This window comes from Nitrospira sp. (genome assembly GCA_015709715.1).
Lineage (GTDB): Bacteria > Nitrospirota > Nitrospiria > Nitrospirales > Nitrospiraceae > Nitrospira_A.
Map to the genome: position 1 here is coordinate 2,968,683 of CP054184.1, position 56,847 is coordinate 3,025,529.

General features: G+C 61.9%; 56 protein-coding genes (2 of these 56 running past the window's edge). 25 read left to right on the plus strand and 31 right to left on the minus strand.

Features of this window, described 5'->3' with window-relative positions; all coding sequences use genetic code 11:
- The 5 genes from HRU82_14460 to HRU82_14480 all read right to left on the minus strand — a co-directional run.
- A protein-coding gene (locus HRU82_14460; GenBank protein QOJ36070.1) for a hypothetical protein crosses the window boundary here: on the minus strand, positions 1 to 230 show its 5' portion. It extends 85 nt beyond the left edge of the window; only the first 230 of its 315 coding nucleotides appear in the window; it begins with the start codon at positions 228 to 230; the stop codon falls past the left edge of the window.
- A gap of 390 nt (positions 231 to 620) precedes the next feature.
- Positions 621 to 1,835: a trypsin-like peptidase domain-containing protein gene (locus HRU82_14465; protein ID QOJ36071.1), complete on the minus strand. Its 1,215-nt coding sequence runs from the start codon at positions 1,833 to 1,835 to the stop codon at positions 621 to 623.
- A gap of 435 nt (positions 1,836 to 2,270) precedes the next feature.
- Positions 2,271 to 2,453 (minus strand): hypothetical protein, encoded by a 183-nt coding sequence (locus HRU82_14470; GenBank protein QOJ36072.1) that lies wholly within the window; start codon positions 2,451 to 2,453, stop codon positions 2,271 to 2,273.
- Between the two features lie 71 nt (positions 2,454 to 2,524).
- Positions 2,525 to 3,022, minus strand: a complete 498-nt coding sequence (locus HRU82_14475; GenBank protein ID QOJ36073.1) for a GNAT family N-acetyltransferase — start codon at positions 3,020 to 3,022, stop codon at positions 2,525 to 2,527.
- The gene (locus HRU82_14480) at positions 3,019 to 3,327 is read right to left on the minus strand and encodes a DUF1778 domain-containing protein (GenBank protein ID QOJ36074.1); all 309 of its coding nucleotides are present in this window, start codon (positions 3,325 to 3,327) and stop codon (positions 3,019 to 3,021) included. The genes HRU82_14475 and HRU82_14480 overlap by 4 nt, the downstream gene beginning before the upstream one ends.
- A 327-nt stretch (positions 3,328 to 3,654) precedes the next feature.
- Between HRU82_14480 and HRU82_14485 the strand changes: the two genes are divergently transcribed.
- From HRU82_14485 to HRU82_14520, 8 genes are all read left to right on the plus strand, one after another.
- Entirely contained in the window at positions 3,655 to 4,491 is an 837-nt protein-coding gene (locus HRU82_14485; GenBank protein ID QOJ36075.1) for an aldo/keto reductase, read from the plus strand.
- Positions 4,492 to 4,618: 127 nt separating this feature from the next.
- Entirely contained in the window at positions 4,619 to 5,056 is a 438-nt protein-coding gene (locus HRU82_14490) for a VOC family protein (protein QOJ36076.1), read from the plus strand.
- 45 nt (positions 5,057 to 5,101) lie between these two features.
- Positions 5,102 to 5,716, plus strand: coding sequence for an RNA polymerase sigma factor SigZ (sigZ, locus tag HRU82_14495; GenBank protein ID QOJ37224.1), 615 nt, complete (start codon positions 5,102 to 5,104; stop codon positions 5,714 to 5,716).
- 31 nt (positions 5,717 to 5,747) lie between these two features.
- Positions 5,748 to 6,218, plus strand: coding sequence for a GNAT family N-acetyltransferase (locus HRU82_14500; protein QOJ36077.1), 471 nt, complete (start codon positions 5,748 to 5,750; stop codon positions 6,216 to 6,218).
- A complete protein-coding gene (locus HRU82_14505) occupies positions 6,215 to 6,634 on the plus strand; it encodes a hypothetical protein (protein QOJ36078.1) in 420 nt (139 codons plus the stop codon). The genes HRU82_14500 and HRU82_14505 overlap by 4 nt, the downstream gene beginning before the upstream one ends.
- A 3-nt stretch (positions 6,635 to 6,637) precedes the next feature.
- A complete protein-coding gene (locus HRU82_14510; GenBank protein QOJ36079.1) occupies positions 6,638 to 7,873 on the plus strand; it encodes a TIGR03862 family flavoprotein in 1,236 nt (411 codons plus the stop codon).
- A 4-nt stretch (positions 7,874 to 7,877) separates the two neighbouring features.
- Positions 7,878 to 8,423: an alpha/beta hydrolase gene (locus HRU82_14515; protein QOJ37225.1), complete on the plus strand. Its 546-nt coding sequence runs from the start codon at positions 7,878 to 7,880 to the stop codon at positions 8,421 to 8,423.
- 110 nt (positions 8,424 to 8,533) lie between these two features.
- Positions 8,534 to 11,899, plus strand: a complete 3,366-nt coding sequence (locus HRU82_14520; GenBank protein QOJ36080.1) for an AsmA-like C-terminal domain-containing protein — start codon at positions 8,534 to 8,536, stop codon at positions 11,897 to 11,899.
- Between the two features lie 18 nt (positions 11,900 to 11,917).
- Here HRU82_14520 and HRU82_14525 read toward each other — a convergent pair whose 3' ends face one another.
- Entirely contained in the window at positions 11,918 to 12,232 is a 315-nt protein-coding gene (locus HRU82_14525) for a BON domain-containing protein (GenBank protein QOJ36081.1), read from the minus strand.
- A 148-nt stretch (positions 12,233 to 12,380) separates the two neighbouring features.
- Between HRU82_14525 and HRU82_14530 the strand changes: the two genes are divergently transcribed.
- Positions 12,381 to 13,691 (plus strand): NAD(P)/FAD-dependent oxidoreductase, encoded by a 1,311-nt coding sequence (locus tag HRU82_14530; GenBank protein QOJ36082.1) that lies wholly within the window; start codon positions 12,381 to 12,383, stop codon positions 13,689 to 13,691.
- On the opposite strand, the gene HRU82_14535 is transcribed toward HRU82_14530, so the two are convergent.
- The 3 genes from HRU82_14535 to HRU82_14545 form a co-directional block, all read right to left on the minus strand.
- The gene (locus HRU82_14535; protein ID QOJ36083.1) at positions 13,676 to 14,698 is read right to left on the minus strand and encodes a DUF481 domain-containing protein; all 1,023 of its coding nucleotides are present in this window, start codon (positions 14,696 to 14,698) and stop codon (positions 13,676 to 13,678) included. The two genes, HRU82_14530 and HRU82_14535, sit on opposite strands and share 16 nt — an antisense overlap.
- A gap of 71 nt (positions 14,699 to 14,769) precedes the next feature.
- The gene (locus HRU82_14540; GenBank protein ID QOJ37226.1) at positions 14,770 to 15,930 is read right to left on the minus strand and encodes a hypothetical protein; all 1,161 of its coding nucleotides are present in this window, start codon (positions 15,928 to 15,930) and stop codon (positions 14,770 to 14,772) included.
- A 95-nt stretch (positions 15,931 to 16,025) separates the two neighbouring features.
- Positions 16,026 to 17,144, minus strand: a complete 1,119-nt coding sequence (locus HRU82_14545; GenBank protein ID QOJ36084.1) for a hypothetical protein — start codon at positions 17,142 to 17,144, stop codon at positions 16,026 to 16,028.
- A 277-nt stretch (positions 17,145 to 17,421) separates the two neighbouring features.
- On the opposite strand from HRU82_14545, the gene HRU82_14550 reads away from it, so the two are divergent.
- On the plus strand, positions 17,422 to 17,688 hold the full coding sequence (locus HRU82_14550; protein QOJ36085.1) for a hypothetical protein: 267 nt from the start codon (positions 17,422 to 17,424) through the stop codon (positions 17,686 to 17,688).
- Positions 17,689 to 17,852: 164 nt separating this feature from the next.
- On the plus strand, positions 17,853 to 18,638 hold the full coding sequence (locus tag HRU82_14555) for a hypothetical protein (GenBank protein QOJ36086.1): 786 nt from the start codon (positions 17,853 to 17,855) through the stop codon (positions 18,636 to 18,638).
- 6 nt (positions 18,639 to 18,644) lie between these two features.
- On the opposite strand, the gene HRU82_14560 is transcribed toward HRU82_14555, so the two are convergent.
- Complete coding sequence (locus tag HRU82_14560) at positions 18,645 to 19,532, minus strand: SDR family oxidoreductase (protein ID QOJ36087.1); 888 nt, start codon at positions 19,530 to 19,532, stop codon at positions 18,645 to 18,647.
- Positions 19,533 to 19,610: 78 nt separating this feature from the next.
- On the opposite strand from HRU82_14560, the gene HRU82_14565 reads away from it, so the two are divergent.
- On the plus strand, positions 19,611 to 21,038 hold the full coding sequence (locus tag HRU82_14565) for a DUF4832 domain-containing protein (protein ID QOJ36088.1): 1,428 nt from the start codon (positions 19,611 to 19,613) through the stop codon (positions 21,036 to 21,038).
- On the opposite strand, the gene HRU82_14570 is transcribed toward HRU82_14565, so the two are convergent.
- From HRU82_14570 to HRU82_14585, 4 genes are all read right to left on the minus strand, one after another.
- Positions 21,035 to 22,003: a response regulator gene (locus HRU82_14570; GenBank protein ID QOJ36089.1), complete on the minus strand. Its 969-nt coding sequence runs from the start codon at positions 22,001 to 22,003 to the stop codon at positions 21,035 to 21,037. The genes HRU82_14565 and HRU82_14570 overlap by 4 nt on opposite strands.
- Before the next feature lie 139 nt (positions 22,004 to 22,142).
- On the minus strand, positions 22,143 to 22,814 hold the full coding sequence (locus HRU82_14575; GenBank protein ID QOJ36090.1) for an FKBP-type peptidyl-prolyl cis-trans isomerase: 672 nt from the start codon (positions 22,812 to 22,814) through the stop codon (positions 22,143 to 22,145).
- Positions 22,815 to 22,912: 98 nt separating this feature from the next.
- Positions 22,913 to 23,860, minus strand: a complete 948-nt coding sequence (locus tag HRU82_14580) for a glutathione S-transferase family protein (GenBank protein QOJ37227.1) — start codon at positions 23,858 to 23,860, stop codon at positions 22,913 to 22,915.
- A 33-nt stretch (positions 23,861 to 23,893) separates the two neighbouring features.
- On the minus strand, positions 23,894 to 24,358 hold the full coding sequence (locus HRU82_14585; protein ID QOJ36091.1) for a hypothetical protein: 465 nt from the start codon (positions 24,356 to 24,358) through the stop codon (positions 23,894 to 23,896).
- Positions 24,359 to 24,392: 34 nt separating this feature from the next.
- On the opposite strand from HRU82_14585, the gene HRU82_14590 reads away from it, so the two are divergent.
- Both HRU82_14590 and HRU82_14595 read left to right on the plus strand, forming a co-directional pair.
- A complete protein-coding gene (locus HRU82_14590; GenBank protein QOJ36092.1) occupies positions 24,393 to 24,791 on the plus strand; it encodes a hypothetical protein in 399 nt (132 codons plus the stop codon).
- Positions 24,792 to 25,096: 305 nt separating this feature from the next.
- A complete protein-coding gene (locus HRU82_14595; GenBank protein QOJ36093.1) occupies positions 25,097 to 26,560 on the plus strand; it encodes a sodium:solute symporter family protein in 1,464 nt (487 codons plus the stop codon).
- Here the strand turns inward: HRU82_14595 and HRU82_14600 are convergent.
- Entirely contained in the window at positions 26,523 to 28,922 is a 2,400-nt protein-coding gene (locus HRU82_14600) for a response regulator (protein ID QOJ36094.1), read from the minus strand. The two genes, HRU82_14595 and HRU82_14600, sit on opposite strands and share 38 nt — an antisense overlap.
- 126 nt (positions 28,923 to 29,048) lie before the next feature.
- Complete coding sequence (locus HRU82_14605) at positions 29,049 to 30,452, minus strand: outer membrane protein transport protein (GenBank protein ID QOJ37228.1); 1,404 nt, start codon at positions 30,450 to 30,452, stop codon at positions 29,049 to 29,051.
- A 212-nt stretch (positions 30,453 to 30,664) separates the two neighbouring features.
- Here HRU82_14605 and HRU82_14610 point away from each other — a divergent pair, with 212 nt between their 5' ends.
- A complete protein-coding gene (locus HRU82_14610; GenBank protein QOJ36095.1) occupies positions 30,665 to 32,968 on the plus strand; it encodes a PBP1A family penicillin-binding protein in 2,304 nt (767 codons plus the stop codon).
- Between the two features lie 86 nt (positions 32,969 to 33,054).
- The gene (locus HRU82_14615; GenBank protein ID QOJ36096.1) at positions 33,055 to 33,492 is read left to right on the plus strand and encodes a polymer-forming cytoskeletal protein; all 438 of its coding nucleotides are present in this window, start codon (positions 33,055 to 33,057) and stop codon (positions 33,490 to 33,492) included.
- Between the two features lie 48 nt (positions 33,493 to 33,540).
- Here HRU82_14615 and HRU82_14620 read toward each other — a convergent pair whose 3' ends face one another.
- From HRU82_14620 to HRU82_14640, 5 genes are all read right to left on the minus strand, one after another.
- Positions 33,541 to 34,134: a DUF3365 domain-containing protein gene (locus HRU82_14620; GenBank protein QOJ36097.1), complete on the minus strand. Its 594-nt coding sequence runs from the start codon at positions 34,132 to 34,134 to the stop codon at positions 33,541 to 33,543.
- Positions 34,119 to 36,584 carry a HAMP domain-containing protein gene (locus HRU82_14625; GenBank protein QOJ36098.1) on the minus strand — a complete coding sequence of 822 codons (2,466 nt, stop codon included), beginning with the start codon at positions 36,582 to 36,584 and terminating at the stop codon, positions 34,119 to 34,121. The genes HRU82_14620 and HRU82_14625 overlap by 16 nt, the downstream gene beginning before the upstream one ends.
- A complete protein-coding gene (locus HRU82_14630; GenBank protein ID QOJ36099.1) occupies positions 36,581 to 37,630 on the minus strand; it encodes a hypothetical protein in 1,050 nt (349 codons plus the stop codon). Before HRU82_14630 ends, HRU82_14625 begins: the two co-directional genes overlap by 4 nt.
- 141 nt (positions 37,631 to 37,771) lie before the next feature.
- Entirely contained in the window at positions 37,772 to 38,206 is a 435-nt protein-coding gene (locus HRU82_14635) for a response regulator (GenBank protein QOJ36100.1), read from the minus strand.
- 210 nt (positions 38,207 to 38,416) lie between these two features.
- Positions 38,417 to 38,749, minus strand: coding sequence for a hypothetical protein (locus tag HRU82_14640; GenBank protein ID QOJ36101.1), 333 nt, complete (start codon positions 38,747 to 38,749; stop codon positions 38,417 to 38,419).
- 146 nt (positions 38,750 to 38,895) lie between these two features.
- Between HRU82_14640 and HRU82_14645 the strand changes: the two genes are divergently transcribed.
- The 3 genes from HRU82_14645 to HRU82_14655 all read left to right on the plus strand — a co-directional run bounded on the left by HRU82_14645 (position 38,896) and on the right by HRU82_14655 (position 41,006).
- Positions 38,896 to 39,138 (plus strand): BolA/IbaG family iron-sulfur metabolism protein, encoded by a 243-nt coding sequence (locus HRU82_14645; GenBank protein QOJ36102.1) that lies wholly within the window; start codon positions 38,896 to 38,898, stop codon positions 39,136 to 39,138.
- Between the two features lie 9 nt (positions 39,139 to 39,147).
- Positions 39,148 to 39,471 carry a glutaredoxin gene (locus HRU82_14650; protein ID QOJ36103.1) on the plus strand — a complete coding sequence of 108 codons (324 nt, stop codon included), beginning with the start codon at positions 39,148 to 39,150 and terminating at the stop codon, positions 39,469 to 39,471.
- Between the two features lie 98 nt (positions 39,472 to 39,569).
- Positions 39,570 to 41,006 (plus strand): UbiA family prenyltransferase, encoded by a 1,437-nt coding sequence (locus tag HRU82_14655; protein QOJ36104.1) that lies wholly within the window; start codon positions 39,570 to 39,572, stop codon positions 41,004 to 41,006.
- 5 nt (positions 41,007 to 41,011) lie between these two features.
- Here the strand turns inward: HRU82_14655 and HRU82_14660 are convergent, their stop codons facing one another.
- The 8 genes from HRU82_14660 to HRU82_14695 all read right to left on the minus strand — a co-directional run bounded on the left by HRU82_14660 (position 41,012) and on the right by HRU82_14695 (position 47,877).
- On the minus strand, positions 41,012 to 41,746 hold the full coding sequence (locus HRU82_14660) for an SDR family oxidoreductase (protein ID QOJ36105.1): 735 nt from the start codon (positions 41,744 to 41,746) through the stop codon (positions 41,012 to 41,014).
- A gap of 8 nt (positions 41,747 to 41,754) precedes the next feature.
- Positions 41,755 to 42,507, minus strand: a complete 753-nt coding sequence (locus HRU82_14665) for a glycosyltransferase (protein ID QOJ36106.1) — start codon at positions 42,505 to 42,507, stop codon at positions 41,755 to 41,757.
- A complete protein-coding gene (locus tag HRU82_14670) occupies positions 42,504 to 43,223 on the minus strand; it encodes a glycosyltransferase family 2 protein (protein QOJ36107.1) in 720 nt (239 codons plus the stop codon). The genes HRU82_14665 and HRU82_14670 overlap by 4 nt, the downstream gene beginning before the upstream one ends.
- Positions 43,224 to 43,252: 29 nt before the next feature.
- Entirely contained in the window at positions 43,253 to 43,663 is a 411-nt protein-coding gene (locus HRU82_14675) for a hypothetical protein (protein ID QOJ36108.1), read from the minus strand.
- A gap of 1 nt (position 43,664) precedes the next feature.
- The gene (locus tag HRU82_14680; protein QOJ36109.1) at positions 43,665 to 44,816 is read right to left on the minus strand and encodes a 2'-deoxycytidine 5'-triphosphate deaminase; all 1,152 of its coding nucleotides are present in this window, start codon (positions 44,814 to 44,816) and stop codon (positions 43,665 to 43,667) included.
- Entirely contained in the window at positions 44,813 to 45,946 is a 1,134-nt protein-coding gene (locus HRU82_14685) for a KamA family radical SAM protein (GenBank protein ID QOJ36110.1), read from the minus strand. Before HRU82_14685 ends, HRU82_14680 begins: the two co-directional genes overlap by 4 nt.
- 120 nt (positions 45,947 to 46,066) lie before the next feature.
- Entirely contained in the window at positions 46,067 to 46,312 is a 246-nt protein-coding gene (locus HRU82_14690; GenBank protein ID QOJ36111.1) for a glutathione S-transferase N-terminal domain-containing protein, read from the minus strand.
- 5 nt (positions 46,313 to 46,317) lie between these two features.
- Positions 46,318 to 47,877: a hypothetical protein gene (locus HRU82_14695; GenBank protein QOJ36112.1), complete on the minus strand. Its 1,560-nt coding sequence runs from the start codon at positions 47,875 to 47,877 to the stop codon at positions 46,318 to 46,320.
- 152 nt (positions 47,878 to 48,029) lie between these two features.
- On the opposite strand from HRU82_14695, the gene HRU82_14700 reads away from it, so the two are divergent.
- From HRU82_14700 to HRU82_14720, 5 genes are all read left to right on the plus strand, one after another.
- On the plus strand, positions 48,030 to 49,532 hold the full coding sequence (locus HRU82_14700) for a DUF2156 domain-containing protein (GenBank protein ID QOJ36113.1): 1,503 nt from the start codon (positions 48,030 to 48,032) through the stop codon (positions 49,530 to 49,532).
- Position 49,533: 1 nt separating this feature from the next.
- On the plus strand, positions 49,534 to 52,656 hold the full coding sequence (locus HRU82_14705) for a PAS domain S-box protein (protein ID QOJ36114.1): 3,123 nt from the start codon (positions 49,534 to 49,536) through the stop codon (positions 52,654 to 52,656).
- A gap of 186 nt (positions 52,657 to 52,842) precedes the next feature.
- Positions 52,843 to 53,682 (plus strand): CbbQ/NirQ/NorQ/GpvN family protein, encoded by an 840-nt coding sequence (locus HRU82_14710; protein ID QOJ36115.1) that lies wholly within the window; start codon positions 52,843 to 52,845, stop codon positions 53,680 to 53,682.
- A gap of 50 nt (positions 53,683 to 53,732) precedes the next feature.
- Positions 53,733 to 54,014, plus strand: a complete 282-nt coding sequence (locus tag HRU82_14715) for a YggU family protein (protein ID QOJ36116.1) — start codon at positions 53,733 to 53,735, stop codon at positions 54,012 to 54,014.
- Positions 54,015 to 54,059: 45 nt separating this feature from the next.
- Positions 54,060 to 54,494, plus strand: coding sequence for a hypothetical protein (locus HRU82_14720; GenBank protein QOJ36117.1), 435 nt, complete (start codon positions 54,060 to 54,062; stop codon positions 54,492 to 54,494).
- Positions 54,495 to 54,507: 13 nt separating this feature from the next.
- Here the strand turns inward: HRU82_14720 and HRU82_14725 are convergent, their stop codons facing one another.
- Both HRU82_14725 and HRU82_14730 read right to left on the minus strand, forming a co-directional pair.
- A complete protein-coding gene (locus HRU82_14725) occupies positions 54,508 to 55,749 on the minus strand; it encodes a M28 family peptidase (protein ID QOJ36118.1) in 1,242 nt (413 codons plus the stop codon).
- Positions 55,746 to 56,189, minus strand: coding sequence for a ferredoxin:thioredoxin reductase (locus HRU82_14730; GenBank protein QOJ36119.1), 444 nt, complete (start codon positions 56,187 to 56,189; stop codon positions 55,746 to 55,748). Before HRU82_14730 ends, HRU82_14725 begins: the two co-directional genes overlap by 4 nt.
- A gap of 131 nt (positions 56,190 to 56,320) precedes the next feature.
- On the opposite strand from HRU82_14730, the gene HRU82_14735 reads away from it, so the two are divergent.
- Positions 56,321 to 56,847, plus strand: partial view of a VWA domain-containing protein gene (locus HRU82_14735; protein ID QOJ36120.1) — the beginning only. Its footprint extends 2,509 nt past the window's final position; 527 of the gene's 3,036 nt are visible here — the first part of the coding sequence; it begins with the start codon at positions 56,321 to 56,323; the stop codon falls past the right edge of the window.

Consider the following 56,847-nt stretch of genomic DNA (forward strand, 5'->3'; position numbering starts at 1 on the left):
TGCAATCGCCGTAAGAGCCGCGTGATGTTCATGTTAGGCGGAATCTCGCAGAGCCATACGTGCATGCCGGATTCGAGATCGTCGAAGTGCCGTTGCACGGAAAACCCGGGTTTCTCCATGAAGTAGGCCGAGAGAAAGCCGTTGATGGCTTGGACGGTCCAGGGATGCTCCTTGATGTAGCGGTAGGTGAGTCGAAGCTCTACGACCAGATTACTCTGCGCTGCATCCATGCGAGTGGCGCTCCTTCCTGGTGATGGAGGGGCACTGTAGCAGGTTGTGGAGAACGGTGGCCAGCGGCCTACACACATGAGTCCATGTCAGCGCGCGCCAGGTTTGGCTGGGTGGAACATTGAGACTGTCGTGAGGATCTGTGTAAGGTATGGCATGGAGGACTTCACGTCTATCAGGAAGCCCAAGAAGAGGGGGGCGAGAGTCTTTGTATGGTGAGCCCGCACACGCCTACGTAATGCAGCACGATTCAGCGCTTTGAGTAAGTAATCGCTGTGCTCTGCTAGCTAGAATGCATCGCACATGTCGGCAGGTCTCATGCGATACAGCCGGAATGAGAGCATGCCAGCACTTATTCGAGACAAATACTCCCGACCCCCTTCCTTTGACACCTACCTCGACACCCTAATGAGCACAACGTTACTCGCATAGGCATCTTGCATATCTCTCGCCGTAACAGGTTGTTTCACTTTGCTGGACTCTCCGCAAGGGCTAGAGGATGTCATGGAGATCATACTTTTCAAATAAGAACTTTTGATCGCGAAGTTCACGTTTTGTGTGAGAACTCCCGTCGTTGTTAGCATTTTCTTGTTGTTCAAGGTGGAGGTCACGACGCCGATGACGTGTCCCGATTGGTTCAATAGCGGGCTCCCACTATTTCCCGCCTGAATCGGAATGCTGGTTTGAAAGACTCGGGGATCGTTATCGACGCCCAACACATTGCTGACGAGCCCTTGGCCAATGCTGGGAGAAGTAGCTAACAGCCCAGAGAGTGGATAGCCGATGGCGAATACTGCATCGCCGGATTTGACTTCGTCTGAATTGCCGATCAAAAAACAGGGCGCATTCGCAATAGTAGAGGTGGCGCCCTGAAGTTTTGAACGATCAACCCGAAGCAGAGCCAGATCATTCTGCGCGTCTTTCAAAAGGAGATCCGCTTTCAGTTCGGTTGATCCAACTAGCACCGAAATTCTTCTCGCCTCCTTAACAACGTGCCAATTGGTTGCGATCGAGTCTGACGCTACAAAGAATCCTGTTCCCGTACTGTTTTCGGACCGTGTCAGAGGACCCGTGTTAGGGGTTTTGGGATAATTTCTAACGAACGTCGTTCGTTGTTGCCTGCCAAATTGATCAGAAAGAGTAAACTCCAAGAGGTTAGGGGATGGCAAAAGAAACATGGTCCCGATCTCATTATGTTCGAAATCGAAATAGGACCCGCTATAAGCGTCTGGGGAAGCAGTTTCTTTTAGAATGAGCTTAATATCCCCTTTATTCCATGTGTCAACCCGCGAATCTGCGATGACGCCTAAATAGTCGTACTCTTTATATCGCTCCGTCGTGTTACGGATGATCGCCACTTCATAATTGTTCGAACTTCCGATCCACACGCCTTCAATAGGGGTTAATTCGCGATTAGCCAAATATTTCTCGATGAGTTCGGAGCGGCTTCTTATACTTACCCCCGGAGTCGATTTGTTATACAAGCCAGCGGCCGCGAAGCCCGGAGTTCCGACCACTCGGTTACCTTGCGCATCAATGCTGCAACCGGTTACTCCGTACGCGTAAAAAACGACCAATCCTAGGGGCCACAGCAGCTTAGACTTCATAGCGATTCCATTCCCATCGGCATAATGCCATGTGCTTTAGTGCACTACTATACTCACGCGGCTGAAGTATAATCCTCGCCTTTTGGCATCTCAATCAGCGCCTAATCTAGGGTTGCTTAGGACAAATAATGACTTTCAAGTCGAGGATAGGGGGTGAAGAATATAAGGGAGTTTTTGTTTTAGGATGCTTTCGGCCTTCCTCGTGGTCGGAGGGTCGATTCCATTCCGAATCGTGTCGCCATTCTCCGAATCCAGGGTTCGTCGCCGAACGGGCGACCTCGTTACACACTCACTCGGAGCGACTCCAATTCCGTCACAGCCTGTGGCCGATTCACGCGCGCCAGCCAATCGCGTGGACGCTCCCGCAGGCCAGTCGCTGAGCCAGGACGTCAGCTTCTTATCCTTCTGAGCCCTGCGGGGCCAGAGCAGGAGGTGCTAGTGATTGGGCATCAGGCAGCGGGCGGCGATGCGTATGCGGGTTTGAGCCTGGGCTTCGGCCAGAATCATTTCGAACGCGGCGTAGTCCGAGTGGGTGTCGAATAAAGACAATCCTCCCACGCGGCGATTCAGGACGTGAGATGCGAGGTCTCCGGCTGCGAGTCGTGGGCGATGGGGCATGGACGACCTTGTACCGATACGGCGCGATCCTACCAAGAAAGACTCCCGATCCCTTGTGTCTTTCTTTTTGGCTATCGGTCGACGACCTTTCGTACATCTTTGAGAAGCATGAGAAGATGCAATGGGTCAGTCGGTGATCGGAGGAAATCGAAGCGTTCGTAGAATGTGCTCGCGGCCTGATCTTTGGCATGGACCACGAAGGCCCGAATTCCTGCGATATCGGCAGCCTGTAGCGTTCTCAGCATCGCATCCTTCAACAAGGCCGCACCGACCCCTTGTTTTTGCCAGCGGAGGTCCACCGCTAATCTGGCAAGTAGCATGATCGGAATGGCGTGCTTGGCCAGTCCCTTCCGCACTCGCTCCGGGGCCTGTTCCGACTCTACCGATCCCACAGCGAGGGCGTAGTAGCCGATCACGGTTTGCTCAGATAGTCCCACATAGGTCTGCGCTCCCCCGCTGTGTTGATTGTGCAGCGCGTACTTCTGAAGGAAGCGATTGAGAGTGTCCTGACCGCAGTCGAATGCGTCAACGGCGTGGTGCGGGTGAAGCTTGTCGATGCGTCGAGTCACCGCGTTTTGTGAGAGCTTGGTGTCGGCGTGGCGTCAAAGAAGCCCGGCTCTGTGAGGAGGCGCTGCACCCGCGGGAGGGGGCGGGTCGGAGCATCCAGTGCGGCCAAGAACTCGGTCCACTTGGCCTTGCTCAGAGGGAACATTCGGCGATCTAGCAGGGCTTCCTCTGCCCGCGCCAGTGCGCTTTCAAGCACGAACGCGCTCAGGGTACGGTGGGTGGCCAAGGCGGCTGCTTCCAAGGTTCGCTTGGTTGCGGCGCTTACCCGAAGGTCTAATTTTTCGCTCCGAAGTGCGCGGGTTGGCATAACTCACCTCTCTTGTTCATAAAGATAACGCGAGCAATTCATTGCGTCAAGACAATGTGATGACGACTATATAGAGCATTTACAATGAGGTGCGTAAAGAGTCGCTGAGTAATTCAGCCGAGATAATCTGAAGCACCGGGTTGTGGAGGGGGGTGTTCTTGCAGAATGAGAGCACCCTGACCGGGTCATCGGGCTGCATTCCACAAAACCGATGGGCTGTCGCTGATATCGGGAAGCCAGGAGCCTCGGTGGACACAGGGTCGATCATCGGAACATTGAGACCGTCGTGAGGATCTGTGTAAGGTACGGCATGGAGGACTTCACGTCATGCTGACTGCCTACAACCAGGTGCCTCTTCCCTCGTTCATGTACGGAACCGCCTGGAAAAAAGAAGCGACGACACAATTGGTGCAACAGGCCGTGGCGGCGGGGTTCACGGCGATCGATACGGCCAATCAGTTGATTCATTATCAGGAAGCTCTGGTCGGGGAAGCATTGCTGGAGCTGGCGAAGCAGGGCACGCCGCGTGAGCGGTTGTTCGTGCAGACGAAATTCACGCCGGTGACCGGCCAGGATCACCGCACGCCCTACGATATCCGGACCGATCTTACCACCCAGGTCAGGCAATCGTTCGACAGCTCGTTGGCCCATCTTCACACGGACTATCTGGACTCGTACGTCCTGCACGGTCCGTATTATCGGCGCGGGTTGGGGGCGGAGGATTGGGAGGTCTGGGCCGCCATCGAAGCGCTGTATGAGTCGGGCAAGACGAAGATGATCGGCATCAGCAACGTGTCCGCCGAACAACTGACACTCCTCTGCGCCAAGGCGAGACATAAGCCGATGGTGGTCCAGAACCGCTGTTACGCCGCGCTCGGCTGGGATCGAGAAGTGCGGGAGATTTGCCGGAACCACCAGATCATCTACCAAGGGTTCTCGCTGCTCACCGCCAATCGCGAGATCTTCGCCGACCCGGAGGTGCGGGCCATGGCGTCCAAATACGGGGCAGGGCTGGCGCAACTGGTGTTTCGCTTCGCCATGCAGATCGGCATGCTGCCGTTGACCGGCACGACCGATCCGCAACACATGAAAGAGGATCTCGAATCCGACCGCTTCACGATCGAGCCCCCCGATCTTCGTCGTTTGGAGGCCGTGGGACTGTAGTCGTTGCGCGAGGTCTCGCCATTCGCCCACGGCCGAACGTCGGCGCCGGTTGCGTCCTTTGGGGAGGCGCTCCGTCTATAAAGGTGAGCGGCGGAATTCCCCGCCTCGGCAAGAAAGGAGCCCTCCCATGAGACCCCATCTTTCCCTCGATGTGCGCGATGTGTCTCGGTCGGTTGCGTGGTATCAACAAGTGTTCGGCGTAGCGCCTCAAAAACAGACAGTGGACTATGCCAAATTCGATTTGACGGAGCCGGCGGTGAATTTGTCCCTGGTTTCTTCCACCGGCATGATCAGTTCCGTGAACCATCTCGGCATCGAGGTGGAATCGCTCGAGGAGATCGCGATGTGGAAACAGCGGTTGCAGGCGGCCGGCATTCTGGAGAAGGTCGAGGAGGATATCGCCTGTTGTTTTGCGCGGCAGGACAAGCTGTGGTTCACCGATCCGGACGGCAACGCCTGGGAGATCTTTACCGTGCACGAGCAGCTGGACGTGGCGGGGCCGCTTGCCCGCACCGGGTGCTGCGTGCCGAAAGGGCAGGGTACGGCAACCTGTGCGGCAGCATGAAGGGATGCGCATATGGATATGAACGGTGACCGACCTGTCGAGGCGATGCCGGCGCCGGAGGTGTGGCAGCTGGTGCATGACGGACTTCGCACCTTCATCCAAAAGCGTGTCGCGAATCCGGTGGAGGTCGAGGACCTGCTCCAAGAGGTGTTTCTGCGGATCCATCAGCGGCTTGACCGCCTCAAGGATCCGCGCCGTGTCGTATCGTGGGTCTACCAGATCACGCGGCATGTGATCATCGACCACTACCGGGCTCCGAAGCATCGGCGGGAGATCTCGGTCGGGTTGGCCTCTGATATGGAAATGACCGGCCTGGCCCTCCCCACGCCTCCGGTTGAACGCGGAGAGGATTCCGGCCCACTCCGCAGGGAGTTGGCCGACTGTCTTCGTCCGATGCTGACTCAACTGTCTCAAGACTATCAGGATGCCATCATACTGGTGGAATTGGAGGGGCTCACCCAGCAGGCCGCGGCCGAACGTCTCGGCCTGTCTTTGTCCGGAATGAAGTCCCGCGTGCAGCGCGGACGGAAACAACTCAAGCAGCTCTTGGACGACTGTTGTCTGATTCAATTGGATCGACGCGGTGGAGTCCGAGACTATTCCCTGCGGAATCCGGACGTCGGTTCCTGTGCCGACCCGCTGAACCCCCTCGGTTCTTGACGCGCGGGCCTGCTGCGGGTAGGGTCGCCCCATGTCGATTCGTATCGCTCATGCACAACCGTCCGATGCGCCGCTCGTTGCCGATTTGGTAGGCGAACTATTGCGGGAGATCATGACGGCCATCGGCACGCAGGCCTTCGGATGGTCTCACGTCGAGACGGAATCGAGGGCGCGGGCGTGGCTGGAAGACGGCAGCTATACGGTGCTCCTGGCCCATGACGGCGATGCAACGGTTGGATTTCTGGCCCTGGTCGAAAGTCGTGCGCTCTATGCGGAGGGGACCTTCGGTACCATTCCGGAATTGTATGTGCGCCCTGCATTCCGTTCCTGCCAGGTGGGGGCAGCACTCCTGGCGGAGGCGAAAGGCCTGGCCCACACAAAAAGATGGACGAGACTGGAAGTGACTACGCCGCCCCTCCCGCAGTTCGACCGAACCTTGGCGTTTTATGAACGGCAGGGATTCGGCATTTCAGGCGGACGGAAAATGAAACTGTCCCTGTGATCCGGCCTGTCGTCCAAGAGGAACGGACCGGCTGCGGTATTGCAGCGGTGGCCGCGCTCGCGGGCGTGCCTTATTCGCGCGCGCGAGCCGTGGCGTCCTCATTGGGTATCTTCGCTCAAGATCCGAAGCTCTGGTCGGAGACGTCCTCTGTGCGGCGTCTGCTGCCGGCGTTCGGTCTGCGTGCCGCAGGGACGCGCAGGCCGTTCCGTTCCTGGGCCGGCCTGCCGGATTGCGCGCTGTTGGCGATTAAATGGCATCTGGAGTGCGGACGACCCTTCTGGCACTGGGTAGTGTTCGTGCGAGAGAACGACCGGTCGTACGTGGTAGATTCCACCCCGACGTTGAAGGCTCCCCTTCGGACCGACTTCGGGCGGATGAGGCCGGTGTGGTTTTTGTCTGTGACGAGGGAGAGGTAACGAGTGAACATCGCCATTGTCGGGGGTGGACCGGCCGGGCTCATGGCCGCCGAGACGGCGTTGGCCGGTGGCGCGCAGGTGTCGCTCTATGATGCCATGCCCTCCGTGGGCCGGAAATTTCTCCTGGCCGGGAAGGGTGGGTTGAACCTGACCCATTCGGAGCCGGTGGAGCCCTTTCTCTCGCGCTACGGACGTCGAAGGAAGCAGCTGGAGCCCCTGCTTGCGGCCTTCGGCGCGGGTGCGTTGCGTGCCTGGGCCCGCGACTTGGGCATCGAGACCTTCATCGGATCGTCGGGGCGGGTGTTTCCGACGGATATGAAGGCCGCGCCGCTTCTGCGGGCTTGGCTGCGACGGCTTCGCCATGCGGGATTGGTCATCCATGTGCGGCATCGGTGGTGCGGGTGGGAAGGTCCTCGCGCGTTGCGCTTCGAGATGCCTGAGGGTTCGAGGACGGTGACGGCCGATGCGGTCATCCTGGCTTTGGGCGGCGCGAGTTGGCCGAAGCTCGGGTCGGATGGTGCCTGGGTGCCGTGGTTGGAAGCACGCGGGGTGACGGTGGAGTCTCTGCAACCGGCCAATTGTGGATTCGACGTGGACTGGACGGACCACTTTCGCCAGAAATTCGCCGGCGTGCCGGTGAAGACCGTGGGTGTGGTGGCAAAGTCGCTGAGCGGCGAGGTAATACGCCGCATGGGGGAATTCGTCATCACCGACACGGGGGTCGAAGGCGGCGTGATCTATGCCGTGGCTGCCTCTGTGCGGGACGAACTGCGAGCGACAGGTCTCGGCACCCTTCGACTGGACCTCGCGCCGGATCGACCCTTGCCCCACTTGATCAAAGATCTTGCCCAGCCGCGCGGGAAGCGGACCATGGCGACCCACTTGCAGCGACGCGCGCACATCGACGGCGTGAAGGCCGGGCTGCTTCGTGAGATCATCTCCAAGGAAGATTTTGCGGATCCGACTCGCCTGGCGGCAGGGATCAAATCGCTGCCGCTGACGTTGAAGGCCGCGCGACCGCTTGAGGAGGCGATCAGCACCGCGGGAGGGGTCTCGTTCAAGGCCCTCGACCGCAGACTGATGGTCAAGTCGCTGCCGGGCCTGTTTTGCGCAGGGGAAATGTTGGATTGGGAAGCGCCGACCGGCGGCTACCTCCTCACGGCCTGCTTCGCCAGCGGTCGGGCAGCGGGGACCGGAGCGGTGGCGTGGCTCAAGGAGCGCCGGCACAACGGTGGCTGACGCGGTGACGGTTGAGGGCATTCCGGCGCTGGTCGTGCCGGGGATCGGCGATTCAGGGCCCGGCCATTGGCAAACGTGCTGGGAGCGACAGCATCTCCACTGGCGACGTGTGCGGCAGCGTGATTGGGCACATCCGGTCTGCGACGAATGGGTTGCCGCTCTCCATGCGGCGGTGGTGCAGGCCTCCGTGCCGCCGCTGTTGATCGCCCATAGCATGGGGTGCTTGACGGTCGTGCATTGGGCGTCCCGATCCGCCTTGCCGGTCCGCGCAGCGCTTTTGGTCGCTGTGCCGGATCCCGAGGCGGCGATGTTTCCGGCGACGGCGAAAGGATTTCGACCGGTTCCGTCTGCGCGCCTGCCTTGGCCCAGCCTGCTCGTGGCCAGCACCGATGACCCGTTCGGCTCCGCCGCATTCGCGCGCCGTTGCGCGGCCGCCTGGGGAAGTGAGTATGTGGAAATCGGAGCAGTGGGCCATATCAACGCGGAGAGTGGGGTGGGAGCGTGGCCTGCCGGTCTCGCTCTGCTGCAACGGCTCCTGCGCGCCACGTAAGGTCCTACCCCGGGCCCGTTCAGGCGTCCCGATCCAGGGACCCCGGCCGGGCCGCTGTGACTTGAGTTCGCCCGGTTCCCCCCGTACAGTGGAACGAGAACTGAGGTTGCATGGACCTTTCACCTCCCACTCCAGCCCCGCGCTCACGGCGGCTGCTGTTCCGCCTCGCGCTTCTATCGGCGATTCTCGTCCTAGCCGGCCTCGTTGCCCTGCCCTGGATGCTGAATCAACCGGCGGTGACGGCGGCCTTGCTGCGACAGCTTGAGGCACGAACCGGTTATCGCGTGGCCATCGAGGATTCGCACCTGCGGATCGTGCCCTCTCTCGAGGTGGAACTCCGGCAGGTCCGCCTCCACCACTCCACGATGGATCGGCCGCTCCTTACGGCCGATGCCGTCACCGTCGCGCTGCAGTGGTGGCCCCTCCTCGAAGGGCGCCCCGTGGCGACGGAGCTGGTGGTGGATCGTCCGCAGCTGACGATCCGCCGAACGGCGGATGAGAGGTGGCGCCTTGACGGTCAGGCTCCATCACCACTGTCCGGCGAATCGACCCAGCCCGTCGAATTGTTGGAGACCTTGCGGAACGTCCTGGTCGTTCAAGGGAGCCTCACCCTCGTCGATGAATTGCGCGCCGTGGTTCACACTCCCTTGCGCCTCACCGTGGCCCAAGGCACCCTGTCGACCGAAGTGGCGGGACGGCACGCGCGACTGCAGGTGTCGGGCGAGATTCCGCAGGGGGGCGGGGCTGCGGCATTTTCCTGGGACGGTTCGCTGACGCAGCGCGGTGAACGCGGCCACCTGCAAGCGGAGGGGGTTCTGCGGCTGCAGCATGTCAATGTGCGCCATCTGCTGTCGTTCTGGAACGGGCCCGGTCGCATCACCGACGGGGTGGATGGGGCTGCGCAGATGACCGCCCATGTGCGCTGGTCGTCCGCCTCCGAAGGACACGATGTCCTCGTCGACGAACTGAAGGCCGAGTTGCAGGAGCTGGCGATTCAAGGCTCCGGCTCGATCACCGGCCTGGGGGGCCCGCGCCCGAAATTTGCCGCGCTGCTCTCCGCTCCGCCGGTTCCTCTCCCCCGTGCTTTGCGGCAGGTCCCTTCAGCTTGGCTGGATGAGCCGTTACGGGTGCAGTTGGATGGGTATGGCGTCGATGGATTACTCGCGCTCCGATCGATGGCCGTGAGCGGGACCTTGGGGGCCGAGGGACGACCCAACGTCAGCGCCGTGGTCGAGATTCGAAACGGCCGATTCGCGCCGGCTCCGCCGCTACCGGCGGTGGAGCACATCTACGGCACGGTGATCGCTGATGCGGAACAGCTGCGTATGAGGGAGATGCGCGCCGAATGGGGTGCCGTGCGATTGACCGGGCAGGATCTGTTGGTGACCCGGTGGACCACGGACCCACGGGTCGATGTCAAAGTACAGGGAACGGCACCGCTGGCGGGAGTGGTGGAGACCGCGCGGCGTCTGGATCAATTCCCGCTGCTTCGAGATCTGGCGGCACAGGTGGAGGGCCCCACCGGACAGCTCGACATGGTGGTCCATCTCACGGGACAGCCGGCTAGCGGAAAACCGCTTGAATTAACCGACCTCGACCTCAAGGTCCGTCAGGGAGGGGTGCGGAGTGCCTGGTTGCCGGTTCCGGTCCGCCAAGTGGAGGCCCATGTCACGGTCACGCCGACGCTGGTGGCGATCGATCATCTGGAGGGATGGGCGGGGCCCGCCGCGTTTCGCACCCATGGCGAGGTGGCGCTGGTGGGCGGCAAGGCCTTCTCTGATGTCACGCTGAACATGCACGCGGAGGCCGCGGCGCTGGACTCGTTGTGGCCCGAAGGGGGTGAGGGGGCGTTCCGCCCCGAGGTGGAGGGCGCCCTGCGTCTGCACGCCGCCGTTACCGGCCCCTTCGACCGTTTGCGGATCAAGGGCCTGTTCGATCTGCGGCAGGCCGCGCTGCACATCCCGAATCGATTGACCAAACCGTTGCAGGCCCCCGCCAGCGTGGGATTCGACATGTTGTTGTCCGGAGGGACCGGCTTGGCGGTTCGGCAATTCGACCTGCGGTTTCCTCCGATCAAACTGGTCGGTGAGGGAGCGTTGGAGTTTTCCGAGGAGAAACCCTTTTCGCTGAAGCTGTCCACGGGAAAGCTGGCCGTCGATCGGCTTCCCAAGGGTGTTGCGCTGGGACCGATCCGGGCCGGCACGTTGGATGCCGTTCTGAAGATGACCGGTCAATTGAGCGATCGCCGTTCCTGGCAGACCGTCGGCCACGTGCGGTTCGATGAAGGCCGACTCGCAGTCGAGCGCCTCGCCGCGCCGATCCGGGACCTGTTCGTCACCCTGCGGTTCGATCAGGATCGCATCCAGATTCCACGGCTGGCCTTTCATGTCGGGGCCAGCGACGTTCGGGTGACCGGCAGCGTCGCGCAATGGGCGGAGGCGCCGAAGGTGCGACTCACGGTCGAATCGTCCCAGTTCGACGTTACATCGCTCGCCTTGGCTCCCTCTTCCCCCTCCCGGGCCGGTCGCCGGTCGACCATAGGACAGCGGCCGACCATGGAACAGGAGTGGTGGTCGGCCGCCAGGGTCGATGCGTTTCTCTTCGTCGACCATCTCTACTACAAGACGTTCCTGCTGACCGATTTGTCGACCCGAGTGGTGTGGGACCACGGGCTGCTCACCGTCGAGCGAATCAGCGGCGATACTAACGACGGCCATGTGGCGGGGCAGGCGAAGGTGCGGATGGATGGTCGGCAGCAGCCCGAGCGAGTCGGTAGCACCTTTCGCGCGAACGGCATTCCGATCGATCGTGTCTTGTCGGAGATCCAGCAGCATCCGTCGCTCTCCGGTTGGCTGACCACCTCGGGCAAACTGCAGGCGGAATTCGAGCGTGGTGTGTTGCTGCCCGGTGCCATAGCGAGTCGCCAGCCGATTCACGTGCTGGTGGAGGATGGAAGACTGTCGAATCTGCCGGTACTTTCGACCCTGCTGTCGGTCTTGAACCTGCCGGCCTTGCTGCAGGGGCAAGTCGACCTTGAGAAGGACGGCTTGCCGTTCGATCACCTGAAGCTGGTCGGGTCGCTCAACCAGGGCGTCGTGGTGGTGAAGGAGTTGTTGCTCGACAGTCCGATCCTCAAGATCAGCGGGACCGGCCGGTATGACATGTTGGCGGACGAGTTCGACATGATATTGGTGACCAGTCCGCTCGGGTCCTACTCCAACCTCTTGAAACGGGTGCCGCTGTTCCAGCAGCTGCTGGCCGGGGATCGGCAGGGGTTCGATACGGCGGTGTTTGAGCTGAAAGGGTCGGCGAACAAGCCGGAGTTGCGGTACTTGGCGGCGGAATCCTTGATGGCTGGGGTGAAGGGCACGGCGCAACTGGCCTTCGATGTCCTGGTCAATGCCATCAAGCTGCCGCAGCAGGCCTATGCCATGGTGGAGGAGAGTTTCGGAGCGGCTGAAGAAGAAGACTTCTGATGAAGTGAGAGGTGCCGCTTACGGGGCGGACGTGGCGCGAATCTCCAGATCGTTCTTGACCCGCCGCACGCCCGGCACCTGTCTGGCCAATTCTGCTGCCTTGGCCTTGCGCTCCGCCCGCTGCACCGTTCCCGTCAAGGTGACCGTTCCATGCTCCGTCGTCACCAGAATATCGGACAACCCGCCTTGCTCATCCGCTGCCAAGCGCCCTTCGACCCGGGAGGAAATCTCGCCGTCCTGAGGACTGTCCGGCAACGTGGTCGGCGCAGGCAGGAGGCATCCGACCGACGTACTCAGCAGGAACAGGAGGAGCCATCTGTGCGGTCGAAGCATGGGTGCTTGCTCCCATTGCCATGGTGCGAGGGCCCGGCGATCTTGGCATAGCGGGGCGCCTGATTTCCACGCCCGAGGTTTCTGATTGCGTGGCTCGCCGGAACCGGGGCATCATGCGGCGGCCGGTCGGGACGAGCATCGGAGAGAGATGGCGGAAACAGCGGTCGATGTCTGTGTGGTCGGAGCCGGCGCAGCAGGCTTGGCTGCAGCCATTTTCTGTGCGGAGCAGGGGCGGCACCTGACGGTCGATCTGCTGGACGGCGCGAAGACGATCGGCGCGAAGATTCTGGTCTCCGGCGGCGGACGATGCAACGTGACTCACGATGTCGTGACCCCCGAGGACTACGTTGGAACGCGCCATCTCATCCGCAACGTGCTGGCCGCCTTTCCGGTGCAACGGACGGTCGAGTGGTTTGCGTCCCTCGGCGTGGACCTCAAGCGGGAAGACACAGGGAAACTGTTTCCGGTAACCGACCGGGCGCGGACCGTGTTGGAGGCGCTTACCGGACGCTGTCGGGAGTTAGGGGTGCGCGTGCGCCTCAGCCATTGCGTCGGCGAGATCGTCCGACTGGACAACCAGGGCGCCTCGGGAGGCCGATCGCCGGCCCGTTTCCTCATTCGGCACCAGCAGGGGGTGACGCTGGCCCGGTCCGTGATCCTGGCGACAGGCGGACGGTCCTTGCCGCGCTCGGGCAGTGACGGATCAGGGTACGGCCTGGCCCGCCGATTGGGCCATCGAGTGACACCGACCGTGCCTGCGCTGGTGGCCCTGGTGTTGGATGCTACCTGCTTTCACGCCTCGCTCTCCGGGCTGTCGCAACAGGTGGAGTTGCAAGCGCTCGTGCAGGGGAAGTCCGTTGATCAGCGGACCGGCAGTCTGCTTTGGACGCATTTTGGAATCAGCGGTCCCGTGGTGATGGACGCCAGCCGGTTTTGGACGCTGGCGCGCGAACGGGGAGAGCAAGCCGAGCTGTACGGCAACTTCTTGCCGGGATGGACTTTGGAGCAGGCACGCGGCTGGTTTCTTGATCAGACCGCCGCGCATCCGCGCCGATCCTTGGGTCCGCTGTTGGCGGGCCTGGTGCCCGAACGATTCGCCGACACGCTGTGCCGCGTCGTGGGTTGTGATCCGCAGCTGGCCGGTGCACAGACGGCGCGCCGGTTCAGGGAGCCCTTGTTGACGGCCCTCACCCGGTTCCGTTTCCCGGTGCTGCGTGACCGTGGTTGGAACTTCGCCGAGGTGACGGCCGGGGGCGTGCCGCTGGAAGAGGTCGACTTCCGCACCATGGAATCCAAGTTGGTTCCGGGCCTGTACCTGGTCGGCGAGCTACTGGATTGTGACGGCCGCATCGGCGGGTTCAACTTCCAGTGGGCCTGGGCGACCGGCCTGGTGGCCGGCCGTGCCGTGGCGGCGAGTCCTCTCGCCGGAGCTGCGTCCGGCCGTCAGTTGAATTCGTAGCCCACCCCGAAAATCACCGCTTCATCGATGCTCTTCCGCCCCGGCGCCGGTTGGGTGTTCAATCGGAGATCGTATTCGACGTTGAAGAAGAGGTTCTTATACACCGTGATGCGCAAGCCTTGGTCGGCGTTGAAACGGAACGCGTTGCCTGCGTTCACATCATAGAACCCTTCGTGGCGATGGAAGACCTTCACGCGAGCGGGCCACAGCGCATGTTCGAATCGCAATCCCCAGCGGCCGGAAGGCGTCCGGGTATTGGGGCTGTTCGTATAGTGTTCGCTCACATGGGCCAAGCCTACCGAGAGGGAGAGGGTCGTGCGGGCGCTTTCATAGAATTGATAGCCCAAGCCGCTTCCGATGGTGGAGCGCAATTGCAAGTTCTGCAGCGTGTCCTTTTCCAGCATGCCGAAGGTTTCGACGAAGATCTGTTTACTCACGAAGTAATTGTGTTTGAGGCTGGCCAGGGAGTTTCGGGCCGTCACCTGCTCGCCTGCCTGACCGTAGTTATATTTGCCCTCGATCAGCAGCCGCTGGCGGTAGGCATGCAACGTCAATCGAGCCGCGCTGTTGATGGCCTTGGTGCTGCTGTTCCCGGAGGTGCTGTTCCCGCCTACCGAGACCGTGCCGGTCAGTCGAATCGGCTCCAGATTGATCGCCGTCACCTCCTCGAGAGGGATGGCGCTTTCGGCGTGCAGCTCCGTCACTTCGCGCAGTCCCTGCGCGCCGAAGAAGAAGTCTGTGAGGGCGTCTCGGGACTGTTCGGGGACGAAGATCTTCATGGGACTGTTCGAGCTCACTCGTTGGACTTTGCGCCAATCGATCTTGATCTCGCCGCCATAATCCGTCTGCAAGGTCAGGATGCGCTCCTCCATCTTCACGATGGTGCCGGTCAGGCGGTCGCCGTTCAGCAACAGGACTTCGTCGGCCCATGCGAGGCCGGCCCACAAACTGAAGCACAACAGCGCGCCCTGCCGGAGCAGGAGGCGATGACAAGCGTGACGGAGCATGGAAATCAACCAACCTACTGGAGGGCCTGCGGGAGTTGCAAGCGGACGAGCCGAAAAAATCCGTCGCTCGGCTATTTCGCGATCGTGATGCCGGGGACGCCGCTGCGCGGGACGTCGGTTACCGTCATCTGAAACAGCTGGGTCAGCAGCTTGAAGGCTTCACGATTCCAGCGGCCCAGCGGCCCTTCGCCGTTGACGGCATAGTACCGGCCATGGGAACGGATGGAGAGGTCCGACGCGTCGGGTGCACGATCCGCGACCAGCAGCTCCATCGTGTGGACAGGATTCTCCGCCACGGGCGGCGTGCGAGCGTCCTGTTCGACCGCATATTCGCGCTCTTCATCCACGGAACGCCCCAGAAAATTCAGCATGGCGTTGAAGCTGCGCAAGCGGAAGTCGCCGCTCATCGGCCATTCTCCGCCGACATAGCCGGGGCGGATATCGAAGGAGACGTCGTTCGCGGACCGCTGGTCGGCGGCTTCGTGCAATCGAATTCGGTCCTTTGGCGGAAGGGCGGCGGGATCATAGTTGGTGATGAGAATGCGACCGGACACCGGTTTGCGGAGCGTATAGGCACGCTGTTCGGGATGGTAGGTGATCAAGTATTGTTGCTCCAAGGCGGCGAAGCCTTCCGCCGTGACGGATTCGGCGGGAATCGTCCAGGTGCGCTCGAACGTCATGGCTTCCGCATAGAGGCGGTTGGCGTCCTGAATGGCCGACAGATGCAGCACCACCTTGCGGAACATGTCGTACCCGGTTTTGTCGGACGGGCTGTTCCGATAGGCGATCTCCTGGCCATGGTCCTTCAGGCGTAGTTCCTTCGCCATGAGCCGCAACAACAGATCAATGTCGACGCCCTGCCGCAGCAACAACGTAAGCTTGCTCTCCTGAAAGGGGGTCAGGAGCCGCTTGGTGAACTCTTCTCCTTCGATGGGGGCGATGCTGATCGTGGGGTTTTCGGCGACCGAGCCGCCGAAGAGCGGCACCAGCGTCCGGCCATGTTCGCCGGTGAGCGTGGGAGTTGCGCCGGCGCTCACCCGGAAATCGAACGTCGCGGCCACGTTGGCCACGCCGGTGAAGTGGACCGGTTCGTGGTGATGGGCTCGCGCGATGTTGATCAGGAGCTGTTTGGAGATCGCGTCGGTGATCGCCTCGTCGTAGGCGAGGACGGCCCGATTCAAGGTCGGCGGCGACAGGCAGCCGGCCGGGCTTAGGACCATGAGCAGGGCCATGAGTCGACCCGCAGCCGTCTTGGCGAGGTGGTGCATCATCGGCGTCCAGGCTTCTAGCACAGTCGCCCGTTTCTGCCTAGAGCCGAAAGATCCACTCAATGACCGGCCATGGGCAGGAATGAGACGACGATGGATATCGCGATCAGCACGATGATGATCCATTCGAGTACTTCCATCCGTCGGGTCGTGCCGCGATCGGCCATTTTCCCGTAGATGCTGTCCAGCGTTTGCAGCTTCCTGAGGATGCCGGCATCCCAGGCCTCCAGGTGAAACCGCTGTGATGTCAAACGATAGACACGGGCGAGGTATTGGTCCCCGAGCAGCTTAAGGGTGTTGGCCACGCGCTCGAAGAGCACGGCGCTGTCGACCTGCAGCTGTGCGATGTGCGTCACGGCGGCTTCGTGCGAGCCCGGCAGCCACAGCCTTCGATTCGGCCGGTGTGTGAGCGCGTCATACCCCTGGTCGAGGGCGCGGTCCAGCTGCTCGTCCAGCATGCGCATTTCCAGCAGTTCCACGTTGACGAACTCGAGCACGGCGCGGACGTCGTCCATCTCCGCTCCGAACACGATCGCGGCGTTCCAGTCGATGAGGGCCAGATCGTCGCGGCTGAAGGCGATATGGCAGGCCGTCGCCTCGTGGACCTCCTGGTCGGAGAGCGGCTGGCGTTCGCTCCGCAGGACATGGGCGAACCGGACATCCAAGGGGGTTCCCATCGCAGGAGTGTCGGCAGGCGTCCACCGTTCGATCGAAAAGATCAGGTAGTCTTCGACCTCGTCGGAGATGGCAGGCCGCTCGATGGCCGGCTGGATATCGCGGACCAACTGATCCAGGCGGTGCCGCGATTCCGCCAGGAGCCGCTCATTTTCATACAGCGACTCGCTGAGCCCGAGCAAGTCGGAGAACGGGCCTACGAGGGGAATCCGGTAGATGACGGTGGCCGCGCCGAAGTCGTAGAGCACGACTTCCACGGCCGCACTGGATTGATAGGTGCCGAACACCAGCGGGGCGGTCTCTTGTGTCAGTCGCAGCGGGGCGGGCCGATAGTCGAAATAATGCGGCGCCCGCGCCTTGTGCCGAATGCGTCCGCGTTCCTTGATGGCCGTGACCCGCTGTTCCGCGTCGTTCAAATCGATGGTGAGGCCGATGTCATAGGCGAACAGGGCGTAACAGGTGCCCTGTTCGATGGAGAGCGGAGTCTGGTCGAGAACAGGCATCGCTATCTCGTCTGTGGAGGATGGGGTATGAATATGCGTTTCCCGCCGGGACTGCAAGGGGCCGATCAGCGGTCGGCCTCGGCCTGGAGCACGACGACCGTCGGGGGCAGGTCGTGCGGACAGGGTAGTTTCCGCCTGTTACGGTTCAGTTCAGCCTTGTTCAAAGAATGTCGAGCAGCGCATCGGGGGATTGTGCGAACCGAGCCACTCGCGTAAGACCACTGCCGGCCTTGCCTGTCTCCCGAACGGTGTTGCCTTGTCGGCGTACCAAGACGGCGTGCCTTCCGATTACCCGCGCTCTCTCGAGCGTGACCTTGCGACGCTCCTCTTCCGGTTGGCGGTTCAGGGGGAACAGGCAGAGGCTCTCCGGCGAGCCGCCGAGATCTACGTGGACCTCGCCGATGACCTCTTCGAGGGTGAGACGAAGAAGCGCCTGGCCTATGAGGCGGTGCTCCACGTCGAACAGCCGCATTATTCGTATGCCTGGAAGCGCATCTTTCTGCCTGAAGCGGAGCGGTTGCTCAAAACGCTTTGCCCTTCCTGAGCGTTCTGTCGCACCCCCCACTGCCATGAGCTGATTGGTAAGGCCGACTCCGATAACGGAGCCGATGAGCGTGTGTGAACTGGAGGAGGGCAATGGCGGGTGTTCCTGTCTCGCCTCACGCAGGGCGTTTGTTTTATCATCGCAGGCACAAGGAGGCGGGTGGCATGCAAACGATGCGAGGCCTGGGCCGAGTCTTGGCCGGCCTGATGGTGGTGAGTGTCCTATCCGGGTGCGGCAGTTCGGTCAAGCTCATGTCGGGTCTCAGCATCGAGGAACTGAAGCCCGTTCCAGGGGTGTTGCCGAGCGCCAGGTTGATCAGGGGGACCATTTCGCGCATCACCGGAGATCGCGTGGAGGTGGACACCGGGGAGCGGTCTCCCCGAGAGCTTTCGCTTGAGGCCGGCGGCGATGAAGCCCGAGGTCTGCAAGCGGGTGGATTGGTGGAGATCATGGTCAACGATCGCGATGAGGTTGTGGCCTATCAACGCCCCGCCGATACGCCGCCGACGAAGATCTTTCTCGGCTCGCTGGGAAATCCGTTCAATCCGCTCAAGGAACGGGTCACGATTCGTCTGGATTCGGGTCGGGACGTGGCCTTCTATGCCCGACAGGTTGCGATGGAGAAACTCGCGGCGCTGGAGGTCGGTGAGACGGCCGATTTTGCCATCGATCGGGCGATCTTGCTCGTGGATGTCTTGTCTCTGGGCAAACCGCGGGAGCGGGCGGTCGGTTCGTCGCCGGACGCGCCGCAACGCCACGTCGAGGGAGCCTTTGTGACCATCGGCGACGGTCGGGTGCGGTTGCGCATGAAGACCGACCATATTCAATCCTTTCCCGTACGGCCATTGCTTCAACCGGCTCTCGAACAGCTGAATCCCAATGAGGTGGTGTCGGTGTACCTGGATGCCCAGGGGCAGGTCATCGACATGGCGAAGGTGCCTGTCCGGTGATCTGGTTCAGCGGCGGCGCGGGAGCCTGACGATGGTCGTGATCAGCCAGTCGTTCATCCGATCGGGAAGCAGCCGGGTGAGCAGGGCGCGCAGGGCGGCATCGGAGCCGATGAGGTAACGGGTTTTGGGCCGACGTGCGCGCAATGCATGCGCGACCGCCTGGGTCACGACGTCGGCCGGCTGAGCCTGTTCGCCGGCGGCGGTTGCGGCTTCCTTTACGCGGGTAAACCCTTCTTGGTAGAGCGACTTGAGCTCGGGGCTCCAGGAGGCGTCCCACCGATCGACCTGTCGTCTGGTCTTAGCCCAAATGGGAGTGGCGATGGCGCCGGGTGCAACGAGCGAGACGTGAATGCCCCAGGGCTGTACCTCGATCCGCAACGCATCCGTGATGGCTTCCAGCGCATGTTTCGAGGCGGCGTACGGTGCCATGAACGGCATGGAGGTTCGGCCGGCGATGGACCCCATGTTGATGATGCGCCCGCGTCCCTGACGGAGGAGCGGCAAAAAGGTTTGGGTGACCGCCACGAGACCGAAGACGTTGACCTCGAACTGCCGGCGCCAATCGGCCAACGGTAAGGCCTCGATCGGACCGGCCACGCCGATCCCCGCGTTGTTGATCAGGCCCGACAAGCCGCGGTCGCCCACCATGGCGGTGACGGTGTGGTGGGCTGCGGCGAGAGAGGCGGGATCGGTGACATCGAGCCGGATCGGCATGAGCCGTGGACCGGCCTTGCGTTGCAGGCTGTCGCCGTCGGCAAGATTCCGGACCCCGGCAAAGACGCGATACCCCAAGTTGTCCAGGCGAAGGGCACAGGCGGCGCCGATGCCGGTGGACGCGCCCGTGATGACGACGGCGTCCGATCGAGAGCGGCGAGAAAAGAGGTTCCACTTCACAACAGTGAATGTCCTGGATGGCCAGCGGCGTACCCTACCATACTTTACGGTGCGACCCTACAGGCGAAAGGAGACAGAATGTCTAGAACGGGTAATTCATGGAGGGCCCTCGCCTTCCTGGGTCTTGTGCTGAGCGGATGCGTGGAGGGCCGGGGGGCATTGTTGGAGACCGCCGCGCAGCCTGCCCAGGAGTTGGTGACGGTCTACCCGCGGGAGATCGACGACGTGCTCTACAATCCAGGCATGGGCGTCGCCGACTTTCATTTCGGATTCGGCCATCCACCGACGGTGGAGGAGTACCCGCGAGCCACCGTGGCCTATTTCCGCTGGCCCTGGGCGGAACTGGAACCGGCGGAGGGCCAATACAACTTTGCGTTGGTCGACCGCGTGATCGCTCAGGCTAAGGCGAAGGGCGAGACCCTCGCCATCCGCATCGTCTCCGAATACAAGACCGGCAGTCCCAAATGGTTGCTCGACAAGGGCGTGGCCAGCGTGAAGGAGTCGGACGGAATCTTCCCGGACCACAACAACCCGCTCTTTCTCGAATACCACGAGCGGCTCATCCGGGCGTTCGGCGAACGGTACGGCGGGTCGGTGGATATCGATCACGTGGACATCGGGTCAGTCGGGTGTTGGGGCGAGTGGAACACGGCCTGTTGCGAAGGCGTCGAGGCGCAGTGCAAGCAGTATTTTCCGACCGAGACCAACCAGATTGCCATTACGGATTGGTATCTCAAATATTTTTCCGGTACGCCACTCGTGATGCTCCATGGCGGCCAGTTGGAATATGCGACAGCTCGTGGCGCCGGCTGGCGTGGTGATTGTTATGGAGACTTCAATTATTTTAGTCCGACGTGGAACCATATGGAACATGGCTATGAGCCCGTCGTTCGCAATCCCATTATAGGTGAGGCCTGGAAGCGCGGACCGGTTCAGCTGGAAGTCTGCGGCTACGTGCAGGAATGGTACGAGCGGGGGTTTGACTTGGAGCGTATTCTGCAGAAGGGGCTTGATTGGCACCTGTCGGTGTTGAATGCGAAATCGAAGCCGATTCCCCCGGCGTGGCGCGCGCGATTCGACGAGTTCCTGAAGAAGATCGGCTATCGGTTCGTGTTGCGCGAGTTGACCCATCAGTCGGAAGGACACCCTGGAATGCCGCTCTTGTTGCGGTCGCGCTGGGAGAATCTCGGTGTGGCACCGATCTATCATCCCTGGCCGCTGGCCTATCGGCTGCGGTCGAGTTCGGATCTGGTCGTCGCGCAATGGCGCAGTCACGCTGATCTGAAGCAATGGCTGCCCGGCTCTCATGTCGTCACCGACACGATGCAGGTTCCGGGGACGGTGTCACCAGGCTTGTATAGCCTGGATGTGGCGATTCTGTCCGAGGATGGACGCTTGGCCTATGTAGACTTGGCGATTGAGGGGAAACGGGACGATCGATGGTATCCGGTGTCTCAGGTGACCATCGGCTCCGAGGTGCGGGGAGCGTACGGTCGCCCGCGCTAGGTGCCGAATTTGGGCTGAGGCAACGAATCAAGAATGTCGGTCTGTATGGAGGCGGCGGGTGTAGCGCCCTGCAGGTAGGAGACGGCATGCACGCGGTTGCCCTTCCCCCGGTACTCGATGTGGTCGAAACTCAGCTTGTTGGCCATGGCGATGCCGCGGCCATGGGTGTCATAGGCGCGGTCCGGATCAAAGTCCAAATATTTCCGCCAATCGAATCCCGCTCCTTCGTCGGTCACTTGCAGGCACAATCGGCCCGCTTGACGGGCGAAGTGGGCGATGCCATGCCGGGAACCATAGACGGGATCGGCCAAACGCCGGTCGATTTCCTCCTCCAGCAGCCCTTCCTCGATCAGGCGCGTCTTCTCCTTGTAGCCGATGCTGAGATTGCCGTGCTCGACGGCATTGAGGGTGAGCTCGAGAATGCCGGTCACGATCTTCTGTGGGTCGGGGTAGGCGTGAGCCAGCAGCATGGCGAGGGACTTGGCTTCCTCCGGAGATCTGAAGCGGTAGGTGGCGGAATCCAGCAGGGTCATGCTGGAGGTTGCGCGGTGCAGCTCTCGGCGAACCTCCCGGTAGTTGTCATGATCGCGTACGGCGGCATTGACGATGGCCAGCAGCGTGGCTTCCTCGAACGGCTTGGTCAGGTAGTAATAGGCGCCGGCTTGCAGTCCCTCCAACATCTGCTGCGACGAGATGGCTGCCGTCTGCATGATGACCGGAATCTGGCTCAGGGGCGCATGTTGCTTCATGCGGCGGAGCACCTCCATGCCGTCGATGTCCGGCATCACGCGATCGAGCAGGACCGCATCGAAACGGTCCGGATCGTCCTTGAGGATATCCCACGCCTGGGCCCCGCTCGTGGCGGTTACGGCCGAGTAGTCGGTATGGCGTAAAAATTCCTTCAGGATCGTGAGATTCAACGGAGAATCGTCGACGAGAAGCACATGGTGTTTGTAGATCGTCATGATTCAGGCCCTGAGGTTGACGAGTGGATGGCAGGGTATCCGTCCTATCGGAATGCCGGGGAAAACACTTTAGGGGAGAAGGACAAGCGAAGGCATCGGCCCCATGGGCTTGAAGTGTCCGATGGGGCCGAGCAGGGGGCTATTGTTTCACGATGTCCAGGAGTTCCACTTCGAAGATCAACGTGGCGCCGGGCTTGATCACGGGAGGTGACCCTCGGTCGCCGTAGGCGATGGCCGAGGGGCAGACCAGCCGGCTCTTGCCGCCGACCTTGATCAACTGCACGGCTTCCGTCCAACACTTGATGACTTGGTTGAGCGGGAAGGTGGCCGGCTCTCCGCGTTTGACCGAGCTATCGAAGACCGTGCCGTCGATGAGCGTCCCATGGTAGTGGACCTTGACGGTATCGGTCGCCTTCGGCGCGGCGCCCTTGCCTTCCTTGATGGTGGTGATGATCGCCCCTGACTCCGTTTTCTTCGCGCCCGGTTCCGCCGAGGCTTTGGCCAGGAACGAAGCGCCGGCTTTCTTTTCCACCTCCGCCAAGGCCGAGGCGCGCCGCTGCTGTAATTCTTGGATCTTGGGACCGAACGTTTGCAGATCGACCTTCTGCGTGTGTTTCAGGACACCGTCCGCCAGCCCGGCCTTCACAAATTCGAGTTCGTTCTCGTTCAACGTGAAGGGCCCGAGGGATTGGCTGATGGCCAGGCCCAAGGCATAGAGGGTCTTCTGTTCATCATTGGCGGGATCGGCGGCCGACGCGAGGGAGGAGGCGAGAAGTACCGCTGCAGACACGACAACGCTCACAACACGCATGGATCATCCTTTCTGCTGAAAAGCACGGCTGCGCCCACCATATGCCAGGGACCCCCCGAGGCTCAAGCAAATTCGTGGTGAGGGCGGATGTCGAGGCGTTAGGAGAGTGCGGCCCGCCCATGCGGGCGGTGGAGGTCCAACGCAGGGCCGATCGGGACGATGCGCGTCGGGTTGATGTCGTCGTGTGTGATGTAGTAGTGCCGCTTGATATGGTCGAAATCGACCGTGTCGGCGATACCGTCGGTTTGATAGAGGTCCCTGAGGTACCCGGACAAGTGCGGGTAGTCGACGATGCGGCGCAGGTTGCACTTGAAATGTCCATGGTAGACGGCATCGAAGCGAAGCAGCGTGACGAAGAGGCGCCAATCGGTTTCAACGAACTGAGATCCGAAGAGATAGCGCCGGTCGCGCAGGCGATCGTCCAATCGGTCAAGTGTCTCAAACAGCCGATGGGCCGCCCGTTCGTAGGCGGCTTGCGTCGTGGCGAACCCGGCGCGATAGACACCGTTGTTGACATGTTCATAGATAAAGGCGTTCAACTCGTCGATCTGTGGGCGTAGCGACAGGGGATAGAGGTCGAGGGGGCTCGTCGTGAAGGCGTTGAACTCGCTGTTGAACATGCGCATGAGGTCGTCGTCGGAGTTCGTGACGATCCGTCGGGTGACTCGATCCCACAACACCGGAACCGTGATTCGGCCCCAATAGGTCGAATCGGTCGCCGCATAGGCTTCGCTGAGATAGTGAAACCCGTTGATGGGATCGAGCGTATGCCCTGGACCTTGGCGGAACGCCCAGCCTCGCTCGTCCCGAATCGGATCGACCACGGTCATGCCGATGGTCGGCGCTAATCGCTTGAGGGCCCTGACGATGATGGTGCGGTGGGCCCAGGGACAGGCGAGAGAGACGTACAGATGGTATCGTCCTGCAGCCGCCGGAAACCCGGACCTTCCGTCGGCCGTCACCCAACCGGTGAAGGCATCCGGCTGGCGTTGAAATTCGCCCGCGGCGGTCTGTTCTTGGGGAAATTGTGCCTCTGCCACCGTCAGCCGATTCCTTCCATCACAGGATGGCGCAGGCACCTACCAGCGCCGATGCCATCGTCCATAATAGGGCCGGTAATAACGCGGCCCCCAGGCATAGGGTCTGCCGAAGGACAGCGAGCCATAGAGCCACGGGCGCCCCAGGTAGAGCCCAAAGCCGACGGGCGGGTAGCTGTACAGAGGAGGATAGGCGTAATAAGGAGTTACAGGTGCGGCCACGGCCGGCCGTTCGTTCATTTGACGCTGGAGATCCGCCGTCATCGCGTTTTGGCGCTCGACCTGGTCCTTGAGTTGCCCCACGGCTCCCTGCTGCGCGTGGACCTCTGCTTCCAGTTTGGAGATTTTGTCGCGCTGGATTTCGATGAAGGCCTGCAGGCAACGCGTATGAGCGTCGCCCGAATAGCCGGAACATTCCCACGGTCCTGAAGATTCCGCGGCCCGGACCAAGGGGATGCACAAGAGGCTGCCGATGCCGACGATCAGGAATGCCATTAGTCGGGCCATACATCCCTCCCTGCAGGGTTCTTTTTAATTTATCATGTGGATTGCGGCCAAGACCAGTTGGCCGGGCCACGGCTGTTGGCGAAACGCCGGCATTCATTTCGGCATGGGACCGAGGCAGGGACCGGATGGTACCGTGTTTGTCGGCAAGACCCTGGGAATTGCGGGAGAGCACCTCTCCGGCGCACAGATGGCCGCGGCCCTCACCCAGGTGCTCGGTCAGCCGGTTCGGTATCAGGCGGTTTCACCGGAGGTGTACCGGACATTCGGGTTTCCCGGCGGCGACGATATCGGCAACATGTTTCAATTCAAACACGACTTCAATGCGGCGTTCTGCGGCGCTCGCGACCCGGCGGTGGCGCGTGCCCTGCATCCTGGGTTGTTGACATTCGAACAGTGGCCGGCGGCGAACAAGGATCGCATTCCGTTGTCCTGAACCGCTCACCCTTCACGAGGTCCGGAAAGGAAGCCAGCGTCGTAAAGATGCCGAGCGAGATGATCACCACGACCCAGGCGAAGTAGAGTGAAAATCGCATGCCCCACTCGTATCACAGTCTGAGGCGATGTCAACGAATTGCCTGTTCTCGATCGGTCTTCCCTGCGCGTCGGCACCGTTGGGTGGTCTAGGTTGCTGCCGGAGCAGGCAGGAAGAAGCGCGCGCCATTGCGCGTCTGCGGTACTCCCGGTACAATTCCACCGCAGCTCACCGGTCCTGATCCTGACCCTTCTGCCGATGGTCGCATGCTCCTCTGGTTTGTGATTCTCTATCTCGCCCTCTCCGTCGGGATCGGGCTCTATGCGGCGACCCGCGTCCACAGTGCGGGTGATTTCGCCGTGGCCGGTCGTCGCTTGCCCCTGCCGGTCGTCACGGCCACCGTCTTTGCAACGTGGTTCGGCGCCGAAACCGTTCTGGGAATCTCGGCGACCTTCGTGAAGGACGGGCTGGGGGCGGTCGTGGCGGACCCCTTCGGGTCCAGCCTCTGTTTGATCCTGGCCGGGCTCTTGTTCGCCCGTCGTCTGTATCGGTTGAACCTGCTCACCATCGGGGATTATTACCGGCTGCGCTACAATCGCGGTGTGGAGGTGCTTTGCACCCTCTGCATCGTCGGGTCCTACCTGGGATGGGTCTCCGCTCAAATCAAGGCGCTGGGGCTGGTGTTTCACGTGGTGACGGACGGGGCGATGAGCCAACCGGCCGGTATGGTCTTGGGTGCCGCCATCGTGCTGACCTACACGACGTTCGGCGGCATGTTTTCGGTGGCGATTCTGGATTTTGTCCAGATCACCATCATCATGGGCGGCATGCTCTACATCGGCTCGGTGGTGAGCGGGCTCGTGGGGGGCGTGGAGGCGGTGGTGGCCCATGCGTCGGCCACCGGCAAGTTGGATTTTTTCCCTCCGGCTCGCTTCGAAGCCTGGGTTCCCTTTCTCGGCGCCTGGATGACGATGATGTTCGGCTCGATTCCTCAGCAGGACGTGTTCCAGCGGATTACTTCGGCGCGAGACGAACGGACCGCCGTGCGAGGGTCGGTCTTGGGCGGGACGTTGTATTTCTTCTTTGCGTTCGTGCCGATGTTTCTGGCCTATTCCGCCACGTTGATCGATCCGGCTCAGGCGGCCGCGCTCTTGGAGCAAGATTCTCAATTGGTCCTCCCGTCCCTCATCCTGCAGCATACGCCGCTGGCGGCGCAGATCATCTTTTTCGGCGCCCTTCTCTCCGCCATCATGAGCTGTTCCTCCGCCACCTTGCTGGCCCCGTCGGTGGCCTTCAGCGAGAACATCGTCAAAGGCTTCCTCCCGACGCTCAGCGACCGTGGCCTGCTGCTGGTCATGCGTAGCGTGTTGGTCGGATTCACATCGGCGGTGTTGCTCTTCGCGCTCCAGTCTGAGAGCAGCATTTTCAAAATGGTCGAGAGCGCCTACAAGGTGACGTTGGTGGCGGCGTTCGTGCCGTTGGTGGCAGGGTTGTATTGGGAGAAGGCCACGACGCAGGGCGCATTGTTGGGCATGGCCGCCGGGCTGGGCACGTGGGTGGCCTTGGAGAGCGGCGCGGCGCCGAATCCGATGTGGCCGCCGCAATTGGTCGGGTTCCTGGCGGCCATGGGCGGCATGGTGGTCGGGTCATTGCTCCCGCAGTGGATCTTCTCGTCGAGTGAGGTGGCGCGGGCTAGCGCCCGGCCCTCTCTGGGGACGCCGGTGGAGTGACCTCGGCCTCGGCGGCGGTTTGGAGGATGTGGCGTACCTTCCGAATCAAGTCTTCCGGCGAAAACGGCTTCTGCAGAAACCGCGTCTGCCCCGATGCCTTGTCCGCCGTCACGGCCGGCTGATCGCTATAGCCGGAGATGTAGAGGACGCGCAACCCGGCAAAGTGGCGCCGTAGCCGCATGGCCAAGTCTTTTCCGTTCATTCCCGGCATCACCAGGTCGGTCAGCAGGAGGTCGACATGGAGCGCGCCGCGCCGAATCAGATCCAGGGCTTCGAAGCCGTTCTGGGCTTCGTACACCGTATAGCCGTGCGTGCGGAGGATGTGTTGCGTGAGCAGGCGCACCGACGGTTCGTCCTCCACCAGAAGGATGACCTCTGTGCCCGGTCGATCGTCCGTCGGAGGGGCGCTGTCGGAGAGGGCATTCTGCGTAGGGGCGGTTTCCGGCAGGAAGACCGTCATGGTGGTCCCTTCTCCGACCGTGCTGTCGACGGTGATCGTCCCTCCGCTCTGATGCACGATACCGTAGACAGTCGAGAGGCCCAAGCCGGTGCCGCGGCCTTGGGGTTTCGTGGTGAAAAAGGGTTCGAAGATTTTTCCCTTGGTGGCGGGATCGATCCCGGTGCCGGTATCGTGCAGGCGGAGCCGCACATAGGTGGACGCGCTGCGTGGCGGGAGTTCGGGACCCCAGACCTGGTGAGGAAGCGCCTGGTCGGTTTCGATCGTCAAGGTGCCGCCGTGCGGCATCGCGTCTCGGGCATTGACGGCCAGATTCAGGAGCACCTGTTCCAACTGGACGGCATCGACCGTGACCCAGCGCGGCGCAGGGTCCAGTTGCAGGACGATCGTGATGTGCTCGCCGATCAGGCTTTTCAGCAGCGCCATCAGGTCCCGGATGACCTGATGCAGATCCAGTGAGACGGGGTGGAGCATTTGTTTGCGGCTGAAGGCCAGCAGCTGTCCCGTGAGGGCTGCGCACCGCTCGCCGGCGTTGCGAATCTCTTCGACGAAGCGCCGGGCCGACGAATGTTGGCTCAGTTCCTGGAGCAGGACGGCGCTGTAGCCCAGGATCACGGTCATGACGTTGTTGAAATCGTGGGCGACGCCGCCGGCCAGCCGTCCGACGGCTTCCATCTTCTGCGCCTGGCGGAGTTGGTCTTCGAGTTCGCGGGCTTCGGTGATGTCTTCCGTGATGCCGCTCAGCCGATCGGCCTCGCCGCCCGGTCGGCGGTGGATGACCATTCGATCGTGGATCCAGCGCACTTGCCCGCCCGGCCGCACGATACGATATTGGCGCTGGATATCGTGGCCGGCGGGATCGGCGATCTGGGCATCGTAGGCCTGGGTGATCGCCTGTCGGTCATCCGGATGAATGCAGTCGCGCCACAGTTTGGGGTTCTGGTAGAACCGGTCGGCGGGCAGCCCCCACATCCGTTCAAAGGCCGGGTTGACGTACAGCACTTGCGGGGGTTGCACCTGCGCGAACCACACGCCCTGGTTGAGATTGTCGGTCAGGTAGTTGAACCGTTGTTCGCTGGAGAGTCGAGCCCGTTCCGTTCGGCGATGCTCCTCCACTTCCTCCTGCAAGCGGATATTGGTTCGGGCGAGCGCCTCCGTGCGTTCTTCAATCCGTCGCTCAAGGTCTCGCTGAATCGTTCTGAGTTGTTCCTCGATGAGCCGCCGTTCCTCCACCTCCTTGGTGATCTCCCGGTTAAGTTGTTCGACGGCCTGGGTTCGCATCGTCAGGGACTCGACCAAGGCGGCCTTGTCCAACCGAAGCCGAATCGACGAGAGAATCGTTCGATTGTAGTTCCAGGCCGAACGTGTCGTGGCCAGCACAAACAGCGTGCCCATGAGGCCCATCAACGTATGGAATTCCTCGCCGCTTAGAAAAAAATGCCCCAAGATTGGAAAGGTGGTTGCGATGGCGTAACAAAGGAACAGCCGAAAGGAGACGGAGAGGACCGATGCGGCGCCGGCGGTCATCCCGCCCAGCACGAGGACCTGGATCAATTCGTAGGAGAGCGGAACGGCAGGAGAAAGAAAGAACGCGCTGCTGCCCCAGCCCACGCCGGCTGCCGTGGTTCCGATGAGCATCCAGCGATGCCAGTCGGCGCTGGTCCAGGCGGCGGGGCGGCCTCGGCGGTAGCCGACGATCAAGAGGGCGCGCGCGCCGGCGATGATCCAGAGAGTCAGACACCACAGGAACAGGAGAGGGTGCGGAACGAGCGGCCACAACAGGGCTGCGAGCAGGCTTGCATTGACCGCACTCGCCAAGATGCCGGCCGGCATGTTCCGGTACAGGACGTCGACCTGCGCGTCATGAAACTCCGCGTTGGGGGCGAAGGGGGTCGCGTCTTCCATCGAGAACGCCTCGGTCGAGATCGGGTATGCCGCGAGGGCCGACTGTTTCGGCTCGTCGTCAGTCCCGCGGTTACGAAACGTCCCTGCCTCGGATACCAGGCACTCTAGCAGGATTCCACGGGAGCATCAAAAAATCACCCGTAGATTTACGGCCCCGACATGCAAGGTGCTGCGGTAGGTGCCGTTGACCGTCGGGTTTACGTTGCCGACGATGGTTCGGTCTTCATAGAGGATCGCCTGGTAAGCCAGATCGATGCCGAGGCCCTTGGGGCGAAGCGCCTTGTCGGACCCTCCGCAGGGAATCACCCCGAAGAATCGCCCGTTTCCCCGGCACATGAACCCGATGCCGGTGGAAATGGCATGGTTGTCCCCGTCGGGGATGGCCGGGTTGAAGGTCTGATCGGGAATCGCCTTCTGAGAATGCCAATAGCCGCCGCGCAGGGCGATGTCCCAATCCGGCAGGGCTGCGGGCTTCAGCCACTTATGCTCGGTTCCGATCATGACCGTGTAGCCGCTCGACCAATTGGCCGGGGTCGCGATCGTGAGGCCATTGGACAGCGAAGCATTGCTGTTACGCACGGATTTCCAGCCGGTGTAATCGACGTCCAATTCCAGCTTCCACTCGCGCTCCTTGTTGCGGACTGGCCAGATGGCGATTCCACCGGTGAAGACCTGCGGCACCACGAAGGTCGATCGGGCATCTGCTACGCGGCTGCCTCCGGCCATCAGTTGACCGTCGAGGTGGAGAGTCGCTTGGCTCCGGTAGATCAGGCCGATGTTGACGAGCGGCAGCCCATCCTCGTTCCGGAGCGGTGTGTAGAGCAGGCTGGCATTGAAGCCGGCGGCCGTGTCCCGGCCGTTCAATTCCATCGGTGTGCCGGCTGGGATGCCGAGCCCCCCCGCCCAACGGAATTGGCGCTCCACCTGCCCCTCGCCGAAGACTCCTGAGAACGTATAGATGTCCGCCCCCAGGCCGATCGCCAGATCCGGATGGGGCCGGAAGGCGAGGGAGGGCCGGATGTCGAGCAGTTCGAAGGCGGCTTTGGTTGTGGCGGTGGCGAAGGGCCCGCCGTCCGACCAGCGGGTGAGGGTGCCGAACGGATTGAAGACGGCCAATCCCACTGCCAGGCTGTCGTAGGAGCCGATGCCGAGGTCTTTCAGATTGGCGGTCAGGTAGAGATTCGAAGGTGGCGGCAGGGCGACGCTGCCTCGGAGGTCCCCCTGTATCTGGGTGCCGGCCGCATTCTGAAAGGAGAATTGGCCGCTCATCAAGGTGGCGCCCGCGGACAACTGGACGCCTCGGAGCTGCGTCATCCCGGCCGGATTGTAATAACCGGCCGAGGGATCGTCGGCCTGTGCGGTGAAGGCAGCGGCTTGGCCGGCTGCCGAGGCACCATGGTCGTAAATGCGGAAACTTCCGGCCAGGGCGGGAAGCGGGGCCGCAATCGACAGCAGTGCAAGCAGGAGGATCCACGTGCCCGCTCGCCCGGCGCCATGTCGATCCGACCGCTCGCCCCGTGGCCGATCCATTTTCCGTTCGCGGCCCGCTGCTCTGTTGATCACCGAAGAACTCCTTGTCAGTGTTTCGACTAGGTAGAATGCTGTATTATGAATCGACTGTGGCGCCCATCTAAGAGAACAGAGCGGAGTTTGTCAAGCGCGGCCTCCTCGGGGGCCTGTCGGGTCGGCCGATCGGATGTGATTTCAGGCGACGGATCGCGTATGCTCCGTTCCATGGAGACATGGCGGTGAGGTTCGGCACGCGCTGGCTGTTGCGGGGGATCCTGGCCTTGGCGGCCGCCCTATTCGCCGTGACTGTTCTGGCCGTGGCCTACGGTCTCTACCTCTCCGCCAACCTGGCGCTGCCCACGGGTGAAGACCATCCACCCCGCCTGATCTATGGCGCGCCGTTTCTGCTCAAGCCCGATGTCGATTTGGCCGCTTCTCAGCTCATCGAGCGGTTGCGCCGCCTGGGCTACCATCCGGTCGAGGACGTGGTGCGTCGGAGCGGAGAGTATCGTGCGACGGCTGGCGCCATCGACATCTACCTCCATGAGTTTCCGGATCTCCACCTGCGGTCGATGCCGGTCAGGTTGCTCGTCGCCGATGGGCGCATCACGCGGGTGCTGTCCGCTTCCACCGGAGAAGACCTGTTTCCCGCCTATTTGGAGCCGCAGCTGATCAGTGGGTTGCGCGGCGCGTCCAGGCAGGTCCGCGACTGGGTCGCCTATGACGATATTCCCGCCCGATTCATCGACGTGCTGCTGGCGATCGAGGACCGGCGATTCTTTACCCATCCGGGCATCGATCCGGTGGCCGTAGGGCGCGCGCTCTGGGCGAATGTGGTCCGCGGCACCGTCCTGCAAGGCGGCAGCACCATCACGCAGCAGTTGGCCAAAAACCTGTTCTACTCTCCACAACGCACGCTGGGACGGAAACTGAAAGAATCGGTCGCGGCCTTGGTTTTGGAGGCCAAATACCGCAAGAAGGCCATTCTGGAAAGTTACGTGAACGAGATCTACCTCGGCCAGGTCGGGTCCGTCTCGATCTACGGGGTGAACGAGGCGGCGCATCGATACTTCGGCAAGTCGGTGGATACCCTCACGCTGGAGGAGACTGCACTCTTGGTCGGCATGATCAAGGGGCCCAACACCTATTCTCCGCTGCGGAATCCGGTGGCGGCGCAACAGCGGCGTGGCATCGTGCTCGCGCGACTTCATGACCAAAGCCTTGTGAGCGAGGAAGAGTGGCGACGTGCCTCGGCAGCGCCGGTTCGCGTCATGCCGCCGCAGGAGGTCCTGGCCGATGCCCCCTTCTTCGTGGATTATCTGCTGCGGCAGGTGGAGGAGTCGACGGGCGCGCCGCTTCCGGACGGGGCCCGCGTGTATACGACCCTTGATCCTTTGCTCCAGCAGGCAGCCACCCAGGCGTTGGCTGGTGGGTTGAGTAAGCTGGAAGGCACCTATCCGGCGCTCGTGAGGCCGTCTGAGCCTCTGCAAGGGGCCATCGTGGCGCTGGATCCGGCCACCGGATCGATCCTGGCGATGGAGGGGAGCCGTGACTACCGCGCCAGCCAATTCAACCGCGCGGTGCAGGCCAAACGTCAACCCGGTTCGCTGTTCAAGCCGTTGGTGGTGTTGGCGGCATTGGAAGCTCGGCGGGAATTGCCGGGCGGACAGCCGATCACCGCGGCTACGTTGATCGCGGATGAGCCCGTGCAATTCGAATCCGGCACCGGAGTGTGGGCGCCGCAGAACTACGATCACAAGTTCCATGGCACGGTATCGGTGCGAACCACGATCGAACAGTCGTTGAACGTGCCTGCGGTCAAGGTCGCGCAGATGGTCGGCATCAAACGGATTCTCGCGACCGCCCGAGGTTTGGGCATCCGAAGCCCCCTGGCCGATAATCTGTCCATTGCGTTGGGTACGTCCGCCGTGTCCCTCCTCGAAATCACCTCGGCCTACGGCGCGCTGGCGCATGACGGCCTGTATGTGGCGCCGACGGCGCTGCGGGCGGTATTCACGGCTGACGGGAATAGCACGTGGCGCCATACGCCCGAGCGGCGGCAGGCGGTCTCGCCACAGGCGGCGTATGTGATGACCTCTTTGCTGCAAGGGGTGATGGAACGCGGCACGGCGGCCAGGGCGAAGGGACTGGGTCTACGTGGGCCGGTGGCCGGCAAGACGGGGACGACCGACGGGTACCGCGATGCCTGGTTTGTCGGCTACACCCCCGAGGTCGTGGCCGGGTTATGGGTGGGATTCGACGAAGAGGGGGCTCTGCACCTGACGGGTGCGCAGGCGGCTCTGCCGATCTGGGTGGATTTCATGCGGCGGGTCCAACCGGCCGGGCCGCAGAGTTTCTCTCAGCCGTCGGCAGTGGTGGCACGAGAGATCGATCCGTCGACCGGGCAATTGGCGACCTCGCGTTGCCCGCAGCGGACGGCGGAACTGTTCATCGACGGCACGGAGCCATCGGCCTATTGCGAAGTGCACGGCAGTGGATTCTGGGAGCGACTCAAACGCAGTTTTGGTTTTTCCTAGGTGCGAGAAATGAGCTGGTGTAGGCTCGGTCCATGTTCGGATGGTCGCCTGGTTCACCCACCACTGCACGTGACAAGGAGTTTGTGATGAAGAAGCCCGGCTTTGTGGAACACGACAATATCACCCTTCTGGCCAAAGGGGTCCTGCTCAGAGGCGAGATTCGCGTCGAGGGCACCGTGCGGATCGACGGGCGTCTCGAAGGCGATCTGCACACGGCCGGCACCGTCGTCGTCGGGGAGGACGGCGTCGTCCAAGGTACCATCACGGCCGGCACACTCATCAGCAGTGGAAAAATCAAGGCGAACGTGCGGGCGATGGAGCGAGTGCAATTACTCAAGACCGGCGTGTTGGTCGGCGAAGTCCATACGCCGGCTTTTGCGATGGAAGACGGGGCGAAGTTTCAGGGACTGTCCGATATGGGCGTCGCTCTCTCCGGTGAGGAAGGGCACAAGTTGCCCGACAATGTCCGAGAGTTGGCCATGCAGCGGCCCAAGACGGTTGCCGCCATGGCGGAGAATGCCTGACAGGTCAAGCAATCCCAGCCTTCTGCAACAAGCCTCAGCGGTTCCCCCTCAATCCAACGGGATCGTGATCGTCATCCCGCCGATCACGTCGTTCAGCGCGAAGTCACGCTTGGGACTGAGCGGGTGGTGGTTGTGGCATTTCACGCAAGCGATGGAACTCGCGCGATCGGCATAGACCGCCTGAAAGTATTGCTTACGGCCGCTGGTGACGATGCCGGTATAGGCGCGGTCGGGTGTCTTGGCGAAACTCTCCAACGCTTGACGCTCCAGATCCGTGGCCGGGGCATTGCGCTGATAAATCGGCCACAGGCTGATAAGGCGATAGCGGATGCCTCGCCCCGATTCCGCCACGAGTTTGCCTGAGTGTTGGAGGAACTGCGCGGGAAGCGGCAGCGCATTCTCGTGTTCCCAATGCTCCGCGGCCGAAACGATACCTTTCGCCTGCATGCGGTTTACAACCTTGTCGGTATAGATGGTGCGGTCGGCGTCCAGCACAGCGTGTACATAATCCGCGACCCTTTCCGGGGCGATGCCCGGCGGGGGAGGAGGATCCTTGGCGGCCAGCGAATAGGTCGACGCGCAAGCCAGGCCCAGTCCAAGCCAGAATGAGCCTCTCCGGATGATGGTCAGGATGGGACGCATGGTTCCTCCTTCCGCACCCCCGTCTTGTCCGCCGGGAGCGTGATGACGCAGGTGGTGCCCTGCCCCTCCGTGCTCTCCAGTTTGATTTCGCCGCCGAACTTTTTGATCAGCCGTTGGGCGACGGTCAGCCCCAAGCCGGAGCCTTCTCCTTGCCCCTTGGTGGTGAAGAATGGGTCGAACACTTTCCCCAAGTGTTGCTTGAGAATGCCCGGCCCGTTGTCGCGGATCTTGACGGTGATGAGCCCGCCCTGCTCCTCCGTGCTCAACCAGAGATTACCTTGCCCTCCCATGGCCTGCATCGCATTGGTGAGAACATTGATAAACGCCAGCCGAAGCTGGTCGGGGAGCGCCGTCACGGGGGGCACCGCCATGTAATGTTTTTGCACGTTAAGACCGAGGCAATCCTGGGAGGTCTGCACGATCGCCAGGGCCTGTTCCAGCTGCGCGGTCACATCGACCGGCACGCGTTGATTCTTCGACTCGCGCGCGGTGACGCCGGTAAAATCTCGGATGATCGCGGCCATCTTCTTGCCGTGGTCGACGATGTCCTGCGCATATCCTTTGGCGCGCGCCAAGTCACCTTCTTCCTGAATAGCCTCTCCCAGGCCTAGAATCCCAAACAGCGGATTGTTGAGTTCGTGTCCGATGCCGGCGGTGAGGACATCGAGGCTCCCGGATTTCTCCGCCTGAATCAGCTGGTCCTGCAGCCGACTCTCCTCCGTCGTGTCGCGCAGCACCAAGCCGAATCGTGTGCCGCTGCCGCTGCGGCTTTCGAGGGGGAACCATTCATAGTGGTACTGGTGATTGCCGATGGTGAGTTCTCGGCGGCCTGAAGCCCCCCGCTGCCCGACCGTGGGAGCCAGCGGGTCCCGCGCCGGTTTCGGTACGTCATCGCGAGGATCACGTGGGTGGTCTGTGGTGGGTCCTTGTTTGACGGCATGCAAGTCGCGCTGCAGGGCCTCGCGGTGGAACGGGTCGAGGTGGAGGATCTCAAAGAGCGGGCGCGCGTTCCAATCCCCGGCAGCCGTTTCCAGTGCCTCGCGCGAGGCCCGGTTCATATACTGTACCCGGTTTTGCTGGTCGATCATGATGATCGGCGTGGGGACGGCGTCGAGCACTTGGTCGGTGGATTTCTGCAGCACCTGGACCTCGTGCGTTTTTTCCTCGACCTGGGTGGTGAGGCCGGCAAAGGCTGCTTCCAGCTGGTCGTGCATGCGATTGAACTCCAACGCCAGCTCTTCAAGCTCATCCCCCGTGCGAATCTGGATCGGTTCGCGCAGCTCGCCACGGCCAATGAGGCGTGCCGCCTCCTGCAACCGGCGCACTGGCGTGACGATGCGACTGGCGGCCAGGTATCCGAGCGTGGCCAGCAGGACCAGGGCAAAACCGGCCAGGATGACCATCCAGGACATGAGGTGTCGAATGGGCGCGAAGAGTTCGTCGGAGGATTGCCAGACGAAGGTATGCCAGCTGCCCTGATCCAGAGACCCGTTCGTGGCACGGCTCGTTTCCGGCAGGGGGGCAAAGCCGATGATGGCCGTGCCTTGGCCGCCATGGCCGTCGCTGTCGGCGGTGACCCACCCCGGCTCTCGCAGGGTCACACGCGGCGCGAGCGCCGGGTCGGAGAGGCGGACGCCGGCTGGCAAGATCGGGCAGCTCAGGACGACGCCGCGGCTGTCGATCAGCATGACGTGGCCGGTTTTGCCGAAGCGAATGGGGTGGGTGGCGGGCGAGAAAAATTCCTTGGCGTCGATCACACGATGGAGGATTCCGACCACCTCATACCGCAAGCTGTCCATGATCGGCAGCGAAATACTGAACACATAGGCCTTGGATTCCTCGTCAAAGTGCAGATCTTCGATAAAGAGCTGGCCCACACCCTTGTTGAAGGTACCTTTCCACCAGGCATGCTCGCTATGGACGTACTCGGGTTTTGTCGTGAGGGCGGCAAAGAGATTGCCCTGCATGTCCGTAATGAACAACTTCTTGGTCGCGGCTCGCACCACTTGCGGGAGCAGCAGATCCGATTCGTGTTGCGCGCCGGCGTAAAAGGAACGGAGCAGAAGGGCGGTGGGATTCTCCGTGATCGCCTTGACGGTGGCCGCCTCTCGTGTGGCCCAGCTCGTCCGGATCTTGGCGAGGGCCGTCCGTTCGGGGCTCTTGTCCGAGGTGAGGAGCAGATCCCGGCGTTGCTCCAAAGCCCGGATGATGTCGGGGTGGACGGCGATGCGAGACGTCCTGGCCACTTCTTCCGCGACCAAGAGGTCCAGTTTACGCGCCGCCTCGGTGGCCAGCGCCTGAAAACTTTCGCCGCTGACCACGTGGATTTCTTTGGAGCCTTGGAGAAACGCCAAGCCGAGTCCGAGCAGCAGGGGAACCACGCCGACCAACAGCATGGAGATGATGAGTTTGCGCTTCAGCCCCCACCCGAGGGCTTTCGAGATCGTCATGGGGACACACAGGGCACCGTCGATCGGACCGGGGGAAATTCGATGTGGAAGATCGTGCCGACTCCCACGTCGCTCTCGACGCAAATGTGACCCTCCATTTTGGAGATCACCGACATCACATTGTACAACCCCAGGCCGGTGCCTTTCCCCGGCGGTTTCGTCGTAAACAGCGGGTCAAAGATTTTCGAGAACAGCTCCTTCGGAATGCCGCAGCCGGTGTCGCCGACGGAGGCGATGACCAATCCGTCGGGGGCGACGGTGGTGGTCAGGGTCAGGGTTCCACGGGCGCTCATGGCTTGGACAGCGTTGGTGATCAGATTCACGAAGACGTGGAGCAACTCGTCGGGATTCCCCTGCACCGTGGCCTGTTCCGCATAGTGTTTGATCACCGTGATGTCTTGGAGCGCGACGGCATATCGGGCGATCTTCAAGGCTTCGTCCATCTTCAGATTGAGGTTGACGGGACCCGCTTCCCCGTTGCCGTTGCGTCTCGCATAACGGGTTAGGTCGCGACAGATGGCGCTGGTGCGCTTGACGGCTTCCGTGATGTCGCGGGCCTGTTCGTGCACGGCTTCCAGGTTGGTTTCGTCCATCAAGTTTTCCGCGAGCCCGAGGATCAACTGGAGCGGGTTGTTGATGTCATGGGCGATGCCGGCGGCAAAAGACCCGATCCCTGCCAGTTTGTCGGCTTGGAACAGTTCCGCTTCCAGCCTGGATTGATGTTGGACGAGATTCCACAGGAGATGCGTGGCGGCCCCGCTCAGGACCTCGGCACCGGGGCGCTTCAGCGCATGGATGACGGCTCCCATGGCGGCGTCTCCCGTGACATCCATGATCAGGTGAACCCCGTGGTTCTGGATCAGATCCTGGACTCGCTCGGCGACGGGTATGCGCAGGTCTCGGGCTCGTCTGAGGCCGGGAGCCGAAGGATCTTTATCGGCAATCCCGACGATGTCGACCTCGGGAATCTGGTGCAGCAGTTCGAGCAGCGCGACGCCGCCTTTGCCGGCGCCGATGATGGCGATTTTCGTCGGACTTATGGTCATGGCTCCCTTCCCTGGATGACACGCGCCGACCTCCGCCGGTTCCGGTCGGCTCCTTCCCTTCCCCCGCCCCTGCCAGGGAAGGCTTGAACGGCCTCCCCTGAGCGGAAGCGGATTGATGGGGACCATGGTGATGCCGCTGAATCACAAGCGGGCCAGTTCCCGTTGCTCCATGGCCCTGGCCACCGCCGTACGCAGCTTCTCTCCTTCCACCGGCTTGACCAGGTAGTCCACGACGCCGCTCCGCAGGAACGAGGTCGCCATATCCGTATCAGGGAAACCGGTCAGAACAATGATCGGCACGCGAGGCCATTCGCGTTGGAAATAAGCGATGGCTTCGACGCCGTTGATCTTCGGCATGCGGATATCGCAGATCAGGACATCGAGCAAGAGCCGATTTTCGCCCGAATTGATGGTTTCGATGGCCTTTTCGCCGTTTTCCGCCTCAAGCACTTCGTACCCGGCTTTTTGCAAGGTCATGCGCACGACTTTGCGAATGTCGGGTTCGTCGTCCACGACGAGCACGCGACCATTGCAGGCAGACTCACTCATGAAGAAGCCCGATTTGAATTCTCCCATGATCCCCCTCCTTGGTGTGACGGCTGTTGTTGACTCCATCCGCTCTCGTGGAGACCTCTCGCAACTGCTATGCCATGGGCGACAAGCAGAAGAATCGCGCTATTTCGTTGGTTTCTGTGGCCAGGGGAGAGGTGGGGAAGGTAGGCCTGGTGGTGGAAATCCACCAGGCCGGGTGAAATGCACCACCGGCAGGTGATGTGTCTGTGTGTCTTACTTGGCCGGTTTGCTGCCGAAGAAATGGAGGTCTTTCTCGCCGCGAATGTGCGCGGGAGTGATGACATAATCGCCTCCGAGCGAGGGCCCCAGGATTTTTCCCGCGATGGCTTTGTCGCCTCCGGTGAAGACGAAGCCCAGTCCCCCCGCGACGGTGCCGAGGACGGCGGCCGCCAACTTGAGGCCTCCGTAGGGGAGGGTCAAAAAATAGCTGCCCAGGCCTTGAAGGGCCTCGGTGCCGGCTCCGGCGGCGGCGGGGCGGACTGATAGGGTCGTATGGGATCCGAGCAACAGGGCGAGGACGATCACGGTGGTCCGAGTGAACCGCATAACGAAACTCCTTTCAGCTTCATGGACCTGTGGCAGCAGCATCGGCGCCTAGTCTACCCGGCGCTCGCCCCAATTTCCATGTGTTGCGGGTGGTCGGTTTCCGGCCCGATTGCCTTCGGCTTCGCGGATACGTTATTCTGCGCAGCATGATCAGCGCCGAATCCGTCACGGCACATATTCAGGCCGTCTTTCCTGACGCCGAGGTGACCGTTGTCGATAAGACCGGGACCCAAGACCATCTGATCGTGCGGATCACGTCGGATGGGTTTATCGGGAAGAATCTGTTGGATCGGCACCGCCTGGTGTATCAGGCCTTGACCGCTCCGATGAAGGACGGCCGCATTCATGCCTTGGAGATTACGGCACAGACCAAGGATGAAGCCAAATAGGAGGGACAGATGGCTGATCCGATTGAAGAAGAAATCCAGCGCGAGATCAACGCGAATAAGATCTTGATCTACGGCAAGGGCACCAAGACCATGCCCATGTGCGGGTTCACCAGGGAGACCATGCATTTCTTCGAGAAGTATGGGTATCCCTACGAGGTCATCGACGTGTTGTCCCAGCCGGCGAAGCGTGAGGCCCTGACGAGGATGACCAACTGGCCGACCTTGCCCAAGGTGTTCATCGACGGCCAATTTTACGGGGACACCGACATCCTTGATCCGATGGAGGCCAAGGGCGAGGTCGTGCCCCTGCTGAAAAAGGCCTTCGGCGCCTAACCATCCGCCGTCCGGCACGTGCAACTATGACGGGACGATCAGTTCTCGGTTAGTGCTTGTTCGGTCCTCCTCTTGCCGATAGAATCCCCGCTGCGCGTATGGGTGAGGACGTCCGAGGCAGACAGCCGCTTTGTGTCGATCTTGATGGGACTCTCATCAAGACCGATCTCCTGTGGGAGTCTCTCTTGCTGTTGCTCAAGCAACAGCCCCTTCTGCTGTTTCAATTCCCATTTTGGCTCCTCAAGGGCAAAGCCCATTTCAAGCATGAGATCGCCCGTCGGGTGGCAGTCGATGTCACGTCCTTGCCCTACCATGATGAGTTGGTCGCATTCCTCGACGAAGAGCGCCGTGCCGGCCGTGAACTGGTTTTGGCGACGGCCAGCCACGTACTCTATGCGCAGGCGGTGGCTGCGCATTTGGGTCTCTTCGAGGATCGTGTCTATGGAAGCGATGCGTCGACCAATCTCAAGGGGGCGCGCAAAGTTGCGTTGCTGGTCAAACGCTACGGGGTCCGGCAGTTCGCCTATGCGGGGAACTCCACGGCCGATCTACCGGTCTGGGCGGAGGCGGGGGAGGCCATCGTCGTCAATGCGCCGCCCGGCTTGGTGAGCCGAGCCCGGGCCCTCACGACGGTCAGTCGTGTGTTCGAGTCGCCCGCCAGACGGCTCAAGGTTATTGCCAAGGCCTTGCGTGTGCATCAATGGGCGAAGAATGCCCTCGTGTTCGTGCCGGTGATTGCGAGCCATCAATTCACGAACGGGCGTGCCCTCCTGGAGGCCAGTCTCGCATTCTTGGCGTTCAGCCTCTCCGCCTCCGCCGTGTACATCGTGAATGATTGTCTCGATCTGTCGTCTGACCGCATCCACCCGAAGAAGAAGCATCGTCCCTTTGCCTCGGGGAATCTCTCCATCCCGTTCGGCTTGGTGCTGGCGGCCGCCTGTCTCATCGGTGGGTTCCTGCTCGCGCTGGCCCTCCCGACGGCCTTTCTAGTCGTGCTGGCCGGTTATTTCGCGTTGACGACGGCCTATTCGTTCTACTTGAAGCAGTTCGTGTTGTTGGATGTCATCGTCCTCGCCCAACTCTATACCGTGCGGATCTATGGGGGCGGGGCGGCGACCGACGTGGTTCCTTCCCATTGGTTGTTGACGTTTTCGTTGTTCCTGTTTCTGAGTCTGGCGCTGGTGAAACGCTTTACCGAATTGCGGCTGATGAGCACGATGGATGAAAGTGCGTTGCATGGCCGGGGCTACTGGGTCTCGGATCAAGAGCACATTTCCAGTATCGGCACGGCGAGCGGTTTGCTGGCGGTCTTGGTGCTGGCGCTGTATATCAGCAGCAAAGACGTGTTGCTGCTCTATTCACACCCCGAAGTGTTGTGGTTGGTCTGTCCGGTCATGTTGTACTGGATCACCCGAATTTGGATGTTAGCCTACCGGAACCAGATGGATGACGATCCGGTCGTTTTCGCGGTGCGTGATCCGAAAAGTTATGCGATGGCCGCCATTCTGGGCGCGATTCTGTTTCTCGCCAAATAGCCCGCTTAGATTCCCCAGCCTCCGCTCAATTGCAGGTTCGCACCATTCACGTAGCGCGCGTCCTCGCTCAGGAGGTACCGGACGGCGCCGACGGCGTCCGAGACGCTGCCGACATAACCCGCAGGGATTCGCTTGACCATTCCGGCCAATTCCTCGGGCGGGGCGCTGCCCGAATCGATGAAGCCCGGAGAGACGGCGTTCACGGTGATGCCGTGTGGCGCGAGGAGTTTGGCCAATGTTCTGGTGAGGATGAGGACGCCCGCCTTCGCGATGTAATGTCCGGTTACGTCCGGCTGAGCCACCATTTGGTCGGCATTGGCCATGCTGAAGCTGACGATCCGCCCCCACTTCCGCGCTTTCATCCCCGGCACCACGGCCTGCGCCAGGTAAAAGATGGGATGGAGATTGCCGTCGAACATTTCGCGCCAGCCTTCCACGGTTTCGTCGAACAGATTGATCCGATGGTAGGGCCCGGCTCCGTTGATCAGGACGTCGATTCGGCCCCACTGTTGTTCGACTTGCGCGACCAACTGTCGGACGGCTTGCGGATTCGAGACGTCGCATTGCACGGCCAGCGCCTGGCCGCCTTGCGTCACAATGGCAGCGCGGGTCTCTTCCGCCGCTGCCGCGCTGGTGCGATAACAGATGGCCACCGACCAATGCCGGGATGCGAGATCCAGCGCGATGGCCCGTCCGATTCCCTTGGCTCCTCCCGTGATGAGGGCGACGTGGTGCGACATGGTGTCTCCTAGCCTTGACGAGTGCGAAGGCGTTTGGCGAGCAATTCCAAGGTCCCTGCCGTCCGTTGGGAAAAGACTCGCTCCTGTTTCGACCGTTGTTTATCCGCCGTGCAGTCGTCGATGAGGGCGCGGAGGTCCTCGACCGTATCGATGTCCCGCCAGGTCGGAAGTACCGCCGTGCTCAATCCAGCCTGCTGGGTCTTCTGTTCGGTCAGGGCCAGCACCCCATCGGTCGACCAGGGGATGTCGGCAAAGAGTGAGGGCTGAGGTTTGGTCAGGCCGATCAGGTAATAGCCGCCGTCCATGGCGGGCCCGAGCACCACGTCGTGGCGCGTGAGCCATTCCAAGGCATCTCGATAGTGGGTCAATGGCAGAGACGGGACGTCGGTTCCCACCAGACAGACTCGCCGGTAGCCTTGCCCGAAGAGCGTCTCGAAGGTGTGATGCATGCGGGTGCCCAGGTCGTCTCCCACTTGGTCGAGGAGGCTGACTCCATGGCGGGCCTCCATGATCTTGAAGAAGACGTGCGTCAAGGAGGGGGAACAGGCGAGGTAGCGGTCGACCAGCAGTTTGAATGTGCCCACCGCCGCTTTGGTCCGTTCCAAGGTATCGAGTACAAAGCTGCCATGCAAGGTGGCCGCCTCGTCTTCCGTCAGTGCGGGGCAGAGTCTCGTTTTGACCTGTCCGGCGATAGGGGCTTTGGCGAAAATCACCAGCGCGGCCGCTGCGCGCACCTTCCGCTCCGAGGAGGACTTGCTCATCTCACCATGCCATAGAAGTGTTGCAAGCGATACGGGCTCACTCCCATCCAGTACAGGAAGCGCAGGGTCCACATCAATAGAATTGTACGCCCGGGGCCTTTCTGTTCCCATCGTCGAAAGGCCGTGACGACCTGGTCGCGCAAGGGGGCGAGGCGGCCGATCCGCTTGAGGCGACGGGTGAAGTCGATGTCTTCCATGAGCGGGATGTCGGCGAACCCGCCGAGCTGTTCGAAAATATCTCGGCGAACGAACAGGGCCTGATCGCCCGTGGCGATGCCGGTTCGGCGCGAGCGTAGGTTCATAAGGCAGCTCACCATGCGCGCGGAAACGCGATCGGCATCGAACCGGACGTCGAAACGTCCTCCGACGTAGGTCTGATCGGCCAGGGTTCTGTCTAGGGCTTGCCGGGCATGGGACGGAAGCTGCGTATCGGCATGGAGAAAGAGGTAGGCGTCGCACCGGCTGGTTGCCGCCCCAGCATTACACTGACGAGCCCGCCCGCGTGGAGCCTGGATGAGGCGGATGGGCGAGGCGGATCTGGGGACTAGTACCTCCGGGGATTCTTTCGCGAGGGTTTCGACGATCGAGACCGTTTCGTCGGTGCTGCCTCCGTCGACGACGACGATCTCGTCGAACCCAAGCGCTCCCGTGCGGGTCAGGGTCCCACCGATGCAGCGACATTCGTTGAGGACGGGGATGATGACGGCGATCGTCATCGTGGAGTGGCGGCATTTCGCCCGCCGGCTCAGGCGGCCCGTTTCGGCTCGTTGAACATGAAGTACATCACCACGACGATCGTGGACCAGAATACGACCTGTTTGTGCCAGAACAGCACTTCGCCATAGTGAAAGAGGGCCAGGCTGATGAGGATGGCGGCGGCCATCAACGAGTAGCGGATGGTCGGATTCTCCACCACTGCATTGGCCCAGACGGCGATACCGCCGAAATAAATGAGCAGCGGCACCACGTTGATTTCGAACCCCCCGCTGATCGACAGGAACACGTTCAGGAACCCGATGAACATGAGGGCGGTGCCGATCATCATGCCGGCCACGTGGAACTGACGATCCGACCCACCTTCCTCGTCATGGTCGTGGCGCGAAGATCGGGGCGTGGACGGACGGGTCGAAGGATCGGGAAAGTCGCTGGGTGCCATATCAGGCCTTAAAATGTTTGCTCAGGGTGAGGGCTTGCCGTTGGTACGACGAGCCGAGGGTGGCGCCGTACAACTCCGTCGGCACCTCGACCATCCGATCATACACTACTTTGAAGAAGGTTTGCCCGTCGTGAATGAGGAAGGGCACATCGTGGGGCCGGACCTCCAAGACAACCTGGGTTCCGCGCATTTTGCCGTCCCCATACCCGAACCCGGGATCGAAGAACCCTGCATAGTGGGTGCGTAACTCTCCACAAGCCGCTTCGTACGCCACCATTTCCGCGGCGTAACCGGGCGGGACCCGAATCCGTTCCTTGGAGGCGAGGATATAAAACTCCTCCGGCTCCAGGAGCAGGCTGTCGTGCCGATGGCGCGTCAGGGGTTCCCAAAAGTCTCGGGCCGCGTAATGGCCGATTTTCGAAAGGTCGATGACGTGGCTGTTTTTCTTGGCCCGATAGCCGATCACGGCGTCGCGGCGATCACTTCCGGTCAGGTCGATCCGCAGAAATAGGCCGCGATCGGTCCGGAATTCGCTCGGCCTGAGCGGTTTGGGCGGCGTGGCGTTGTGGAACAGTAGGGGATCGGCGGCATGGACCTTTTGCAGCGCCCGGTCTGACACGGCGGCGTCGCCGCGCACGAACCGAATCTGATTCAGTGAGTGGCCGGTCTTCACCTTGATGGCGAAGGATCGGGGGACGACTTCCAGGTAGAGCGGACCGCAATAGCCGGGGCGAATTTCGTCGAAGCCTGCGGTCAGGTCGGTCACCACGCGGGTAAAGACATCCAGCCGTCCGGTGGTGCTTTTGGGGTTGGCGCGCGCGTGCAACGTGGCCGGCAGATGGAGGTGTTCCAGGAGCGGCACCAGGTAGACATGGCCCTTCTCCAGGATGGCTCCCTGCGAGAGGTCCATTTCATACATCACCAGGTCGGACTGGTAAAAATCGAGGACGTCGAGGCGGCTGCTGATCGGGGACAACTCGGGCAGGAAGCTGCTGATCAACCGATAGGCTTTCTTTCCCAGGCGGAGGTCAAGGCTGGCCGGTTGGATCTGGCGCGCCTCGATCGGGCTGTCGCCGGTGATGATGCCACGGGCGATCAGTTGCGAAATCTGCTGGTACGGGAGAATTCCCTTGGTGGAGAGGGCGCGTGTCACAGGTGGTCCACCCCGCCGTCGCAACCGTTGCCGGTCGAGGCCCAGGACGGATGCGCTCCGACCATCGGCAATTCGCGTCCCTGGCCGGACCCAGGCTGCGGATAGTGGTAGGTCTTGTTCTCATAGTTGCGCAGTACAGCGCTGTCTTCGTCCAGATTGACCAGATAATCCGCGGGGAGGAGCGGGATCTTGCCGCCGCCGCCGGGGGCATCGATGACGAAATGGGGCACCGCCATGCCGCTGGTGTGGCCCTGCAGCGCCTTGATGATCTGCAGGCCCTTTTCCACGGACGTTCGGAAGTGGTTGGTGCCCTTCGTCAAGTCCGCCTGGTAGAGGTAGTAGGGTTTCACTCGCGCCAGCAGGAGTTGGTGCATGAGCCGTTTCATGACCTCGGGATCGTCGTTGACCCCTTTCAGTAACACAGTCTGCGCGCCCAGGGGAACACCGGCGTCCGCCAGCATTCCGCAGGCACGTTTCACTTCCGGCGTGAGTTCATCGGGATGGTTGAAGTGCAGGTTCATATAGAGGGGGTGATACTTCTTCACGATGTCGCAGAGCTTGGGGGTAATCCGCTCGGGGAGACTGCCTGGGACCCGGCTCCCGATTCGAATGAGTTCCAAATGGGGAATGGTCCGGAGCGCCTTGAGGATGCGTTCGAGCAGGTGGTCGGGCAGCAGTAGCGGATCGCCTCCCGACAGGATGACATCGCGTACTTCCTGGTGCGCGCGCAGGTAGGCGATCGCCCGGTCCAACTCACCTTTTTTGAGAAACCCCGGCTTCCCGACCAGCCGCTTTCGGGTACAGAAGCGGCAATAGATCGGACATTGATTGGTGACCATGAGCAGCACCCGGTCCGGGTAACGGTGCACCAGGTGGGGCACCGGGCTCATCAGGTCCTCTTCGAGCGGATCGTCTTCGGCATCGGCATCCGCCATTTCGGCAGGGTCCGGGACGACCTGTTTCCAGATCGCATCACCCTTTTCCTTGATCGTGGACAGTACGGTCGGTGTGATCCGCATAGGGTAGTCCCCCACGATGCCCTCGATCTCTTTCGGATCGACGCCGAGCTGATCGGCCAGGTCTTTCGGCTTGACGACACTCTGAGCCAGGATGCGTCTCCAGTCCTCCACGGGTCTATCCTTTCGCTGATGCCGGTCCGGTCGACCGCGCCCCTGCGCCGGGGCCTTGTCCGCCTGGCCGAGATCTGTCGGCGACGCGTCCTGTGCGAGGGTGGGGGGCGAACCGGCTGGTCACGAGGCTGCCTTGCGGTAGCGGGATTCGAGATGGGCGAGGATGTCGTGTGTCTCCGTGAGGATGGTTTCCCCATCTTGCAGCACCGGGACGTAGTATTGGCCGGACACCTCATACACCTGGTTTCGCATGGGGCGGAAATCCGGCACCACCACGTCGTCGTAGGAGACGTTCAGCTCCTTGAGCCGGTCACGGACGACGGCACAATCGGGACACCAATGAACGTGATACAGGGTCAAGGCCATTGTTCTTACTCCTCAGTCGCCAAGGCACAGGGTACCATGACCGCATCCACCATGCCGTGGATAATTTTCTTGTCCGCGGGACAGAGAGTGGCCAAGATGCCGCCGAGCTCCGCCTTGTCGCCGACCACGAAATAATAGGGCGAGAGGCGGGCGCGACCCGACATCGGCACCACGACATCTGCGCGCTCATCATAATAGGTAGACTCGAAGAGCCGCCCCTTGTGGAATTCCTGGAGTACATACGGCGTGGTGGAAAACGCCTGCAGCGCCCGCTCGATCGCAGCAGCCCACTCGGTTTGCGGGAGGTCATGTCCGATCGAGACGCCCCGGCTGCCCCAAGCCAACTCCGAAAAGCCCGACGGTTTCATCACCAACTGCCGCTCTTTCTGGGTGGTCTGGGCCAGACGGCGAAAATCCGACAGAGCGCGTCCGCCGACCGTCAGATTCGGGATCACAGCCGTGGGAGGTACGGGGGTTGGATCGAGAATCCACGTGCGGGGGAGGGCACGTCGTAGGATCTCGATCGTGTCGGTGTTCAAGCTGTGCTGCCAGAAGGGGGCCAGTTCCGGATGGTGGAACAAAGCGAACGCCAGCTTTTCTTCCAACGCCGGCTTGTAGGGCGGGGTGACGGCGACGCGTCCCTTCTTGGCGGCATACATGACGAGTTCCGCTTTGGGAATGTTTTTCAGATCGAAGAGCTCGAAGAAGCGATAGAGCAACCCGATCGGCCGTGGTCCTGCAGGGTCGTCCAGAAACAGCCCCTCTTCCGAAAATCGGACTGCCCGCGGCTCGACGCAGAAGGCTTGATGCCCGATCTCCCGCAGCCGGTGCGCCAGCCAGTCCATTTCCGGCCGGTAGTCCTTCGCCTCTTCCGAGACGACGATGGCCAGGCATCCGTCATGCTCCCCCTGCTGTGCGCGCGCCATGGCCGAAAACCCCTGTAGCATACCGTCGCGCCCGGCGACCAGCATCGGCCCCCCGCGAGGTCCGTCCGCCGATCGGCCTGGTGTGAGAATGTGCTCGTCATAGGCACGGCTCAGGCAATGTGTCAGGCCGATTCCGCCTGGGACGGAATCCAACTCTGTGATGACCATGCCGGCTTCAGTAGGAATGACATCCGGCCGAATGATGCCGGGGATGAGATTCCGAAAGCGGTTCATTCGGCTGTAGGTGATCAGAGACTCCGGCTTCCCTTGGTCGAGGTAGGCTGCGACCCAAGCCGGCTGCGTGCCGCGGACACTGTCGAGATAGAGACGATTCAGGGCGCGGTGGAAGGCGAGGAGATGCTGGCCCAGTTCACGGAAGAAGGCGACCTCGGCGGCCGAGAGCAGCAGAGGGGTCGGGGCGATGCGAAACGCGGCACCGGCCTGGTATTCGCCACCGGATTGGGCAGGGCCGAACACCCCGGCGCGCACCAGCTCATTACGGATTGCGAGACAACGTCGGCGGGACTCGTCGATGCCCAAGGATGTGGGTAAATGTGATGGATGTGCCAAAGAGTCTTCCTCGAGGCTTGCCGTGCCAATGGCTGCGTCGCATGCGCATTGGGAGTCGAGGTGGTGCAAATCGTATCACGGGTTTTGACACCGGTACAAGTCGGCGCGCGCCCGCAGGCGGGCGGTGAGAGGCTTCCCTGGGTTTGCCGCGCGGCTCGGGATCGACGACGATGTGAGGGTAGGCCTCGGCGGACGTTAGTGCTACAATGCGGTCGCTTCTCATGGCGAGTCCATTCGCACCGATCTCACCGGCGACGTCCCGGCAACCGATGGCTGGTTCCCCTCTTCAGATCGTGCCCAGTTCGACCTGTCTTCAGTGCGATGTCTGTTGCCGTTTCCCGGAACGGGAGAGTTTCTTGCGGCCGTACTTCACGGCTGAAGAAATTGCCGCGGCGATCGCCGTCGGTGTGGCGCCGGGCCATTTCCCCTCTCATGCGGGATCACAAATCCGTGTCGTGTCGAATCCTCAAGGCGATGGGTACCTCTGTCCGGCGTTCGATCCCGTCACGGCACAGTGTCGCATCTATGACGTTCGTCCGTTGGATTGTCGTCTGTACCCCTTCGCTTTGATGTGGGATAAAGACTATAGCCGAGTACTGCTGGGCTGGGATACGAAGTGCCCCTTTCTGCAGGAACAGCCTTCCTCCGTCATAGATCGGGCGGCGAATGACATTGCGCTCTGGCTCGAAGCCGAAGAGCACGCCGCGCGCATTGCGCGAAACCCCAAGCTGATCGGGCGTTTCCAAGAGGATGTGGTCCCCATCAGGCCGCTGACGGGGTTGACCGATGCGATCGTGCGGGCGCAGGCCGATCTGCCGCGACAGGCCCTGAGGCTTCAGGATAGGGATCGCGTCGAGGCCGCCTTGTTGGCGGCCGCCGGTCTGGAGGCCCTGCCGCTCGCGGCCTATTCGTTCGCGTACCATTATGTCTGGCGGCACCGCTTGGCCTATTCGTGGAGAGAACTGCACGGGCATCTGTGCCTCTTCGCGGAATCGCCTGACGGATTGTTCATGGTGGCGCTTCCCTTGGGACCGGGCCCCCTGGCCTTGCCGCTTGAGGCCGCGTTTCGCGAGATGCGGCGGCACAATGGAGACTCTTCCGTGACGCGAGTGGAGAATGTGCCGGAGGCCCGCGTGCCGGAGCTGCGGGCCTTGGGGTATCGCCTTACCTGCAAGGATCCCGACTATGTCTACGCCGCCGCCGATGTGGCTGATTTGGCGGGCGATGCCTACCGTGCGCAACGCGCGGCCTGCAACCGGTTCAGTCGCGAGCAGGGCAGCGTGCTGGAGCCATACGGGTCTCCTGATAAAGCCGAATGTCTCCGGTTATTTGACGAGTGGGTGGCACAGAAACGGGCGGCTGGTGCGGACGATTGGAGTCAGGCGCTGTTGGAAGATGCAGGAGGGGCGCATGAGACCGCCTTGACCTATCATGACGCACTTGGGCTGACGGGGGCCGTGGTGCGGGTGCAAGGCCGGATCCGTGCCTACACGCTGGGATTGTGGTTGAACCCCACGGTGTTTTGCGTAATGCTGGAGGTGGCCGATCGGCAGGTGGCGGGCGTGGGGGCGTTTATTTTTCGTGAATTCTGTCGCCAAGCCCGAAGCAAAGGGGCATCCTGGATCAATACGATGGATGATTCCTCCCTGCCAGGCCTCGTGCGCTCAAAGCAGTGGTATCGTCCCGCGCAGCTGTTGCCCAACTACATTGTGACGGAGAGCTGACATGTCTGCCTCCCCTCCCAGCGGTTCCCTCCGGCGCTCCTATCCCTGGTTACCGGTCTTGATCGTGGGGATGACCATTGTGGCCTTCGTCATCGGGGTGGTCATGCTGCGGTCGATCGAAGTGCGGATGATCGAGGCGGCAGGCGAAAACGCGACCTTGGCCGCCTCCGAAGTGGCCGACAAGCTCGACCGACTCCTGTTCGAACGGTATGGCGATGTGCGGATGACCGCTCGGGCCTTTTCGGGGCGGCCGCTCGACCAAACGTATCTCGACGAATACTTACGGTGGATGAAGGACACGTACGATCCCGTCTACCAGTGGTTGGGCGTCGTCGATGCGCAGGGGCGGATGGTCGCTGCCACGGATCAGTCGATCGTCGGTCGAGAGTATTCCAAGAGCCAATGGTTTGAGGGCGTGCGCACAGGGAGCGGTGTGCGGCTGGACGAAGTCCAGACGAATGAACAGGAGCGCACGATCGATTCCATCGCTTTCTCTTCGCCGATCTTGGGAGCCAAGGGCGAGTTTGTGGGCGCCGTAACGACCCGCATCGGGCTTCCGATGCTGGAGGATGTCTTTATCGAGACGGTGCGTGAAATTCAAGATACCGGCGGAATGGCCGGCCCGTTTGAATATCAATTCTTGACGCAGGACGGCTTGGCCTTCGTGGACTCCGCCGTTCCCATCCTTGCGCGTGCCAACCTGAAACAGCTGAATGTGCCCTCCGCCAGGTTGAGCGAGTCGGGCAAGCCGGGCTACGTGGTGGAAGAACACGGTCGACGCCACATCCCGGTAGTGACCGGCTACGCCCAAACGAAGGGGTATGGGCCCTATTCGGGGTTACGTTGGACCGTGTTGTTGCGCATGGAGCAGGACATTATCCTGCGGCCGATCCGGGCCATGATGTGGAAATTGGGGCTCGCCGGCACCATGGTGTGGCTGCCGATGGTCGGCCTGTTGTTGTGGGCGACCGGCCGGTTGCGGAGCGAATATCGTCAAGCTCAACAGGAGAGCGAGTGGGCGCGGGCGGCGGAGGCGGCGCTGCTGCAAAGTCAGGAACGCAATCGCGTGATCGTCGATACGGCGCTGGATGCCGTCATTTCCATGGATGCGGCGGGCATCATCACCGACTGGAATACCCAGGCGGTCAACATGTTCGGATGGCAGCGTGAGGAGGCGCTCGGTCAGCGCGTGTCCCAGACCGTCATTCCGGCCCGGGATCGCGAGGCGCATGACCGGGGGCTGCGGCATTTCCTGGAAACGGGGGAGGGCGCCATTCTCAACCGCCGCATCGAAATGTTGGCCTGTCATCGCGACGGCCATGAATTCCCGGTCGAAATCAGCATTTCCCCGGCACGTCTCGGCGATGCCTACATCTTCAGCGCGTTCGTGCGCGATATCACGGCCAGAAAACGAACGGAACGGCAGTTGGCCTCACAATATGCCGTCACCCGGGTCTTGGCGGAGTCCCGGACCTTGGAAGAAGCCGGCCCCAAAATTCTCCAGGCCATCTGTGAGAGCCTCGAATGGGATCTCGGGGTGTTCTGGCGGCTCGATCGTCAAGCCGGGGTGCTGCGTTGTCTGGAAGTGTGGCAGTCGCCAGGATTGAACGCTGAGGAGTTCGTGCTGGCCACATGGACGCATACGTTTGCGATCGGTGAAGGGCTTCCCGGGAGCATTTGGCGAGCCGGTCAACCCACGTGGGTGATCGACGTCACGCGCGAGTCGAACTTCCATCGCAGCGATACGGCCGCCAAAGTCGGCCTGCATGGCGCGTTCGGGTTTCCCATTCGCGTCGGGACTGAGGTCGAGGGGGTCATCGAATTGTTCCGTCGCGAGGTGAGAGAGCCGGATGAGCAACTGCTCAAAATGGTGGCGGACGTCGGCCTCAAAATCGGCCAATTCGGCGAGCGGGCCAGGGCGGAGGACGCGCTGCGTCGCACGGAGGTGCAACTGCAGCAGTCGCAGAAAATGGAAGCGGTCGGCCGGTTGGCCGGAGGGGTGGCCCACGACTTCAACAACATGTTGACGGTCATTCGCGGGTACAGCGAACTCGTCTTGAGCCGCTTGGGTCCGACCGACGGATTCCGCAAGGAGCTGGAAGAGGTGAAGAAGGCGGCCGACCGCGCCTCGGGCTTGACCGGACAATTGTTGGCCTTCAGCCGCCGACAATTCATCGCCCCGAAGGTGCTCGACCTCAATGCCATCATCCATAACATGGAGGGCATGCTACGCCGGCTGTTGGGGGAAGACATCGTGGAGCTCTGTACGGTATTGGATCCGAATGTCGGCCAGCTCAAGGCTGATCCAGGGCAGATCGAGCAGGTCATCATGAACCTTGCGGTCAATGCCCGCGATGCCATGCCAAACGGCGGGCGATTGACCGTGGAAACCAGCAACGTGCAGTTCGGCAACCGACGGAACCGGCCTCCGATGGGCGCGGAACCCGGCTCCTACATCGCCTTGATCGTCCGAGACACGGGCCATGGAATGGACGATGACACCCTGTCGCACATCTTCGAGCCGTTCTTTACTACCAAGGAAAAGGGCAAGGGGACCGGGCTCGGTCTTTCGACCGTCTACGGCATCGTCAAGCAGAGCGGCGGATTTATTGAGGTGGAGAGCAAGCCGGGGCGGGGAGCGATCTTCAAGATCTTCCTGCCACGGGTGGACGGTGTCACCCAGAACGTCGAGCCGACGAACACGGGAAGCGACTCGATCAAGGGACGAGAAACGGTGTTGCTGGTCGAGGACGAACCGGGCGTACGGCGGCTCGTCAACGAGACGTTGCGGCTTCACGGCTACACGGTGTTGGAGGCGCGCCACGGGATTGAGGCGCTCTTGACGGGCGCCAAGCATCTGGGCCCCATCCATTTGTTGCTCACCGACGTGGTGATGCCGCAGATGAGCGGCCCCGAGGTGGCGGAAAAGTTGGCGATTGTGCGGCCCGAGGTGAAGGTGCTCTACATGTCCGGATATCCGGATCATCCGGCCTTCTCCAAGAACGGCGTGGATACCGACCATGCGTTCCTGCAGAAGCCCTTCACGCCCAGCGCCCTCGCTCAAAAAGTCCGGGAGGTGCTTGACGGGGCCAAGGCAGAGGTACGGCCGGGGACCATGGGATGAGTCGATCCTTGCCACGGCCGGCGCTTGAACTTCCGGCGGGTTTCCGTTTACGGGGCCAAGGCAGAGGTACGGCCGGGGACCATGGGATGAGTCGATCCTTGCCACGGCCGGCGCTTGAACTTCCGGCGGGTTTCCGTTTATCGTGGCGCAGCCAGCGAGTACTCATCACAGCGCAAGGATGTCGGCATGAACGAAGGGGGAACGGTGTCGGTCACGAGGGGGCAAGAAGCGGGCATAGACCGTTACCGGGTCGAGGAGGAACCCTTCTATGCCGAGGTGCGGGGCGAGGTCGGCTTGTTCACGATTGCGGCGCAGCATCGTATGCCCGTCATGCTGAAGGGGCCGACCGGCTGCGGCAAGACGCGATTCGTCCGGCACATGGCCCATCGGCTGGGCCGACCGCTCATCACCGTCGCCTGCCATGAAGACCTCACGGCCTCCGACTTGGTCGGCCGGTATCTACTGAAGGGGCAGGACACCGTCTGGATGGACGGCCCCTTGACCCTCGGCGTCAAACACGGAGCGATCGTCTACTTGGACGAGGTGGTCGAAGCCCGCAAGGACACCACCGTCATCATCCATCCGCTCAGCGACGATCGCCGGCTGCTCCCAATCGAAAAAACCGGCCAGGTAATCGAGGCGGCTCCGGACTTCATGCTAGTCATTTCCTACAATCCCGGGTATCAGAGCATTCTGAAAGATCTCAAGCAAAGCACCAAGCAGCGGTTCATGGCGATAGAGTTCGATTATCCGCAGTCGGAGATCGAAACTCGTGTGGTCGCGCATGAAGCCGAGGTATCTCTCGACATCGCGCAGCGGCTGGTCAAGGTCGCGGAAAAGGTTAGGAACCTGAAGAATCACGGGCTGGAGGAAGGTGTCAGCACGAGATTGCTGATCTATGCCGCCACCTTGATCAATCAAGGCGTGCCGGCGGATCGGGCCTGTGAGGTCGCCCTTGCCCGGCCGATCACCGACGACCAAGACATGCTGCGCAGCATCGTCGAAGTCGTGAAGGCGATCTTCTGAAGCGCACTGCACCCTCACGGGACAGCTATCCCACGACAGAGCAGTCGGCCGTGCGACCCACGGCTGATGGCGTGGTCCTCGCCGTCCATGTCCAGCCCAGGGCGTCGCACACCGAATGTGCGGGACTCCATGGAACCGCGCTTAAGATTCGTGTGGCCGCCCCGCCGACGGAGGGAGCCGCCAACGACGAGCTGTGCCGGTTTCTTGCCAGGCTCTTCCACGTACCAATCGGAGCGGTGCAGGTGATGAGCGGGGCGAACAGTCGCCAGAAGCGCCTGCTTGTGAAGGGGCGGTCGGCGGATGAGGTTCGCGTGCGACTGAAACTCGACTGATCAGGAGGCGAACACCAGCATGGACGACATGGGCGAGGTGTGGGCGTGACCGGGGGGCGACACGCCCTTGCGGCCCTGCTTCTGGCGGTGGTCGGCCTGGAGGCCTGTGCCGGGCCGGAGCCGATCTTGAAGCCCAATCAGCGGGTGCAACTCTACGGGAAGGAACAAGCCGAGCAGGAGGCGGCACTCTGCGCCATCAAGGCGGAGCGGGCCGGGCTGCGCCATGGGACCCATCGCAGCGGGAATGCCGGCGCGGGCGCCACATTGGGGCTTGTCGGCGGGGCGGCGGTGGGTGCTTCGGCGGGACTGGTCGGTGGTCCGGCGGGTATTGCGATCGGGGCTGCCGCCGGTAGTGCGGTGGGTGGGCTGTTGGGATTGTTGGCCGGAATCTATAAACCGCTGGAGCCCCAACCGGACTACGCGACGTTCGTGGAGCGGTGCCTCAAGGAAAAGGGGTATGAAACTGCCGGATGGCAGTAGCCTCCATGAAATCTCAGAGTAGAAAGCAGCCGGCATAATCCGCCAGGAGGCATTGCACGCGGATAGAAATCCGTTCGAGCCGTTCCAGCTGTTCTGCCGTGGGCGGCGACCCATCCAGCACGCGCAGCCACTCGGCGTCTTGCCTGAGTTTCCTGAGCGACCATCGTGATGTGCCGGGGATCACGGTCTCATCCCCGACGGCCTTCTCCACAATCCTCCGAAACGACGCCACTTCGTCCGCGAATTCCACCCGCGCAACTTCGAACCGATAGGGGCCCTCGTCCTGTCCGATCGACTCCGTCAGTCGGCGGAGCCACTCGGTCGTGGCGGCCATCCGTTCGTAATGGAGGCTGTCGGCGGTATCGCGTGGGGTGTGGTACCGCGGCGTGCGTCCGGCGGAGAGAAAGAGATAAGGGATCCCGTGATTGCGAAAGACGTCGTAGTCGCTGAAGGCCTCGTGCCCATGGTCGGGAATTTCTTCGACCAGATGGATCCCGAGGGGATATACGGTGAGCGACGGTGCGGCGGCCTCTTTCACGCGACGGTAGAACGCAGGCGTTTTTTCCGCTCCGGTTGCGAAGATGGCGTCTTTCAATCCGGGCCAGTGCACGCCGCCCATGAGATCCATGATGATGACGCACTGCAGCTGCTCGACCGTGCCGATTTCCCGCGGCACATGGTGAAAGAAAAACTGTGATCCCATGACCGGCGTCCCGAAATACGGCGCCTCTTCGCTGTTGAAGGCGATGAAGAGGACGGCATGGTGCGGAAGGGCGCGGGCCATTCTGGCGGCTTCGATCAGGATGGCGACCGAGGAGGCGTTATCGTCTGCGCCCAAATAGAACCCGCCGAGGTGATCGTAATGGGCTCCAATGAGAATCCAACCGATTGGATCTTCGGCGGCCGGGATATACCCGAGGATGTTGTCTCCGATCTGGGGTGAAATGGGCTGCCGGTAACCGGCGAGTGAGGGAAGCGGCTGGAGCCCGGCGGCTAGAAATTGCTCTTCGATGTAGTGCGCGGCTTCGCGGTTGCCTGGCGAGCCGGGATGTCTGCCTGCCCGTTCAGGGGCGGCCAGATAGGTGACATGCCGCTGAAGTTGTTGGGCCACGGTGCTGTTGACCGGCAGGTGGCGCGGATCGATAGGCGCCACGCTGTGCAGGCAGCCGGTGAAGAGGAAGCAGAAGGCGAAGCCACATAATACAGTGAGGTGGCTGAACCGGCTTCCGGTACGGGGCCCGGTCGGCCGCATCACGTTTGCGCAGGGGGATCGGACGGGGTTGGCGGCGAGGACTTCGGCGCCATCGGCAAGGCCTTATGTCGCAGCGCCCGGCCCTTGTCCGGCGTGGGATCCTCGACCAGCCCGTAACATTGACGGCCTTCGTGGTCTTCGGGGAGGTACTCGGTGATGGGGAGGCCGTCTTCACGCACGAAGAGCAGGCAGTGGCAATACTTGTAGATCTGCATCTCGTCGCAGGCGCACATCCAGCGACGTAGTTTCGCCTCGGCCTGTTTGTCCGGATAAAAATTGCAGGGACAAAGGGGTTTGCCCAGCTCGTCGATATGGGCCGCGAGCCCTTGTACGACGGCATTGGTGACGGCCTGGTTGGGGTGCATGGTCGTCCCGCTCTTTTCCGCAAAGCCCTTCACGTATTTCCACATCTTATCCAGGCTTTCTTGGCTTGGCTCGCCCATCGCGTCCCCCGCGGTTTGATGACTGACAAGTGGATTGATCAGCGGAGGCAGCGCATCCGCGAGGACCCAGTTTACAAGCGAAATTGTGTCCTTTACAATCCGCAACTTCCCTCACAACGGACTTGGTAGTGATGGCGTCGGAGCACTCGACTCAACGTTTGTGTGATCGGCTGGCGGAACAGCTGGGGCCGGACCCTGCCCGAGCAATCGTCGACGCGGTGGCGCAGACGGCGACGAGACCGGACGCCTTGGACGGAGTTCTGCTGTTGCTGGATGAACTTGCTGAGGCGGCGCCCAAGGGCGCCCGAGCAGCCGCCGAGGCGTTGGTGGAGATGCACCGGCGAGAGTTGATGGCCCAGGTTCTGCCCTGGCTTGACCTGGGAGTGGCGATTGCCGGTGAGTCCGGCGCCCTGACGTTGCGGTATTTCAAAGAAAGTCCCTTGCTGCTGGCCTTGGTACCGCCCGTAGCGCGTATACCGGTCTTGGCAACCGGCTTGGAATTGGCCGATCGGCAGGCCAACGTGGCGCTCGAATTCCTGCGCATCGCCCCGGAGTTGGTCGGCATCCTCCCCCAGTCCGAATGGTCGCAATGGATGGATCTCGCCTGCGATCTGACGGACACCGATTTCGCCCTGGCGGTGGAATACATCCGGCAGAT

Coding starts and splice junctions, on each gene's coding strand:
- HRU82_14465 (QOJ36071.1), bottom strand. CDS start 1,835: ATGAAGTCTAAGCTGCTGTGGCCCCTAGGATTGGTCGTTTTTTACGCG.
- HRU82_14470 (QOJ36072.1), bottom strand. CDS start 2,453: ATGCCCCATCGCCCACGACTCGCAGCCGGAGACCTCGCATCTCACGTC.
- HRU82_14480 (QOJ36074.1), bottom strand. CDS start 3,327: ATGCCAACCCGCGCACTTCGGAGCGAAAAATTAGACCTTCGGGTAAGC.
- HRU82_14485 (QOJ36075.1), top strand. CDS start 3,655: ATGCTGACTGCCTACAACCAGGTGCCTCTTCCCTCGTTCATGTACGGA.
- HRU82_14490 (QOJ36076.1), top strand. CDS start 4,619: ATGAGACCCCATCTTTCCCTCGATGTGCGCGATGTGTCTCGGTCGGTT.
- sigZ (QOJ37224.1), top strand. CDS start 5,102: ATGCCGGCGCCGGAGGTGTGGCAGCTGGTGCATGACGGACTTCGCACC.
- HRU82_14500 (QOJ36077.1), top strand. CDS start 5,748: ATGTCGATTCGTATCGCTCATGCACAACCGTCCGATGCGCCGCTCGTT.
- HRU82_14520 (QOJ36080.1), top strand. CDS start 8,534: ATGGACCTTTCACCTCCCACTCCAGCCCCGCGCTCACGGCGGCTGCTG.
- HRU82_14525 (QOJ36081.1), bottom strand. CDS start 12,232: ATGCTTCGACCGCACAGATGGCTCCTCCTGTTCCTGCTGAGTACGTCG.
- HRU82_14530 (QOJ36082.1), top strand. CDS start 12,381: ATGGCGGAAACAGCGGTCGATGTCTGTGTGGTCGGAGCCGGCGCAGCA.
- HRU82_14535 (QOJ36083.1), bottom strand. CDS start 14,698: ATGCTCCGTCACGCTTGTCATCGCCTCCTGCTCCGGCAGGGCGCGCTG.
- HRU82_14540 (QOJ37226.1), bottom strand. CDS start 15,930: ATGGCCCTGCTCATGGTCCTAAGCCCGGCCGGCTGCCTGTCGCCGCCG.
- HRU82_14545 (QOJ36084.1), bottom strand. CDS start 17,144: ATGCCTGTTCTCGACCAGACTCCGCTCTCCATCGAACAGGGCACCTGT.
- HRU82_14555 (QOJ36086.1), top strand. CDS start 17,853: ATGCAAACGATGCGAGGCCTGGGCCGAGTCTTGGCCGGCCTGATGGTG.
- HRU82_14565 (QOJ36088.1), top strand. CDS start 19,611: ATGTCTAGAACGGGTAATTCATGGAGGGCCCTCGCCTTCCTGGGTCTT.
- HRU82_14570 (QOJ36089.1), bottom strand. CDS start 22,003: ATGACGATCTACAAACACCATGTGCTTCTCGTCGACGATTCTCCGTTG.
- HRU82_14575 (QOJ36090.1), bottom strand. CDS start 22,814: ATGCGTGTTGTGAGCGTTGTCGTGTCTGCAGCGGTACTTCTCGCCTCC.
- HRU82_14585 (QOJ36091.1), bottom strand. CDS start 24,358: ATGGCCCGACTAATGGCATTCCTGATCGTCGGCATCGGCAGCCTCTTG.
- HRU82_14590 (QOJ36092.1), top strand. CDS start 24,393: ATGTGGATTGCGGCCAAGACCAGTTGGCCGGGCCACGGCTGTTGGCGA.
- HRU82_14595 (QOJ36093.1), top strand. CDS start 25,097: ATGCTCCTCTGGTTTGTGATTCTCTATCTCGCCCTCTCCGTCGGGATC.
- HRU82_14600 (QOJ36094.1), bottom strand. CDS start 28,922: ATGGAAGACGCGACCCCCTTCGCCCCCAACGCGGAGTTTCATGACGCG.
- HRU82_14605 (QOJ37228.1), bottom strand. CDS start 30,452: ATGGATCGGCCACGGGGCGAGCGGTCGGATCGACATGGCGCCGGGCGA.
- HRU82_14610 (QOJ36095.1), top strand. CDS start 30,665: ATGGCGGTGAGGTTCGGCACGCGCTGGCTGTTGCGGGGGATCCTGGCC.
- HRU82_14615 (QOJ36096.1), top strand. CDS start 33,055: ATGAAGAAGCCCGGCTTTGTGGAACACGACAATATCACCCTTCTGGCC.
- HRU82_14620 (QOJ36097.1), bottom strand. CDS start 34,134: ATGCGTCCCATCCTGACCATCATCCGGAGAGGCTCATTCTGGCTTGGA.
- HRU82_14625 (QOJ36098.1), bottom strand. CDS start 36,584: ATGACGATCTCGAAAGCCCTCGGGTGGGGGCTGAAGCGCAAACTCATC.
- HRU82_14630 (QOJ36099.1), bottom strand. CDS start 37,630: ATGACCATAAGTCCGACGAAAATCGCCATCATCGGCGCCGGCAAAGGC.
- HRU82_14635 (QOJ36100.1), bottom strand. CDS start 38,206: ATGGGAGAATTCAAATCGGGCTTCTTCATGAGTGAGTCTGCCTGCAAT.
- HRU82_14640 (QOJ36101.1), bottom strand. CDS start 38,749: ATGCGGTTCACTCGGACCACCGTGATCGTCCTCGCCCTGTTGCTCGGA.
- HRU82_14645 (QOJ36102.1), top strand. CDS start 38,896: ATGATCAGCGCCGAATCCGTCACGGCACATATTCAGGCCGTCTTTCCT.
- HRU82_14650 (QOJ36103.1), top strand. CDS start 39,148: ATGGCTGATCCGATTGAAGAAGAAATCCAGCGCGAGATCAACGCGAAT.
- HRU82_14655 (QOJ36104.1), top strand. CDS start 39,570: ATGGGTGAGGACGTCCGAGGCAGACAGCCGCTTTGTGTCGATCTTGAT.
- HRU82_14660 (QOJ36105.1), bottom strand. CDS start 41,746: ATGTCGCACCACGTCGCCCTCATCACGGGAGGAGCCAAGGGAATCGGA.
- HRU82_14665 (QOJ36106.1), bottom strand. CDS start 42,507: ATGAGCAAGTCCTCCTCGGAGCGGAAGGTGCGCGCAGCGGCCGCGCTG.
- HRU82_14670 (QOJ36107.1), bottom strand. CDS start 43,223: ATGACGATCGCCGTCATCATCCCCGTCCTCAACGAATGTCGCTGCATC.
- HRU82_14675 (QOJ36108.1), bottom strand. CDS start 43,663: ATGGCACCCAGCGACTTTCCCGATCCTTCGACCCGTCCGTCCACGCCC.
- HRU82_14690 (QOJ36111.1), bottom strand. CDS start 46,312: ATGGCCTTGACCCTGTATCACGTTCATTGGTGTCCCGATTGTGCCGTC.
- HRU82_14700 (QOJ36113.1), top strand. CDS start 48,030: ATGGCGAGTCCATTCGCACCGATCTCACCGGCGACGTCCCGGCAACCG.
- HRU82_14705 (QOJ36114.1), top strand. CDS start 49,534: ATGTCTGCCTCCCCTCCCAGCGGTTCCCTCCGGCGCTCCTATCCCTGG.
- HRU82_14710 (QOJ36115.1), top strand. CDS start 52,843: ATGAACGAAGGGGGAACGGTGTCGGTCACGAGGGGGCAAGAAGCGGGC.
- HRU82_14730 (QOJ36119.1), bottom strand. CDS start 56,189: ATGGGCGAGCCAAGCCAAGAAAGCCTGGATAAGATGTGGAAATACGTG.